Origin of the sequence: Phenylobacterium sp., from assembly GCF_030697925.1 — a bacterium.
Taxonomy (GTDB): Bacteria; Pseudomonadota; Alphaproteobacteria; order Caulobacterales; family Caulobacteraceae; genus Phenylobacterium.
This window is the reverse complement of sequence record NZ_JAUYOJ010000147.1, coordinates 1-55,727: the sequence shown is the minus strand read 5'-3', so window position 1 is coordinate 55,727 and position 55,727 is coordinate 1. Positions and strand designations below refer to the sequence as shown.

At 68.1% G+C, this 55,727-nt stretch carries 48 protein-coding genes and 1 tRNA gene; 15 read left to right on the top strand and 34 right to left on the bottom strand.

What is annotated here, in order from left to right:
- Positions 1–37 precede the first annotated feature (37 nt).
- Positions 38–113: transfer RNA gene (locus Q8Q88_RS13775), tRNA-Lys, on the top strand.
- Between the two features lie 84 nt (positions 114–197).
- On the opposite strand, the gene Q8Q88_RS13770 is transcribed toward Q8Q88_RS13775, so the two are convergent.
- The 26 genes from Q8Q88_RS13770 to Q8Q88_RS13645 all read right to left on the bottom strand — a co-directional run bounded on the left by Q8Q88_RS13770 (position 198) and on the right by Q8Q88_RS13645 (position 24,162).
- Entirely contained in the window at positions 198–695 is a 498-nt protein-coding gene (locus Q8Q88_RS13770; RefSeq protein ID WP_305675757.1) for an alpha/beta fold hydrolase, read from the bottom strand.
- Positions 696–785: 90 nt separating this feature from the next.
- Positions 786–1,094, bottom strand: a complete 309-nt coding sequence (locus Q8Q88_RS13765) for a hypothetical protein (RefSeq protein ID WP_305675756.1) — start codon at positions 1,092–1,094, stop codon at positions 786–788.
- Positions 1,095–1,464: 370 nt separating this feature from the next.
- Positions 1,465–2,457: a zinc-dependent alcohol dehydrogenase family protein gene (locus Q8Q88_RS13760; RefSeq protein WP_305675755.1), complete on the bottom strand. Its 993-nt coding sequence runs from the start codon at positions 2,455–2,457 to the stop codon at positions 1,465–1,467.
- A gap of 31 nt (positions 2,458–2,488) precedes the next feature.
- The gene (locus Q8Q88_RS13755) at positions 2,489–2,749 is read right to left on the bottom strand and encodes a hypothetical protein (RefSeq protein WP_305675758.1); all 261 of its coding nucleotides are present in this window, start codon (positions 2,747–2,749) and stop codon (positions 2,489–2,491) included.
- Positions 2,725–3,003 (bottom strand): 2Fe-2S iron-sulfur cluster-binding protein, encoded by a 279-nt coding sequence (locus Q8Q88_RS13750; RefSeq protein WP_305675754.1) that lies wholly within the window; start codon positions 3,001–3,003, stop codon positions 2,725–2,727. Before Q8Q88_RS13750 ends, Q8Q88_RS13755 begins: the two co-directional genes overlap by 25 nt.
- A 27-nt stretch (positions 3,004–3,030) precedes the next feature.
- Positions 3,031–3,789 (bottom strand): histidine utilization repressor, encoded by a 759-nt coding sequence (hutC, locus tag Q8Q88_RS13745; RefSeq protein ID WP_305675753.1) that lies wholly within the window; start codon positions 3,787–3,789, stop codon positions 3,031–3,033.
- 83 nt (positions 3,790–3,872) lie between these two features.
- Positions 3,873–4,613, bottom strand: a complete 741-nt coding sequence (locus tag Q8Q88_RS13740; RefSeq protein ID WP_305675752.1) for a PepSY domain-containing protein — start codon at positions 4,611–4,613, stop codon at positions 3,873–3,875.
- 7 nt (positions 4,614–4,620) lie between these two features.
- Positions 4,621–5,322 carry a hypothetical protein gene (locus tag Q8Q88_RS13735; RefSeq protein WP_305675751.1) on the bottom strand — a complete coding sequence of 234 codons (702 nt, stop codon included), beginning with the start codon at positions 5,320–5,322 and terminating at the stop codon, positions 4,621–4,623.
- Between the two features lie 82 nt (positions 5,323–5,404).
- Positions 5,405–8,092 (bottom strand): TonB-dependent receptor, encoded by a 2,688-nt coding sequence (locus Q8Q88_RS13730; RefSeq protein WP_305675750.1) that lies wholly within the window; start codon positions 8,090–8,092, stop codon positions 5,405–5,407.
- Between the two features lie 686 nt (positions 8,093–8,778).
- Entirely contained in the window at positions 8,779–9,099 is a 321-nt protein-coding gene (locus Q8Q88_RS13725; RefSeq protein ID WP_305675749.1) for a copper-binding protein, read from the bottom strand.
- Positions 9,100–9,185: 86 nt separating this feature from the next.
- Complete coding sequence (locus Q8Q88_RS13720) at positions 9,186–10,112, bottom strand: copper resistance protein B (RefSeq protein WP_305675748.1); 927 nt, start codon at positions 10,110–10,112, stop codon at positions 9,186–9,188.
- Positions 10,109–11,833, bottom strand: coding sequence for a copper resistance system multicopper oxidase (locus tag Q8Q88_RS13715; protein WP_305675747.1), 1,725 nt, complete (start codon positions 11,831–11,833; stop codon positions 10,109–10,111). Before Q8Q88_RS13715 ends, Q8Q88_RS13720 begins: the two co-directional genes overlap by 4 nt.
- Positions 11,834–11,954: 121 nt before the next feature.
- On the bottom strand, positions 11,955–12,530 hold the full coding sequence (locus tag Q8Q88_RS13710) for an RNA polymerase sigma factor (RefSeq protein WP_305675746.1): 576 nt from the start codon (positions 12,528–12,530) through the stop codon (positions 11,955–11,957).
- The gene (locus Q8Q88_RS13705) at positions 12,527–12,967 is read right to left on the bottom strand and encodes a Spy/CpxP family protein refolding chaperone (RefSeq protein ID WP_305675745.1); all 441 of its coding nucleotides are present in this window, start codon (positions 12,965–12,967) and stop codon (positions 12,527–12,529) included. The genes Q8Q88_RS13710 and Q8Q88_RS13705 overlap by 4 nt, the downstream gene beginning before the upstream one ends.
- The gene (locus Q8Q88_RS13700) at positions 12,964–13,257 is read right to left on the bottom strand and encodes a hypothetical protein (RefSeq protein ID WP_305675744.1); all 294 of its coding nucleotides are present in this window, start codon (positions 13,255–13,257) and stop codon (positions 12,964–12,966) included. Before Q8Q88_RS13700 ends, Q8Q88_RS13705 begins: the two co-directional genes overlap by 4 nt.
- A gap of 88 nt (positions 13,258–13,345) precedes the next feature.
- The gene (locus Q8Q88_RS13695; RefSeq protein WP_305675743.1) at positions 13,346–14,974 is read right to left on the bottom strand and encodes a long-chain fatty acid--CoA ligase; all 1,629 of its coding nucleotides are present in this window, start codon (positions 14,972–14,974) and stop codon (positions 13,346–13,348) included.
- Complete coding sequence (locus Q8Q88_RS13690) at positions 14,974–16,377, bottom strand: aldehyde dehydrogenase family protein (RefSeq protein WP_305675742.1); 1,404 nt, start codon at positions 16,375–16,377, stop codon at positions 14,974–14,976. The genes Q8Q88_RS13695 and Q8Q88_RS13690 overlap by 1 nt, the downstream gene beginning before the upstream one ends.
- 56 nt (positions 16,378–16,433) lie before the next feature.
- Entirely contained in the window at positions 16,434–18,632 is a 2,199-nt protein-coding gene (locus tag Q8Q88_RS13685; protein ID WP_305675741.1) for a TonB-dependent receptor, read from the bottom strand.
- Between the two features lie 23 nt (positions 18,633–18,655).
- The gene (locus Q8Q88_RS13680; RefSeq protein ID WP_305675740.1) at positions 18,656–19,141 is read right to left on the bottom strand and encodes a cytochrome C; all 486 of its coding nucleotides are present in this window, start codon (positions 19,139–19,141) and stop codon (positions 18,656–18,658) included.
- A complete protein-coding gene (locus tag Q8Q88_RS13675) occupies positions 19,138–19,584 on the bottom strand; it encodes a cytochrome c (RefSeq protein ID WP_305675739.1) in 447 nt (148 codons plus the stop codon). The genes Q8Q88_RS13680 and Q8Q88_RS13675 overlap by 4 nt, the downstream gene beginning before the upstream one ends.
- Positions 19,584–20,141 carry a methylamine dehydrogenase light chain gene (locus Q8Q88_RS13670; protein ID WP_305675738.1) on the bottom strand — a complete coding sequence of 186 codons (558 nt, stop codon included), beginning with the start codon at positions 20,139–20,141 and terminating at the stop codon, positions 19,584–19,586. Before Q8Q88_RS13670 ends, Q8Q88_RS13675 begins: the two co-directional genes overlap by 1 nt.
- 2 nt (positions 20,142–20,143) lie before the next feature.
- A complete protein-coding gene (locus tag Q8Q88_RS13665; protein WP_305675737.1) occupies positions 20,144–20,734 on the bottom strand; it encodes a redoxin family protein in 591 nt (196 codons plus the stop codon).
- Positions 20,734–21,222: a MauE/DoxX family redox-associated membrane protein gene (locus Q8Q88_RS13660; RefSeq protein ID WP_305675736.1), complete on the bottom strand. Its 489-nt coding sequence runs from the start codon at positions 21,220–21,222 to the stop codon at positions 20,734–20,736. Before Q8Q88_RS13660 ends, Q8Q88_RS13665 begins: the two co-directional genes overlap by 1 nt.
- Entirely contained in the window at positions 21,222–22,403 is a 1,182-nt protein-coding gene (locus tag Q8Q88_RS13655) for an amine dehydrogenase large subunit (protein ID WP_305675735.1), read from the bottom strand. The genes Q8Q88_RS13660 and Q8Q88_RS13655 overlap by 1 nt, the downstream gene beginning before the upstream one ends.
- A gap of 211 nt (positions 22,404–22,614) precedes the next feature.
- Positions 22,615–23,304, bottom strand: coding sequence for a TetR/AcrR family transcriptional regulator (locus Q8Q88_RS13650; RefSeq protein ID WP_305675734.1), 690 nt, complete (start codon positions 23,302–23,304; stop codon positions 22,615–22,617).
- Positions 23,305–23,388: 84 nt separating this feature from the next.
- Positions 23,389–24,162 carry an SDR family NAD(P)-dependent oxidoreductase gene (locus Q8Q88_RS13645; protein WP_305675733.1) on the bottom strand — a complete coding sequence of 258 codons (774 nt, stop codon included), beginning with the start codon at positions 24,160–24,162 and terminating at the stop codon, positions 23,389–23,391.
- Between the two features lie 239 nt (positions 24,163–24,401).
- On the opposite strand from Q8Q88_RS13645, the gene kdgD reads away from it, so the two are divergent.
- The 4 genes from kdgD to Q8Q88_RS13625 all read left to right on the top strand — a co-directional run bounded on the left by kdgD (position 24,402) and on the right by Q8Q88_RS13625 (position 29,526).
- A complete protein-coding gene (gene kdgD, locus Q8Q88_RS13640) occupies positions 24,402–25,346 on the top strand; it encodes a 5-dehydro-4-deoxyglucarate dehydratase (protein WP_305675732.1) in 945 nt (314 codons plus the stop codon).
- On the top strand, positions 25,330–26,913 hold the full coding sequence (locus Q8Q88_RS13635) for an aldehyde dehydrogenase (NADP(+)) (RefSeq protein WP_305675731.1): 1,584 nt from the start codon (positions 25,330–25,332) through the stop codon (positions 26,911–26,913). The genes kdgD and Q8Q88_RS13635 overlap by 17 nt, the downstream gene beginning before the upstream one ends.
- Positions 26,914–27,020: 107 nt before the next feature.
- Positions 27,021–27,929, top strand: coding sequence for a LysR substrate-binding domain-containing protein (locus tag Q8Q88_RS13630; protein ID WP_305675730.1), 909 nt, complete (start codon positions 27,021–27,023; stop codon positions 27,927–27,929).
- Positions 27,930–27,960: 31 nt separating this feature from the next.
- The gene (locus Q8Q88_RS13625) at positions 27,961–29,526 is read left to right on the top strand and encodes a carboxylesterase/lipase family protein (RefSeq protein WP_305675729.1); all 1,566 of its coding nucleotides are present in this window, start codon (positions 27,961–27,963) and stop codon (positions 29,524–29,526) included.
- On the opposite strand, the gene Q8Q88_RS13620 is transcribed toward Q8Q88_RS13625, so the two are convergent.
- The gene (locus tag Q8Q88_RS13620; protein WP_305675728.1) at positions 29,510–31,393 is read right to left on the bottom strand and encodes a hypothetical protein; all 1,884 of its coding nucleotides are present in this window, start codon (positions 31,391–31,393) and stop codon (positions 29,510–29,512) included. The two genes, Q8Q88_RS13625 and Q8Q88_RS13620, sit on opposite strands and share 17 nt — an antisense overlap.
- A gap of 12 nt (positions 31,394–31,405) precedes the next feature.
- Positions 31,406–32,740, bottom strand: coding sequence for an MFS transporter (locus tag Q8Q88_RS13615; protein ID WP_305675727.1), 1,335 nt, complete (start codon positions 32,738–32,740; stop codon positions 31,406–31,408).
- 438 nt (positions 32,741–33,178) lie between these two features.
- On the opposite strand from Q8Q88_RS13615, the gene Q8Q88_RS13610 reads away from it, so the two are divergent.
- The 3 genes from Q8Q88_RS13610 to Q8Q88_RS13600 all read left to right on the top strand — a co-directional run bounded on the left by Q8Q88_RS13610 (position 33,179) and on the right by Q8Q88_RS13600 (position 38,383).
- Positions 33,179–35,974 (top strand): TonB-dependent receptor, encoded by a 2,796-nt coding sequence (locus tag Q8Q88_RS13610; protein ID WP_305675726.1) that lies wholly within the window; start codon positions 33,179–33,181, stop codon positions 35,972–35,974.
- Between the two features lie 18 nt (positions 35,975–35,992).
- A complete protein-coding gene (locus Q8Q88_RS13605; RefSeq protein WP_305675725.1) occupies positions 35,993–36,418 on the top strand; it encodes a cupin domain-containing protein in 426 nt (141 codons plus the stop codon).
- Between the two features lie 399 nt (positions 36,419–36,817).
- Positions 36,818–38,383, top strand: a complete 1,566-nt coding sequence (locus Q8Q88_RS13600; RefSeq protein WP_305675724.1) for an amidohydrolase — start codon at positions 36,818–36,820, stop codon at positions 38,381–38,383.
- A gap of 87 nt (positions 38,384–38,470) precedes the next feature.
- Here the strand turns inward: Q8Q88_RS13600 and Q8Q88_RS13595 are convergent, their stop codons facing one another.
- Positions 38,471–38,965 (bottom strand): Lrp/AsnC family transcriptional regulator, encoded by a 495-nt coding sequence (locus tag Q8Q88_RS13595; RefSeq protein WP_305675723.1) that lies wholly within the window; start codon positions 38,963–38,965, stop codon positions 38,471–38,473.
- 506 nt (positions 38,966–39,471) lie between these two features.
- Here Q8Q88_RS13595 and Q8Q88_RS13590 point away from each other — a divergent pair.
- Both Q8Q88_RS13590 and Q8Q88_RS13585 read left to right on the top strand, forming a co-directional pair.
- Positions 39,472–42,231 carry a TonB-dependent siderophore receptor gene (locus Q8Q88_RS13590; protein ID WP_305675722.1) on the top strand — a complete coding sequence of 920 codons (2,760 nt, stop codon included), beginning with the start codon at positions 39,472–39,474 and terminating at the stop codon, positions 42,229–42,231.
- Positions 42,232–42,352: 121 nt separating this feature from the next.
- Positions 42,353–44,584 carry an ATP-binding protein gene (locus Q8Q88_RS13585; RefSeq protein WP_305675721.1) on the top strand — a complete coding sequence of 744 codons (2,232 nt, stop codon included), beginning with the start codon at positions 42,353–42,355 and terminating at the stop codon, positions 44,582–44,584.
- Between the two features lie 11 nt (positions 44,585–44,595).
- On the opposite strand, the gene Q8Q88_RS13580 is transcribed toward Q8Q88_RS13585, so the two are convergent.
- The gene (locus tag Q8Q88_RS13580; RefSeq protein WP_305675720.1) at positions 44,596–45,243 is read right to left on the bottom strand and encodes an energy transducer TonB; all 648 of its coding nucleotides are present in this window, start codon (positions 45,241–45,243) and stop codon (positions 44,596–44,598) included.
- A 372-nt stretch (positions 45,244–45,615) separates the two neighbouring features.
- Between Q8Q88_RS13580 and Q8Q88_RS13575 the strand changes: the two genes are divergently transcribed.
- The gene (locus Q8Q88_RS13575) at positions 45,616–45,840 is read left to right on the top strand and encodes a hypothetical protein (protein ID WP_305675719.1); all 225 of its coding nucleotides are present in this window, start codon (positions 45,616–45,618) and stop codon (positions 45,838–45,840) included.
- A gap of 45 nt (positions 45,841–45,885) precedes the next feature.
- On the opposite strand, the gene Q8Q88_RS13570 is transcribed toward Q8Q88_RS13575, so the two are convergent.
- On the bottom strand, positions 45,886–46,068 hold the full coding sequence (locus Q8Q88_RS13570; protein WP_305675718.1) for a hypothetical protein: 183 nt from the start codon (positions 46,066–46,068) through the stop codon (positions 45,886–45,888).
- 349 nt (positions 46,069–46,417) lie between these two features.
- Here Q8Q88_RS13570 and Q8Q88_RS13565 point away from each other — a divergent pair, with 349 nt between their 5' ends.
- From Q8Q88_RS13565 to Q8Q88_RS13555, 3 genes are read left to right on the top strand one after another with little or no spacing between them, the layout of a single operon-like run.
- Positions 46,418–48,202 carry an FAD-dependent oxidoreductase gene (locus tag Q8Q88_RS13565; RefSeq protein ID WP_305675717.1) on the top strand — a complete coding sequence of 595 codons (1,785 nt, stop codon included), beginning with the start codon at positions 46,418–46,420 and terminating at the stop codon, positions 48,200–48,202.
- The gene (locus Q8Q88_RS13560; RefSeq protein WP_305675716.1) at positions 48,193–50,013 is read left to right on the top strand and encodes a 2-oxoacid:acceptor oxidoreductase subunit alpha; all 1,821 of its coding nucleotides are present in this window, start codon (positions 48,193–48,195) and stop codon (positions 50,011–50,013) included. The genes Q8Q88_RS13565 and Q8Q88_RS13560 overlap by 10 nt, the downstream gene beginning before the upstream one ends.
- Positions 50,010–51,065, top strand: coding sequence for a 2-oxoacid:ferredoxin oxidoreductase subunit beta (locus Q8Q88_RS13555; RefSeq protein ID WP_305675715.1), 1,056 nt, complete (start codon positions 50,010–50,012; stop codon positions 51,063–51,065). Before Q8Q88_RS13560 ends, Q8Q88_RS13555 begins: the two co-directional genes overlap by 4 nt.
- 309 nt (positions 51,066–51,374) lie before the next feature.
- Here the strand turns inward: Q8Q88_RS13555 and Q8Q88_RS13550 are convergent, their stop codons facing one another.
- Genes Q8Q88_RS13550 through Q8Q88_RS13540 form a run of 3 tightly spaced genes read right to left on the bottom strand, consistent with a single transcriptional unit; the run spans position 51,375 to position 54,875 of the window.
- The gene (locus tag Q8Q88_RS13550) at positions 51,375–51,632 is read right to left on the bottom strand and encodes a hypothetical protein (protein ID WP_305675714.1); all 258 of its coding nucleotides are present in this window, start codon (positions 51,630–51,632) and stop codon (positions 51,375–51,377) included.
- A 49-nt stretch (positions 51,633–51,681) separates the two neighbouring features.
- Positions 51,682–54,201 carry an ABC transporter permease gene (locus tag Q8Q88_RS13545; protein ID WP_305675713.1) on the bottom strand — a complete coding sequence of 840 codons (2,520 nt, stop codon included), beginning with the start codon at positions 54,199–54,201 and terminating at the stop codon, positions 51,682–51,684.
- Positions 54,198–54,875 (bottom strand): ABC transporter ATP-binding protein, encoded by a 678-nt coding sequence (locus Q8Q88_RS13540; protein ID WP_305675712.1) that lies wholly within the window; start codon positions 54,873–54,875, stop codon positions 54,198–54,200. Before Q8Q88_RS13540 ends, Q8Q88_RS13545 begins: the two co-directional genes overlap by 4 nt.
- 56 nt (positions 54,876–54,931) lie before the next feature.
- Between Q8Q88_RS13540 and Q8Q88_RS13535 the strand changes: the two genes are divergently transcribed.
- Positions 54,932–55,573: an arylesterase gene (locus tag Q8Q88_RS13535; RefSeq protein ID WP_305675711.1), complete on the top strand. Its 642-nt coding sequence runs from the start codon at positions 54,932–54,934 to the stop codon at positions 55,571–55,573.
- Positions 55,574–55,727: the final 154 nt, after the last annotated feature.

Here is a 55,727-nt window from a genome sequence, read left to right as displayed (position 1 = left end):
CTCGCCGCCGGGGCTCGACAGGTCCCGAACGACGAATGGGTGCATAGCTCAGTTGGTAGAGCAGCTGACTCTTAATCAGCGGGTCGTAGGTTCGAATCCTACTGCACCCACCATCTTTCTCCTTGAAAAGATTGGTGTAACCCGAAGGCCGCCGGAGCAGCCTCCGTCGTTGGGGTCCAACGAATGTCCGTCCGATATCAGTTAAAATCTACGTTCCGAGCCAAGCTGCCATGATTTGCATCCGAACGGATTAATTCCGCCGGATCGACCAGACGTGCTCGGGCTTGAGGGGAGGTCCGGGACCGATGATCCGCCCCGACCCGCCCAGCGCCTGCGCTGTCGATAAACGTCTTCGCCTCTGCGCGGACCGCCGCCCCGCGCCCCACCAAGAGGTGTCCGCCCGTGTCGTAGACGGCGAGCCGCGCGCCCGGAATCCGGTCCGCAGCATACTGCGCCGCCGGCAGGGTGTTGAAGAGGTCGTCGCGGGCCGAGACGATCAGGGTCGGCGCGGAGATCCGCTCTAGCGGCGGTTCGTGCAGATCCGGCGTACTGTCGACATTGATGCCGCGATAGCGCTGCGACAGGGGCTCTACGCTCCGCACGATGTCCAGGACGCGCTGCCGCTCGGCCGGCGACGCGGTCGCAAACACCTCCGGCTGGCCGCCCAGGAAGCGGACGAGGATCGACGACGCCACCCAGCGCCGCCGCCGCGGCCAGACCGCCGATCAGCACTCCGCGCCTGGTCATCACCGACTCCTCGGCGGCCACCCGCGAGCGGATCGCGGCTAGGCGACCTTCTTCCGCGTGACACTCAGGACCGAGATCAGGGCGGCCGCCGCCGACAGCGCCGCCGCAGCCGTGGCGATCGGGTGCGCCCTAGCCTCGGCCATAGCTTTCTGCGCGACATATTTCACTTCGGGCGACGCCTTGTCGGCGAGCGCCTCGGCGGCCAGGCGAAGGGCGTGAGCGGCCTGCGCCACCGCCTTCTCGGCGTCGTCGCTCAGGCCGTCGGCGGCTTGCCGCAGCGTCTTGGCGACGTCCTCAAGGGTGTCCTCGAGCTCGTGCTTCACCTTGCGGGTCAGGGATTTCGACATCGGCATTTCTCCTATGGAGGTCAGACTGGCGCAGCAGCGGGCGGCGCGCTTTGAGCAAGATCAACCGCGCGGCTGTCGGAAGACGAAGTCGAGGGCCGTGCTCAGGGGACGCTCCCAAATGTTCGGGCGGCTTGGCGGGGCGTGACCGACGACCTCATGCATCGGCCGGAATACTTCGTGCTCATGAGCCACTGACCCGCGCGTCCGCGTTGGCGGCGGAGAACCTAGTCCGGTCGCGACTGTCCGCGTTTGCGTTGGGCTGGGCCGAAACGGCGCGGGAGCCTTCCGGATAGGCCGCCACAAGTACGCGGGCCAGTCATTCTGGACGGCGGTGCGTGGCCGTCGAAGGCAACCGGCCCTCCCCGCGGTCCTAAGGCAGCAGCACCGCCGCGCCCGAAAACGCGCCATGGCGTAGGTCGTCGAGCGCCTGATTGGCGTCCAGCAATGCGTAGGGCCGCACGTGCGGGCGCACACCCGCCGCATGAGCCAGCGGCAGGTAGTCCCGCGCATCCTGGCGGGTAAGGTTGGCGACCGACACCAGGCGTCGTTCGCCCCAGAGCAGGTCGTAGGCAAAGCTCGGGATGTCGCTCATATGGATTCCACCGCACACGACGGTACCGCCCTTGCGGACCGCGGCCAGGGCTGTGGGTACGAGATCCCCGACAGGGGCGAATATGATCACGGCGTCGAGCGGCTGATGCGGCCGTTCGCCGGACCCGCCCGCCCACACGCAGCCCAGCTGCCGCGCGAGCGCCTGAGCCGCCTCGTCCCCCTCGCGCGTGAAGGCGTGAACGGTTTGGCCTTCATGGACGGCGAGCTGCGCCAGCAGGTGCGCCGCGGCGCCGAAGCCGTAAAGACCGAGCCGCTCGACCTTTTGCGCCTCACACGCTATCCGCCAGGCGCGGAAACCGATGAGCCCCGCGCACAGCAACGGCGCCGCCTCCAGGTCGGACAGGCTCCCCGGCAGGGGGAAGGTGAATTCGGCCCGAGCGATCACCGTGTCCGCATAGCCGCCGTCGCGGGTCCAGCCGGTGAAAGTCGGATCGTCGCAGAGGTTCTCCCGGCCATCGCGGCAGTAGCGGCAGACGCCGCAGGTCCCGCCCAGCCAGGCCACGCCCCGCCGCTCGCCGATCGGCACGCCGGCCACGTCCGGTCCGAGAGCATCGACGACACCCACGATCTCATGGCCGGGGACCACCGGCGCGCCACGGTCCCCCAGGTCTCCATCCACCACGTGCAGGTCGGTCCGGCAGACGCCGCAGGCTCGCACCCGCAGCCGAAGCTCGCCCGGCCCGGGTTCGGGATCGGCGCACGCCTCCGCGACAAGAGGCGTGCGGCGGGTCTTCAGGACCATGCGCAGCATCGGACGATCCCCGGGGGTGAAAGTGAAACGGTCAGCGCTCTCGGTGGTTCGACCGCCACAGCAGCCAGGCCCCCAGCAACACTAGCGTCTGGGCGACCGCCGAGAGGAGCAGGCTGAGGGTCAGGCCCAGCCGAAGCGCCAACGCCTGGGACGCGGCGGAGTCTCCGTAGGTAACCGCGATCAAGGCAGCCATGCCGGTGAGTCCCGCCAGAAGGAACACCAGGCCGAATATAACCTGGGCGAGGTTGGATCCGCGCGCCGCCATGGTCAGGCCGTGAACAGTTCGTCGCACGTCGCGACGAGGCCGTTGTTCAAGAGTGCGGCGGTCGCCAGGCTCAGCATCAGGACCGGATTTCGTACGGTCAGGTGGATTCCTCCGTACGCCAATGCGAGCCGCCCTGCGCGGGCTCGGTGGGAGTTGCAGGTTCGGCCGGAACCGGGAGCCGGGCCTTGATCAGGGTCAAGCATCGCCATCGCCGAACAGATCTGTCCCGGCGCGCAGTAGCCGCACTGAAAACCATCGTGCTTCACGAACGCCGCCCGCATGAAGCTACGGTCGCGGCCTCCATTCCCCTACTTGCCGCCACGTGGCGCCGCGCTTGGCAGGCCAGGGGTCGAGGGCGGGGCGAAGCGCGCCACAAGGTCGTAGGAGTCGCCCGGGAAGGTCAGGCGGACATGGGTGATCGGCTCGCGTCCCCGCCAGGTCCGTCGCTCCAGGGAAAGGCAGGCGGCCGTGGGATCGATCCGCAGGGTCTTCGCGGTCGCGCGTGAGACGTTGATCGCGCTGATGCGGTGTTCGGCCTGGGTCCAGGCCACCGAGCCGAGCAGCCAGGTCCCCGGGGGCGTCGCCGCGAAGTCCATCGCCACGGCCTTCGGAACCGACGCGAGGCTGATGAGCCGTTCCTCCAGGGCGAAGGGCCGGCCGTCGGCCCGATGGAGGCAGCGCAGGACGACGACCTGGGCGGGGCCGTCCAACTCGAGTTCCTCGCGGTCACGCTTGTTCGCCGCCCGCGACTTCTGCGACAGCAGCTCGTAGCCGTAAGCCTCGCCGCGGCTGGTGATGTCGGCCTGGATGTCCAGGATGTCGAGCACCGCCGAATGGACCCTCGGCCGCGAGACGAAGGTCCCCGCGCGCCGCTGCCGGACGATGAGGCCGCTGTCGGCGAGCGGCGAGAGGGCCTTGTTCACGGTCATCCGCGAACAGCCGTACTGGGCCATCAGCTCGTGCTCGTAGGGAATCCGATCACCTGGGGCCAGCTCCCCGGAGAGGATACGCTCGGCGATCTCGGTGCGGATCCGTTTGTTGAGCGTGGTGTCGCCGCCGGAACTCATGCGGATCTGCTTCCCCCCGACCTGATCGTCACCGCGAGGCTATCATGATCGGCGAGGCGGCGTGGCCGCCGCGGGCCGACGGGTCAGCTCTCGCGCACCCGCGCCTTCGGCCCGCCCCGTAGACGCTCGACGGGGTCCAGGACCCAGGCGAAGTCGCGCCGCCGGAAGCTCTGGACCAGCAGGATGAGGCCGCTCAGCGCCAGCCAGGCGATGCCCGCCGCGACGGTGATGATCAGCGGGTGGTTGAAGCTTTCGCGCTTGGTGTAGTCCATGATGTGGATCATCCAGAACACGTCCCACAGTCGCCAGCTGTTGTTGCGGCGCTCGAGGACGTCACCGGTCGCGGCCGACAACAGGAGCGTCGTGCGCTCGGCGTCGGCGAACTCCACGCGCCACAGGGGAAGCGGCAGCTTGCGGGTCTCGACGTCGGCCGCGTCCACCTTCCGGACCGAAGCCACGGCCTCGGAGCCGCTGAAGGCGGCGGCGGCCAGGGCCCCTGCCCTCGCCGCGTCGACGGCAACCGGCCGGCCGCTCGTAGCGTCGACCAGCTTCACGCCGGACGGGGTGGCGGCCTCATAGACGAAACCGTCCCCAAGCGGTTTCAGGCGCAGGGCCAGGATGGGGCCCCCGACGGCCTCGGCGACACGGGCCAGGGGAAGGGTGTCGGCCGGGACAATCAGCGCCGCCGGCTCGCGGACGGAATGCTCGGCCGAGACCTTGTGGTGGTCGAGCAGCGCCATCATCGCGCCGCTGATCGTCCAGAGGACGAACTGCAGACCGAGGATCAGGCCGAACCATTTGTGCAACGTGCGGATCAGGAACATCGGAACCTCAGGCTGCGGCTTTGCGCGCGCGGCGCCGGCGTCGGAAACTGTAGAGCAGGAGCCAGGCCCCGGTGAGCGAGGTCGCCACGGCCATCCAGGTGGCCACGCGCAACAGGATGTTGTTCACGTCCGTGCGCTCTTCGTAGTCCATGATGTGGAACATCCAGACGAAGTCGAAGATGCGCCAGAGGTCGTGCCGCTTGGCCACCAGCCCGCCGGTCTGCGGAGAGATGTAGAGGGTCGGCCGCCAGAAGCCTTCGAACTCGACCCGCCAGATCGGCGCCGGCCGGCCCTTGATCTCACCCGGCACGACCTCGAGCAGCTCGGTCTTCACGATGCCGCCGCTGCCGGCGTAGTGAAAGAGCGCCCGATCGCGGGCCGCGTCTTCGTCGAGCGGCGACAGCAACGCGCCGCTGCGGGCGTCGAACAGCATATGGCCCGGGATCGCATCGACGACATAGACGGGCTTGCCGAGTTGGGTCTCCAGGCGAACCGACTTGGCGCCGGATTGGGCGAAGGTGGCGGGTTCCACGAGGCCGGCCATCGACAGGGCACGCGGCTCGACCGTCCGCACCAGGTGGTCGCCGTGGATGATGTCGATGTGGACGGCGGTCATGTAGAGGCCGCTCAGCGTCCAGAACACCGCCTGGACGGCGATGATCAGGGCGAGCCACTTGTGGGTCGTTCGCGCCAAGGCTGGCAAGCGCATCGTGGTCTCTCTTACCGCCGAATTCTCGAAAGGATCGGCGCCGGGCAGGACATGGGGTTTCCCGCCCGGCGCCCGAAGGCGTCTAGTTGAACTGATAGGTCAGCCGCACATAACCCCGGCGACCGAGCAGGTCGTAGGTCATGGTGTCGGTGTTGCCGTCGGTCCAGCTTTTGATGAAGGGCGCCTTCTTGTCGAAGATGTTGTCGACGCCGACGGCGATGTCGGCGCTCTCGCCCAGGCGATAGGCGAACTGGGCGTTGTGATAGAAGACGTTCGGCGCACGGTAGCCGATGTCGGCGGGCGCGGCGTTGAAGTCGGTCGCCTTGCCGATCCACTGGACCGAATAGGTCCCCGTCCAGCGCTCATCCATCACCGAGAAGCTGGCGTTCGAGCGCCAGTGCGGATAGCCGCCGTTGCCGCCGCCGATATGGCCGTCGAACTCGATCGGGTCCGCGCCAAGGAACGGCGTGATCACGTATTCGTCGAGATAGGTGGTGTTCCAGTCGAGGCTGGCGCGCCGTTCGCCGATGTCGAAGTCGTAGCGCACGCCGACGTCGACACCCTTCATCTGCTCCATGCCCGCGTTCGAGGGCTGGGCCGAGAGGAAGTTGACCTCGCCGGTCAGCGAACTGCGGGTGAAGTTGGCCGGGCCGCAGAAGGGGTGGGTCAGGCCGGGCGCCGCATAGCAGACCGCCAGCTTGGTGGAGCCCGGAATCGAGCGGATGGCGTCCTTGATCTTGATGTCGAAATAGTCGACGGTCACCGAGAGACCGCTGACCTGGGTCGGCTGCCACACCAGGCCGAGGGTCAGGGTCTCGGCGGTTTCCGGCTGCAGGTTCTGGTTGCCGCCTACCGTGGTCAGCACGGTGTTGCCGAGCTGGACGTAGCCGGCGGGAACGCCGGAGGCCTGGCAGTTGGCGATCAGGGTGGCGTTTCCGCTGGTGCTGTAGCGGCTGCACGGATCGGTCGTGGTCAGGTTGCCCTCGGCCACACCGCCGAACAGTTCGGGCACGCTCGGAATGCGGAAGCCGGTGCCGAAGGTCGCCCGCAGGCGCAGGCTGTCGATCACGGTCCAGTTCAGGCCGACCTTGTAGGTCGTGTTGCTGCCGAACAGGTCGTAGTCGGAATAACGGACGGCGCCGTCGAGCTCGAGCTTGCGCACCATCGGCAGGTCGGCCAGCAGCGGCGCGGAGAGTTCGAGATAGGCCTCCTTGGCCTTGGTCTTGCCGGAGATGGGATCTTGCTGGTTGGTGTTGGCGATGCCCAGGACGGTCAGGGCGTCGGGGTTCCGCCACCCTTCTTCGTCCCGATAGACCAGGCCGGCGGCGGCCAGGAGCGGGCCGGCCGGCAGTTGGAAGACCGTGCCGGTGACGTCGGCGGTGACGCTGCGCTGTTCGTTGCCGCCGGAGTCGCGCGAGGTGAACAGGATGTAGTCGAGCACCTGCTGGGTCACATCGCCCGCGCCCAGATAGTCCGCGCAGGGGATGGTCGCGCCGGCCGCGGCGCTGCAGATGGCCGTGTTCAGCGTGTTGTTCACCCGCTCCTTGTTGGCGATGTTGGTCATGCCGTCGATGCCAGTGTTGCGGCCCCAGTTGACCGCCGCTTCCCAGGTCCAGTCACCCACGATCGAGCCCTTGGCGCCGCCCACGAACCGGTAGGTGTCGGTCTCCTGGAAGAATTGGCGCGGGCCCGGCTCGGCCAGGCGGCGCTGGATCACCGTGATGTTCTGGCCCGTCGGGTTGGTCGGGTTGGTCGCCGAGATCGCCAGGTTGCGCAGGGTGCCCGGCGTGGCGATCTGGTTGCTCTCGCGGTGGGTGAAGAAGAACTCCGCGAACAGGCTGACCTTATCGGTGAGTTCGTAGTCGGCCAGGAACGCCGTGCTGATCCGCTCCAGCGGCGAGACCGCATTGAGGAACGGGTTCGAGTTGAAGTTGTGCTTCGCCGCGCTGTAGGGCTCGAAGAAATTGCCGTTGCCGCCGGGTGTCTGGTTGAAGTTGATCTGCTGGCCGTTGAGGACCGCGCGACCGCCGATGGTCGAGGCGCTGGAGACGCAGACGAGCGCCCCGCCGACCTCGCCGAGACCGCAGGGCGCGCGGCTGGCCAGGTTGACCACTTCGGTCTTCTGGTAGGTCAGGGCCGCGGTGACGCCGCCGCGCTCGCCGCGCAGACCCCATAGGACGTCGACATTGTATTCCCCGCCGTCGCTCTCGTCGGTGACGCCGTACTTGGCCGAGAGCTTCAGGCCCTGGTACTTGTCGAGAGTAACGATATTCACCACGCCCGCGACCGCGTCCGCGCCGTAGATCGCCGAGGCGCCGTCCTTCAGGACATCCATCCGGCCGATGATGGCGGTCGGGATCATGTTCAGGTCGGGCGCGCTGTTGGCGCCCGTGCCGCCGTTCACGACCCGGCGGCCGTTGATCAGGGTGAGGGTCCGGTTGATGCCCAGGCCGCGCAGGTTGACCTGCGCCGTGCCGTAGCCGTTGCCGGTCCAATAGGCGTTGGTCTGGTTGCCCGCGGCGCCCGCCGAGGCCGGCAGGCGCTGCAGCAGGGCCTCGACATTGGTGATGCCGGCCCGGGCGATCTGTTCCTGGCTGACCACCGTGGCCGGGCCCACCCCGGTTATGTCCTCGCGCTTGATGCGGCTGCCCGTGACGATCACCTCGTCGACGTCGTTGGCGGCCAGCTGCTGCGCGCCAGCCTGTGTGCTCAGCATCGCGGTGGTGAGCAGCGCGCTCGCGAAAAGCAGACGCTTCGAAATCCGGCTCATGGCCATCCCCTGTCCCATTAGACCCCGGCCCGACCGTCTCCAGCGAGGCCGCACCATTCACCCGACTGTCTTGTTTCGCGCCTCAAAGTGTCAAGATAGGTATATACATATTCAACGTTTCCCCGAGGGTGCGCGATTGCCGATCGACGCCACTTTCGACTCATGGCGCAACACTCTTGCGGTAGATCGGGAAATAAATTCCCTAGAATCGGGACAACTCCGCAAGATAATGGCTATTTTCACCTCGACATGTTTTCAGGCTAACTTCGCATCCATGCGTATGTTTTCGTGCAGAATACATCCAACATGTCGATTATTTGATCGTCGAATCAGCCCTCGTGTTCGAGGCTATATTTTCCAAATAGCAGTATTCACGCGCCAGAACGTGGACACATGGTGGAGTAATTCTTGAATTTACAGCCATTTCGACGACATCACTCAGATATCATCGTTGTCACGGCGGACGAAATTCCCGTAACACTACGTTTTCTTGAAATCCCCAGCTGAAGGCGCGCATCCTTGATCGCTGCGCGAAACAGCGGCTCGGATAAGACGGATACGCACCGGGAAGACCGATCCCTCATCTCTCGACGCAATGCGCGGACAAGGGACGCCAAGCTCGTCTCGCGTGGGCCGAAGGGGCCAGCGGCCGGGGCGAAGACGGCCCGGCCGACAGGCCTGCAGCCCTAGAAGGCCCGGATGCCGACGATGGTCTGACCGCTCAGCTGGAAACGGATCTTGCTGCCGACGGCCGCCTTCGCGAGCAGGGCCTTGTCGGACACCTTGAAGGGCATGGTCATGGCCGGCCAGTTGAGCGCCTTGATGGGGTCGTGGGCCAGGGTGACCGTGCCGGCCTTGGCGTCCACCTTCTTCACGACGCCGACGCCCTCAACCAGGGCCACGGACGGAGCGGCCTTCGGGGCGGCGTGACCGCTGTGATCGCTTTGGGCGGCGGCGGCGGAGGTCATGGCCAGGGCGGCGGCGAGGGACAGGACGACGGTTTTCATTTCGATCTCCAAACTGGCGCCAAACGGCGCGGTATAGACGGCGGCTGGCGGCCACCCGAAGAACCGACCTCGGAGAGGCCGGGTTGTTAGAACCAGGCCCGTAGGCCGATGACCAAGCGGGTGGTGTCGACATCCTCGCCGGCGGCGCGCGCGAAGTCGGCGGTCTTCCCGTACTTCCGCTCATGGACCACGCCGACATAGGGCGCGAACTCGCGGCGGAACTCGTAGCGCAGGCGCAGGCCGAGCTCGGTGTCGGTGAGGCCCGAGCCGACGCCGGTCGCGGGGTCGTCCCGGGCCGCGAGATTGATCTCGCCCCGGGGTTCCAGGATCAGTTTCTGGGTGAGCCGCAGGTCGTAGGAGCCCTCGAGGCGCGCTGAGAGGTCGCCCTTGTCGGAGAGGAAGGCCGCGCCCTCCACCTCGAACCAGTAGGGGGCCAGCCCCTCGAAGCCGAGTGTCGCGTAGGTGCGTGACGGGGTGGGCTCGAAGTCGTGCCGCAGCCCGACCTGAAGATCGAAATAGGGGCTGATCGCGCGGGAAAAGAGCGCCTGCAGCTCAGCGCTCTCGAGATGATCGGCGCCCTCGCCTTCCGTTTTCACGACCAGTCGGTGGGCGTCGCCGCCATACCAGGCCTCGCCTTCCCAGGCGTAGCTATCCTGGCCCGAGGCGGGGCGTCGCTCAGCCGTGCTGAGCATCACCTTCCACGCGGGTTCGCCCCCGTGCTCGCGGGCGAGCTGGGCCCGCGCCGCGGCCATGGCGGCGGGACTGTGGAACCGCTCGGCCGCGTGGTCGCTGGGCGGCGGCGGGGGTTCGGCGCCCGCCGTCGGCGCCATCTTCGACATATCGTGGCCGGCATGAGGATCGGCGGCGGGCGGAGCGGCTTCCGCCGGCATGACGTGCCCGGCGTGGGGATCGGCCGCGGGCGGCGGCGCGGGCATGGCGTGGCCGGCGTGCTGCGCCGAGGCGGGCGCGGCGACGGCGAGCGGCAGCAGGCCGATCAGGAGAAGCCGGTTCACGCTGCGCCTCCTTCGAGGGGCCGCACGGTGACCACGTTGAACATGCCTGCATGCATGTGGTGCAGCAGGTGGCAGTGGAACGCCCAATCGCCGGGAGCATCGGCCGTGAGGTCGAAGGTGACCTTGCCGCCGGGCAGCACATTGACCGTGTGCTTCATCGGATGATGCCCGGGGTTGCCGTTCACCACCTCATAGAAGTGGCCGTGCAGGTGGATCGGATGGCCCATCATCGAGTCGTTGACCAGGGTCACCCTCACCCGCTCGTTCAGACGGAAGGGGATGGGCGCCTTCAGGTGGCTGAACTTCTCGCCGTCGAACGACCACATGAAGCGTTCCATGTTGCCGGTCAGGTGGATCTCCATCTCACGCGAGGGCGGTCGGGGATCGGGATTGGGGTTGAGCGCGACCAGGTCGCGATAGGTCAGCGCCTTGTGGCCGACGTTCTCGAGCCCTAGGCCGGGCTCGCCGGTGCGGTCGACCGGCATGGGCGAGATCATCTGCACCCCCGGCCCCAGCTTCACCTGCGGCGCGTTTCTCGGATCGCGCATGGACATGGAGCCGTGATCCATCCCCTCCATGCCCCCCATGGCGGAGTGATCCATGCCCATGTCGCGCATGGTCAGCAGCGGACGCTCGCGCAGCGGCGGGACGGCGGCGACCATACCCGGCCGCGGCGCCAGGGTCGCCCGGCCCATGCCGGAACGGTCGGCGGCTTCGGCGACCAGGGTGTAGGCCTGATCGGCGGTCGGCTGGACGATGACGTCATAGGTCTCGGCCGGAGAGATCTGGAACTCGTCGACCTCCACCGGCCGCACGTTCTGGCCGTCAGCCTGGACGACGCTCATCTTCAGGCCCGGGATGCGGACATTGAAGACGCTCATCGCGCCGGCGTTGATGAAGCGCAGCCGCACCCGTTCGCCGGGCGCAAAGAGGCCAGTCCAGTTGTCCTTCGGGCCATGGCCGTTGATCAGATAGGTGTAGGTCGAGCCGGTGATGTCGAGGATGTCCGTGGGGTCCATCAGCATCTTGGACCACTCCATACGGTCCTTCAGCGGCTGGTCCTTGCCCCGCATCAGACCGGCGATGGTCTGCTTCTGCTCGTTGAAATAACCCGCTTGGGCCTTGAGCTTCCGCATTGTCACGTGCGGATGCATGAAGCTGTAGTCGGAGAGCACCACCACGTGCTCGCGGTCGTAGGCGACCGGATCGGGACCCGCCGGATCGATCACGATGGGGCCGTAGTGGCCCTCCTGCTCCTGGAGGCCGGAATGGCTGTGGTACCAGTAGGTGCCGGCCTGGCGGACCGGGAACTCATAGACGAAGGTCTCGCCCGGCTTGATGCCGGGGAAGCTGACACCGGGGACGCCGTCCATCTGGAAGGGCAGGATCAGGCCGTGCCAGTGGATCGAGGTGTCCTCGTCCAGGGTGTTGGTCACCGCGATCCGGACGTTCTGGCCTTCCTTCAGCCGGACAAGCGGTCCGGGCACGGTCCCGTTGGTGGTGACGGCGTGGCCCGCGCGGCCGTCAACCTTGAACGCCGTATGGCCGATGGTGAGCTTGATCTCCTCGCCGGAGACGCTCGGCAGGGTGGAGACCAGGCCCGGCGTCGCGCTCTGGGCCCAGGCCGGCAGCATGGCGCTGACCGCGGCGCCTCCCCCCAGGGCCACGGCTCCACGCAGAAGTTGGCGGCGATCGAAATCAGCAAGGGCGCGTCGGCGCATACAGACAGGTCCTATCCTCGTGGCGCGGAGGAGATGGGGCTTCCCATGGCGGGAGGGTCAAGGGGGCGTTTGCAGAGATGGATACGCAAGTTCGTCCTCCACCCCTCGGCCGGCGGAACACTTATTCGGCGTCGAGACCCAGGATCTGCGCCAGCTTCTGACGGGCTCGGTAGACCCGGGTCTCCACGGTCTTGGCGCTGACCCCCAGGAGCTGGCCGGCCTGTTGCTGCGACAGTTCGTCGAAATAGGTGAGGATCAAGGGTTCCTTGAGCTTCGTGGGCAGCTTGGCGATGGCCGCATCGAGCGCGGCGCGGCGCTGGGCTGAGACCAGCACAGCCTCGGCGTTCGGCGCCGGATCGGCCTGACGCTGGGCCTCGGGGGACTCGGCGTCCTTCTCGCCAAGGACGATGCGGCGCACGGCCTGGCGCCGGCCGCGATCGCGGCACTTGTTGAGGGCGATGGCGCGCAGCCAGACACCGAAGGGCCTGGCGCGATCATACCGGCCCAGGGCCTTCCACGCGGCGACAAAGCTTTCCTGGACAACCTCATAGGCGGCGTCCGCATCGCCCACATGGCGCCGCACGAAGCCATAGAGCCCGCCCTTGTGACGGCGCATCAGCAGGGTGAAGGCATGGTCCTCGCCGCGGGCGGCGCGAGCCGCCAGCGCGGCGTCGCTCTCCTCGTCGGCCCCGATCACAGCGCCTGGTCGGTCAGCGCCTCGGCGATCCGGCGATCGAACTTGGCCGCCTGTTCCGGCGTCAGGACCTTCCGCATCTCCAGGACATGGAGAATGGTCTCCTTCTGGAGCTCACCCATGGCGTGGTGGAACCGCTCGACCGCGGCCTTCACCTCGGGGGAATATTCGTGCCGGGCGTGGATGGCCGCGGCCAGTTCGGCGTTGGCGGCGCGGAGCTGCGCCTCCCGCGCCCGACGACGGACGGCGAAGTCCTGCTCCAAAGCTTCAAGCCGACGCTCCTGGTCGGCCGACAGGGCCAGCTCGTGATGCACGAACTCATGCAGCGACGGCGTGCGCCGCTGTTCCACCACATAGCGCGCGCCCACCCAGGTGCCGCCGGCGGCCGCGAGCGCGGCCAGTATGAGCGTGAGGACCAGGCCTCGTCCGACGAACTTCATCCCTGTTCGTCGAGCAGGGTCGAGGGCGCCAAGCGCGAGTCGATCGAGAAGACGGAGATCTCCCGACGTTCGTCCGCGGCCGCCGAGGCCGCGAACCCTCCGCCGGCCACGCCGACGCCCAGCGCCACGACCACCGCGGCCGCCCGCACCGGCAGCACGATCCAATCCATCGAGCGCATTTCGCTCGCGGCCTCGATGCGCCGCCACACGGCGGGCTCGAGATGGTCCAAGCTCCGCTCGGGCCCCTCGGCCTTCAGGGCTTCCAGTGCGTTGTCGAGCCTGAGGCTCATGGCTCACCCATGGAAAGACGACTCCTGCCTTATACGTATCGCAAGCGCAGGCCCCTCACCTAGCGACTCGTATGGCGGCGGGCGCGGGTCACCTGCCAGCCGCGACCAGGGCCTCTCCGTGCCTTTCGCGAAGGCGTTTCTTGTCGACCTTGCCCGTGGCGGTCAGCGGCACGGGCTCGAACACCACGAGGTCGGGCATCCACCATTTGACGATGCGCGGCTCCAGGAATCCCTGAACCTCGGCTTCCGTCAGGCCGGCGCCCTCATGCCGCTCAATGACCAGGATCGGGCGCTCTTCCCATTTGGGATGTGCGACGCCCACGACGGCGGCGGTCTTCACGCCGGGGCATGCGGCCATGATGTTCTCGATGTCGATGGACGAGATCCACTCGCCGCCGGACTTGATGACATCCTTCTTGCGGTCGGTGATCCGAAGGAAGCCGTCCTCGTCCAGGGTGGCGATGTCGCCCGTGTCGAACCAGCCGTCCGACCCAAGGGCTGACTCGCCGGCGCGATAATATCGCTCAATCACCCAGGGACCGCGGACGAGCAGCGATCCGGAGCTCACGCCGTCGCGGGGAAGTTCGACGCCGGTTTCGTCGACAATCTTCAGCTCCACCCCGAACTGCAGGCGCCCCTGCCGCGTCCAGATGATCTCGTTCTCATGGGCCTGCCCCGGCTCGGCGATGGCCGGAGTCGAGGTGGCGATCACCCCGAGCGGGCTCATCTCCGTCATGCCCCAGATCTGCAGGACCTGGACGCCGTAGCGCTGCTGGAAGGTCTCGGCCATCGCCCTGGGAACCGCGGAACCGCCGATCACCACCCGTTGAAGCCGCCCCGTACCCTCACCGGTGCGGTTCAGATGGTCCAGGTACATGGTCCAGATGGTCGGCACGCCGCCCGAGAAGGTTACGCCCTCGGCGCCGATGAGCTCCGACAGGCTGGCCGGGTCCATCCGGTCGCAGGGCAGGACGAACTTGCAGCCGCTCAGCAGACCCGTGAACGGCAGGCCCCAGGCGGTCGCGTGATAGAGCGACGAGCAAGGCATGATGACGTCGAAGGCCGAGAAACCGAACGCACCCGACAGCCCAGCGCCCATGGCGTGGAGCACGACGGAGCGGTGCGAATAGAGCACCCCCTTGGGATCGCCGGTCGTCCCCGAGGTGTAGCAGAGGAAGGCGCCGGCGTTCTCGTCGAACTCCGGCCAGTCGAGGCTGTCCGTCTCCCCGGCGATGAGGGTCTCGTAGGAGACGGCGCCGACGGCTCCGGGGATCAGCCGATCCTCATCGCTCAGCATCACGAAACCGCGGATCGACGGAAGCTGCGCTCGGATGCGATCGACCAGCTCCGAGAACGATCGGTCGAAGAACAGGACCGCGCTTCCGGCATGGTTGATCGTATAGGCGATCTGCTCGTCCGAGAGACGGGGATTGGCGGTGTGCAGGACCACGCCCACGCCGGGCGCCGCGTAGAACAGCTCCAGATGTCGGTGGGTGTTCCAGGCCAGTGTAGTCACCCGGTCGCCCGGCGAGATATCCAGCCGTTTCAGCAGGTTGGCGGCCCGCGCGGTACGCCGCGCGAAGTCGCCGTAGGTGTAGCGCCACAGGGGCTCATCCACGAGGCGCGAGACGATCTCGCGCCGCGGATGGGCGCGAACCGCATGCTTCAGGATACTGGAGATTTGCAGCGGGACGGGCTGCATGAGGCCGGGTTGCATCATCGGGCTTCGTTGATGACCTGCAGCTGGGTGAACTCGTGCAGCCCCTCCTCGGCGAACTCGACTCCGATGCCGGACTGCTTGGCCCCGCCGAACGGGATATTGGGGCCGAAGTCGAGATGCTTGTTGATCCAGACCGTCCCGGACTCCATCTCGCAGGCCAGCGCATAGGCCCGGTCGCGGTCCTTGGACCAGACCGAGCCGCCCAGGCCCCAGGGCGAGGCGTTGGCGCGATCCAGGGCCTCCTCTGCGTCGGTGAAGGAGATCACCGGCAGGATCGGGCCGAACTGCTCCTCGTCCACCAGCCGCGCGCCGTCGGTGATGTCGCGCACGATGGTCGGGCGAATGAAGTAGCCGGGACGGTCCTCCACCACACCGCCGGCGATGATCTTGCCATCGGCGCGGGCGTCCTCCAGGAAGCCCTTCACCTTCTCGTACTGCGCCTTGTTCTGCAGGGGGCCGATCTGCACGCCCTGCATCAGGCCGTCGTCCACCACCGCGGCGTCGGCCAGGACGGCGAGCTCGTCGCACAGGGCGTCATAGATGGACTCATGGGCGTAGACCCGCTTGATCGCCAGGCAGACCTGGCCCGCATTCATGGTGGCGCCGCCGAAGATTCCGGCCGCCGCGGCCTTGGGATCGACATCGCCCAGCACGATGGCCGCGTCGTTGCCGCCGAGCTCCAGGGTGATGCGCTTGATGGTGGAGGCGGCGCTGGCCATCACCTTCTTGCCGGTCTCGGTGGAGCCCGTGAAACTGATCTTGGCGACGTCGGGATGGGCCGTGAGCACGCCGCCCAGGTCGTTGTTGTCGGTGACTATGTTGACCACGCCCGGCGGGAAGATCTCCGCGCACAGCTCGCCCAGCCGAAGGGTGGTGAGCGGCGTGGTCGGCGCCGGCTTGATCACGATCGTATTGCCGGCGATCAGGGCGAGCGGCGCCTTGAAGGCGACGATCAGCACCGGGAAGTTCCAGGGGATGATGCAGCCGACCACCCCGAGCGGCTTGCGGCGCATTTCGACCCGGCGGGTCTCGTTGTCCTCGATCAACCGGTTCGCCAGGTCCAGGCCGCCGAGATAGCGCAGGAAGGCCGCCGTATAGCTGATCTCGGCGGTGGATTCGGCCAGAGGCTTGCCCTGTTCCTGGGTGAGCAGGCGGGCGAACTCCTCGGTGCGCGCCTCGATCGCGTCGGCCAGTTTCAGCACCAGGGCGCGCCGGCCTGCCATCGGCGTCTTCGCCCAGCCCTTGAAGGCGGACTTGGCGGCGGCGACCGCGGCGTTGAGCTGCCGCTCCGAGCCGCGCGGACAGACCGCCAGAACCTCCTCGGTGGCCGGGTTGATGACCTCCATCGTCGCGTCGCCATCGACGAGCTCGCCGCCGATCAGCAGCCTGTAGTCAGCCATGGTTTCCTCCTTGGCCCGCCGTCGCGCGGCAGGACCTGTTCTTGTCAGCGGTCAGGTCAGAAGCTGCGGCCCACGGTCACGCCGAACGTGCGGGGGGCGCCGACGTGGTTGTAGTCGAACCCGAAGCCGGCCAGCAGATCGACCCGCGAGGTGAAGTAGAAGCGGTCGGTCAGGTTCTTGCCCCAGATCGACGCGTTCCAGGCGCCGTCGGCCGACTCCCAGTCGACGTGGACCGAAACCAGGGCGTAGCGGTCCTGGCGCAGGCGCGGGATGTTGAGCACCTCGAAATACTGGCTCGAGGCGTAGCTCAGGTCCGCATGGAGGCTGAGCTTGCCGCTGTCGCCGTCCATCACCGTGGTGTCGACGCCGCCGCTGAAGGTGAGCGCCGGAGCGTTGGCCAATTCACGGCCCGAAACATCGACGCCGCTGACGATCCCCTCCTCGATCTTGGTGTCGAGCAGGCCGACGGCGCCGCGCAGGGTCAGGCGCTCGCTCGCATGCGCCGTGAGTTCGATCTCGCCGCCCATGATGCGTGAGCGGGGGATGTTCTGCAGGGTCTGGGCCGCCGTCGACGGGTCGATGTTGATGAACTGCTGGTTCTCGTAGCGATAGTAGAAGGCGGCCGCGTTCAGCGTGATCCGCCGGTCGGCGAACTGGGTCTTGGCGCCCAGCTCGAAGGCGTCGACCGTCTCCGGCTCGGCGACCGACAGCTCCGAGGGATCGAAGAAGGCCTGGGCGTTGAAGCTGTTGGCGCGATAGCCGCGGCTGTAGGTGGCGTAGACCAGGTCGCCGCTGGCCAGGCTGTAGTCGAGGCCTATCTTTCCCGACAGGTTGTTGGTTTTGTAGCTGAGCGACGACGGCGGGATCAGATTGACCACCAGCACCCCGTTGGGGCCCAGGGCGTCGGAGCGGAAATTGGTCTGATCGCCGGTGTCGTGGGTGTAGCGCAGACCGCCGCGCAGCTTCAGGGCCTCGGTCAGGTCGAAGCTGGCGTCCGAATAGAGCGCCACGCTCTCCTTCAGCTGATCGAAGCTGTTCTCGAACAGGCAGCCCAGCGGCAGGCCGATGGCGCAGTCGGCGTCGGTCACCCCCGGCAGGCCGTCGGAATCGACGTCCTTGGCAATCTCGAAGGTCGTCTGGTTGAAGACCTTTTCGCGGTTGTAGTAGGCGCCGATGATGAAGTTGAACGGGCCGTCGAGATCGCTGGTCAGCCGCAGGTCCTGGGCGAACTGGGTCGCGCGGTCGGCATAGGGGATCTCCAGCAGCTCGGTCGCCTGGCCGTCGGTGTCCTCGTAGAAGTTGAGGCGCCCCTTGTCCCAGGAGGTGATGCTGGTGACGGTCAGGGTGTCGGTGACATCGTAGTTGCCGGTCAGCGACAGCGAGTAGGTGCGCGCGTGGCGCCGGTCGGTGACGTTCGCGGCGATTTGGCGTTCATCGAGCCCCGGGCGATTGACCGCCTCCGGCTCGGCGTAGATTCCGTAGTTGCGCGGGTTCTGGTAGCTGGTCGAGCCGCGCACGATGATCCGAAGCCGTTCCGACGGCTCGTAGAGCAGGGTCGCGCGAACCCCGTACTCGCTGACGCTGGCCAGGTCCGGCTTGCCTGGCAGGACGTTCTCGAACCAGCCGTCAGCCTTGGCGTAGACCCCGGCCACCCGCAGGGCGGCGTTCTCGCCCAGGGGCAGGTTGACCGCGCCGCTCACATCGACCCGATCGTAGGCGCCGTAGCCGAGGCCGACATTCCCGCTCGTCTCGCCGAGCCTTGGGGCCTTGGTGATCAGGTTGACCGCCCCGCCCGTGGTGTTCTTGCCGTAGAGCGTGCCCTGCGGCCCGCGCAGAACCTCCACCCGCTCCAGGTCGAACATGGCGACTCCCAGGAAGGCGAAGTTGCCCTTGTAGACCTCGTCATAGTAGGTCGCCACGGGGCTGGACTGGTTGAGGCTGTAGTCGGACATCGACACCCCGCGCAGGGCGAAGATCGGCGTGTTGTCGCCCACCGTGGACGTGAGCTGCAGGTTCGGGACCTTGGTCACCAGTTCGTCAGCCTGGGTCACCCGGCTCTTGGCCAGGGCGTCGCCGGTGATGGCCGACACCGAGATCGGCACGTCCTGCAGGTTCTCGGCCCGCTTGTTGGCCGTGACGATCACCTCCTCGATGGCGGTGGGTTCGTCCTGCCCATAGGCCGCTCCGGCCGCGCTGGTGAGCAGGAGCGCTAGGAATCCTTTGGCCAGATAGCCCCCGGCGATTGAGTGCTGCATGTACCTTCTCCCCCAGTGTTTGGTCATTTGCCCGGGCTCTCCCCGTTCGGCATGCGCGTGATTAGTTCGGCCCGGACCCGGGACGCCTCGGTACGCAGCGGCGCGCGGCGCAGACGTCCGACCTCGTCGGCCGTGTAGGCCCGGAAATCGTCCGGCAGGTTTCCCATATCGAAGCGGTAGAGCGTCCAGTTCAGCAGGCTGGCGAGCCGCGCATCGTCGAGATCGGTCGTGGCCACGCCGGGCACGCGCCCGAGGTATTCGCGCCCGCCCGGCACGGATAGGAATTTCGCCACCGACCCGCGCATCGGCGGCGTGGTCCGCGCGTCGCCGCCGCCCTCGGGACGGTGGCATCCCTGGCACTTCAGGATGTAGTCGGCGCGCGCCTGGGTCGGATCGGCGACGCCGCGCAAGGGCGGTTGCGCGCGGCTGGCGGTGGCGGTCCCGGCCAGGGCGATGCCAGCGGCGAAGGCCGCCGCCGAAACCCACAGGGCGGGCGCCGAGGCCCTCATCTTCCGAGCGCCTGGGCGCGCAGCTTGCCGACCGCGGCGGCGTTGAGCGCCGCGCCGGAAGCCCGGGCCGCGGCGACCTCCGCCGCGCTGAAGGGCCGGAACCCCTTGCCGGCCATGGCGACGTTCACGCCGACATGGTTCAGCGTCGCGGCGATGGCGGCGTCGTCCAGGGTCTGGGCAGGCATGACGCCGCGAAAGGGCTTACCCTCGACGGTGATCGGGCCGGCCAGGCCCTTGGCGATCACCAGGATCAGATAGCTGCGTCCGGCCGGCGATGCGGCCAGCGACTTGAAGTTCGCGCCCAGCATCGGATAGGCGCCGGGCACCCCAGCCCCCGTAGGCAGGTGGCAGGCCGAGCAGCGCTTGTAGATCGAGGCGCCGTCCGGCGCGGCGGCCAGGGACGGCGTCGCCAGCAGCAGGGGAAGGAGCAGGAGCGCCCGCATCACCGGCGGTCCGGCGCCACGCCGACAATGACCGCCGTCGAGCAGTTGTAGACGCTGCTCTCCGTGCCGAGGCACCAGTTGTAGTCGTTGTTGGACTGCGGCCGCACCGGCGGGCGATCGCCCTCATTGCGATTGCACAGGCAGTGACCGCAGGACGACACCCCGCAACAGTCGTTGTAGCTGATGATGTAGGCGCGCTTGTCGACCGGGTTGGTGCAGGTGCCGATCCAGGTGATCGGCGACATCTCGGTGCCCGGCGGGCAGGCGTTCACGCTGCCCCCGCAGCAGGTGCAGAGGAAGCCGTCGATCGCGCAGTAGCGCCAGTAGTCGCACTGGGTCCGGTCGCCCGGATCCTGTGGATCGCCGGAAGTGATCGGCGGGCGGGCCTCGCCGGCCGCGCCCGGCGCGCCGGCCGCATGGGCGCGGGACACCGGCAGCACTGGCAGGACCGCCGCCCCGGTCAGGGTTCCCCCCAGCCATGCCAGCAGGCTGCGGCGCGAAGAACTGCGGGCGATGCCACGCGCCAGGGTCTCGGTCCACTTGTCGAGTTGGGCCACGGCTAGGCCTCCCCTTCGCGGCGGGCGAGGAATTCCTGGATCGAGGCCACGCCCCTCTCCTTGGCCTCGAACAGGCTTTCCAGGTGCTCGCGGCTGTTGATCAGACCAAGGGAAGCCACCCGGCCGGTGTCGTCGAGCAGGACGGCATAGGGCAGTTTCGAGACCCCGAACGACCGGCCCAGCGCCTCGGAGAGCACGAAGGGCGTTCCACCCAGCCCCTGCTCCATGACCATCCGGCGTTGCGCGGCCTCGTCGCCGTCGCTGGCCAGTAGGGCGTCGAGCCAGTCGGCCTCGGCCCTGGCGGCGGACTTGAAGACCGGCAGGAGGAACTTGCAGACCGGGCAGTCGGGGGAGACGAAGAAGATCAACTGGCTGCGACCGTCGCGCTTGCCGCCGACGGTCACGCTGGACCCGTCCAGGGCGCGCAGGAGCATCGGCGTGGCCGCGTCGCCGACCTTGACCTTCTGATGCAGGGTCAGGGCGCCGGCCGGGGCGATCCGCTCGTGCAGGATGCCGACCTGCCGGGCGAGCGCGGCCACGAGCACGGCCAGCACGAGCACGGCGATCCACAAGAGGATCTGTGAGGTGAGCATCAGGCCTTCCTTTTCTGGGTCGCCGGAATGGCCGCCAATTCGCCGAACGCGAGATAGAGGGCGAGCAGGGCCAGGGCGGCGAACGGGGTTTCGATCGAGAACGGGGCGGACGGGGCCGCCGCGACGGCCAGGGCCAGGCCCGCCAGCGCCGCGGCGCGGGCGACGGCCGGGCCGTCGACGGGCTTCTGCCGCGCGGCGAAGGTGCAGCCGCAATCGAGGCTCATGCCCCGGCGCCGCCAGAGGGCTAGGCCGTAGGTGGTCCAGAGCAGGGCCGCGATCGCGCCGCCGAGCGGCTGGAGACCGGGCAGCACCAGCGCCAGGGCCGCCGCGCCCTCGATCGCCGCCGCCGCGAGGCTGAGGGCCGGGCCGATCGCGCCATCGACGCCCGCCAGCCGGGTGGCGGCGGCGGCCAGGCGCTCGCGTTCGAGGAGTTTGTGGCCGGCCGACAGGGCCAGGACCAGGGCGAGGAACAGGGCGAGCGCGGCCATCACTCGACCGCCGTCAGGGTCTGTGGATTGAAGGCCACCCGGTTGCCCAGGCTGTGCAGGAAGGTCCCGGACACAGCGTCATAGACATCGATCACGCTGTCGACGCGCGCCACCACCAGCCTCGGCCGCGCCTCGCGCGTCAGCTCGATCGAGGAGCCGACCCCCTGCAGCGGAATCCGCGCGATCCGGGCCTTCTTGGCCGGATCGACGACCCAGACCTCGGTTCCGCCGTCCTTGTGGCTGCCCTCGCGACCCGCGGGGTTCATCAGGACATAGAGATGGCCCGCGGCGCTGCTGGCGATCACCTGCCAGCCGCCGGGCCGCCACTCGGGGTTGCCCCCATCGGCCCCACCAAGGGTGAAGCCGCTCCCAACCTCCTTGGCCACCTGGCCGGACAGGTCGAAACCGCGCAGCTGGCCGCGATAGGTCACAAACCAGGCGGTCCGCCCCACCAGGGCCGGCATGCCGAACATCGGCTGGTTGTCGATATCGTGTATCGGCGTGGACGTGACGCTCGAGGCCAGCTTGCCCTCCGCGTCGAGGACCAGGCTGGTCATGGTCCCGTCGGCGCAGAAGGTCGTGAACCCGCGCTCGCCGGTCGGATAGATGAGCGCGCAACCAGGCAGTTCGATATCGCCGAGGACCTTGCGGTTCTCCAGGTCCACGACGGTCACCGACTGGCCGGGCGTGAAGTTGGAGACCAGAGCCCACCGCTCACCATTGGTGAACTGGAAGCTGTTCTTGTAGGTGACCGACTGCTGGCGCTTGCCGCCGGGCAGGAGGATCTCGCCCTTGGGCTTGAGCGTCGCCTTGTCCCAGATGGTGACGACATCGGTCCGCTCCCCGCGGGCGAGACGGGAGAAGTAGGTCTCCGCCGAATAGAGTTCCGGCCTGGTCGAGGCGTGCAGGATGTTGCCGAACTGGGCGACCTGCACCCAGCCCTTCAGCGGCGCTGTCGGCGCATTGGTGTCGACCACGACGCCGCGTCCGTCGACGAGCGCGTTGAAGTTGAAGTCGTGAACGATCATCCAGCTCGCCGGATAGCGCTCCGGCAGGACGAGCACGTTCGGGATCGGCTCTTCGGCCAGCGGCGTCGGATAGGGCTGGGCGCACAACGGCTGGGCGACGAGCGCGGAGGCCAGACCTGCGGCCAGGACCAAGCGGAGCCTCGTCGAACGCATCGTCTACTCCCCCAACAGGCCGCCGCTTCCGAGCGTGCCGAATGATGAGGAGAAAAGACCCGAGCCAATCTTTTGTCAATCGACAAACTTTGGTCGTTCGGCAAATCTTGAGATCACACCGGTCTATCGCCCGTCGTGGCAAGGATCCGTGGCCGGCGCTTCACGCGTCGGGGCGGACGGGGTTCATTGTGGAATTGGCCGGAGCGTCGGCTCAGACGAGCTGCGGTTCGCTGTCCGGCTGCACGAGGCCCGAGATCTCCCCCGGACGCATGGCGCGAATGGCGTAGAGGAAGGACTTGATCGCGATCCGCTCGATCGCCGGCATCTTGCCGATCCAGGGCTTGTCGTGACCGGCGAAGATGGTCATGCCCTCCATCGAGGCCGACATGAACAGGGCTAGCGCCTCGCGCTCGTCCACCGGCAAGGCGGGGTTGATCTCGCCGACCAGGTCGTTGAGCACCACCCGCGCGCGCCGATAGAGGTCGTCGACCCGGTCATGGACGAACGGGTCGTGGTTGGACATCGCCCACAGCTCCGGGAAGATCCGCGTGGTCTGCTTGGTCTTGATGTCTTCCAGGATGAGCATGACAATCCGTTCGAGACGTTCCTCGGCCGTCGTGTCGGGGGCGTAATAGATGGCGTCGAACGCCTCCTCGTAGCTGCTGATGATCGCGTCCAGCAGCTCGCGCAGCAGCTCCTCCTTCGAGGAGAAATAATAGGCGATATTGCCCGCCTTGAGCCCGCACTCGGCCGCGATCCGGCGCAGGGTCAGGGCTTTCGAGCCTTGCTCGACCAGCAGCGTCAACGCGGCCGTCAGGATGCGCGCCAGGCCCTCCTGACCCCGGGCGTATCCTCCCTCCCGGGGCTTGATCTTGAGGTCCGGGATCGTGAAGTCCGTCAACGGCGCATCCTTCGCGTGTCCGCCGAGACTTAGTGCCGCCGTCCGGCAGCGACAAGCGCCGACCCGAAATGCCGCGGCCGGGGCCTATTTGGTCTGGCCGCCGTCCACGGGCAGGACCACGCCGGTCACGAAGCTGGCGGCCGGACTGAGCAGGAAGGCCGCGGCGACACCGATCTCGTGCGGCGCGCCGAACCGCTTCAGGGGCACTTCGCGGTTGATCCAGCGCAACACCTTCTCGCCGCCGGGGCCCTGCGACCGCGCCTCCCAGTCGCCGCCGGGGAAGATGATGTTGCCCGGCGCGATGGTGTTCACCCGCACGCCGTGCCGACCGACGATCGCCGCCAGCTCCTTGCCCATGTGGTTCATCGCCGCCTTTGACGTCCCGTAGGTGAGCGGCGTACCCAGCGCCGCCCCGCCGGCGATGGAGCTGATGAACAGCAGGGAACCTTCCTTGCGCTCGGTCATCCTGCGAAGAATCACCCGGGCCAACCGATAGGCGGAATCCAGGTTCTGGACGAAGCCGGCGTCCCAGGTCTCGTCGTCGACATCGAACCCCGGCGGGCAGGGATAGAGGCCGACATTGGCCACGGCGCCCCAGATGGGCCCGAACTCCGTTTCGACAGCCTCGATCATCTCGTCGAGGACCGCGCTCTCGCGCAGGTCGCCCGCCCGCGCCCAGACCCGGTCCTCGCCCCACCGCGCGGCCAGCGTGTCGCGCGCCGCCATCAGCGGTCCCTCGCCCCGGGCCGCGAACGCCACGCGGGCGCCCTCCGCCAGGCAGGCCTCCACGATACCGAGCCCGATCCCGCGGCTGCCCCCCGCGACGAAGACGACCTTGTCGTTCAGCTGCAAGTCCATGGGGCCTCAAGGGTCTGGGGTTATCGCGACCCTCCGGCCGCCGGCGCGACGCACCCTACAGCGCTCCGTGTGCTTGGGGAGCCCAATCAAGCCAATTCCCGCATCGGTCGATAGCGCCTTTGGCTTAGACCCCGACCGGCTCTGCTCCTAGCGTCGGCTCCAGTGAACGGCCGCGATGGGCCGAGGCCCCGCGACGCGCGCCTCGCTGTCAAAAACGCCGACGCCTAGCGAGGAAACCGATGAGCCGAATGACCCCCGCCGAGATGGCCCAGCAGATTGGCGGAGGACTGCTGTCGTTTCCGGTCACCCACTTCGACGCCCAGCGCCAGTTCGTCGAAGGCCCCTACCGCCGGCATTGCGCCTGGATGCTGCAGCGCGATCTGGCCGGCTTGTTCGCGGCCGGCGGCACCGGCGAGTTCTTCTCCCTGTCCCCGTCCGAGGTCGGTCGCGTGGTCCGCGCCGCCGTCGAGGAGACCGCCGGCAAGGTCCCGGTCATCGCCGGCTGCGGCTACGGCACGGCCATCGCCGTCGAGCTCGCCCAGGACGCCGAGCGCGCCGGGGCCGACGGGCTGCTGCTGCTACCGCCCTATTTGGTCAATTCCTCCCAGGAGGGCCTGGCGGCCCATATCGAGGCGGCGTGCCGTGCGACCGCCCTGGGGGTCATCGTCTACAATCGCGACAACGCTATCCTGACCGAGGACACCTTGGCCAGGCTCTGCGACCGCAACCCGAACCTGGTCGGCTTCAAGGATGGGGTCGGCGACGTCGAGCTCATGATGCGTGTCTATGCCCGGATGGGCGACCGGCTCACCTATATCGGCGGCCTGCCCACGGCCGAGACCTTCGCCCTGCCCTATCTGGAGATGGGGGTGACCACCTACTCCTCGGCGATCTTCAACTTCCTGCCCGACTGGGCCCTGGCCTTCTACAAGGCCGTGCGCCGCCGCGACCGCGAAACGGTGCTGGCCGGCCTGCGTGAATTCGTCCTGCCCTATATCGCCCTGCGCAACCGGGGCCGCGGCTATGCCGTCTCCATCGTCAAGGCCGGGATGGTCGCCGTCGGCCATGACGCCGGCCCCGTCCGCCCGCCCCTGACCGACCTCACCCCGGCCGAAGGCGCCGAACTCCAGGCGCTGATCGCGCGCGTGCAGACCAAGGACCACGCCATTGCCGCCAACGGGTGAGCTGCTGATCGGCGGCGGCGCGCGCCGGGGCTCGGGCGGCGGCCTCCAGGGGGTCGATCCCGCCACCGGCCGGGTGCTCGATCCGGCCTTCGGCGGGGCGACCAAGGCCGACCTGGCCGAGGCCTGCGCTCTGGCCGCCGTAGCCTTCGGGCCCTATCGCGCCACCTCGCCCGAGGCCCGGGCCCGGTTCCTCGAGACCATCGCCGAGCGGATCGAGGCCATCGGCGATGATCTGATCGTCCGCTCCATGGCCGAGACCGGCCTGCCCCGCGCCCGCCTCGAAGGCGAGCGCGGACGCACCACGGGCCAGCTTCGCCTGTTCGCCGGCGTGCTGCGCGATGGCGGCTGGCTGGAGGCGCGGATCGATCCCGCCCTGCCCGACCGCAAGCCCCTGCCCCGGCCCGACCTGCGGCTGCGAAACGTGCCGCTGGGGCCGGTGGCGGTGTTCGGCGCCAGCAACTTCCCACTGGCCTTCTCGGTGGCCGGCGGCGACAGCGCCTCGGCCCTGGCCGCCGGCTGCCCAGTGGTGGTCAAGGCCCATCCGGCCCATCCCGGAACCTCCGAACTGGTCGGCCGCGCCGTCCAGGAAGCCGTGGCCGCGCATGGCCTGCCAGCGGGGGTCTTCGCCCTGCTGCACGACGCCGGCGTCGAGATCTCGCAGGCCCTGGTGGCCGATCCTCGCATCAAGGCGGTCGGGTTCACCGGATCACGTCGCGCCGGGCTCGCCCTGGCCGCGATCGTCCAGGCCCGGCCCGAGCCGATCCCGGTCTATGCCGAGATGAGCAGCATCAATCCGGTCCTGCTCCTGCCCGCGGCGCTCGCCGCCCGCGGCCCCGCCATCGCCAGGGACTTCGTGGCCGCCCTGACCCAGGGCGCGGGCCAGTTCTGCACCAATCCCGGCCTGGTCCTCGCCATAGAAGGCCCCGGCCTGGACGCCTTCCTGGCCACGGCCGCGCAGGCGCTTGGCCAGGCGCCGGCCGCCACCATGCTGACCGCTGGCATCTGCGCGAACTACGCCGCGGGAGTGCGGAACCTGGCCGAGCGCGACGGCGTCGCCGCTGTCGGTCAGGGTCAATCGCCCGGTCCCGGCGAGGGCCAGGGCCAGGCGGCGCTGTTCGCGACCTCCGCCGAGACCTTCGGCTCCGATCCGCGCCTGCATGAAGAGGTGTTCGGCGCGGCCTCCCTGGTGGTGCGCTGCCCCGACGCCGCGGCCCTGCGCGCCGCGATCGCCGAACTCGAAGGCCAGCTCACCGTCGCCCTGCACATGGACCCGGACGACACCGACCTGGCGCGCGACCTGCTGCCCGAACTGGAGCTCAAGGCCGGCCGGGTCCTGGTCAACGGCTTCGGCACCGGGGTGGAGGTCGGCCACGCCATGGTCCACGGCGGCCCGTTCCCCGCCACCTCCGACAGCCGCGCGACCTCGGTGGGCTCCCTGGCCATCGCCCGCTTCCTGCGGCCGGTCTGCTACCAGAACCTGCCGCAGGCCCTGCTGCCGCCCGAGTTGCGCGGCGATAATCCCCTGGGCCTGGTCCGGCGGATCGACGGCAAGCTGGACCTCGCATGAACGCGACCGCGGTCAGCGCGCGCCGGCCGGGCGCGGCGACGGCTACCGCCCCGCCCCCCAATCGCCTAGCTTCGCGCCACCAGCGGATCACAAGCGGGCGCTTTCCCATGTTCGAGCTCAGCCAACTTCGCTGCTTCGTCGCCACCGCCGAGGAGCTGCATTTCGGCCGCGCGGCCCAGCGCCTGAACATGACCCAGCCGCCGCTCAGCCGGCAGGTGCAGCTGCTGGAGCGGATCCTCGGCGTCACGCTCCTCGACCGCACCAGCCGCTCGGTCCGCCTCACCCCGGCGGGCCGCGCCTTCCTGCTGGAGGCTCGCCGCATCCTGCGCCTGGCCGAGTCCGCGGCGCTCGCCACCCGCCGCATCGCCAGTGGCGAGGCGGGCCAGATCGCCATCGGCTTCACCGCGGCGTCCGGCTACAACTTCCTGCCCCGGCTGGTGATCCTGTCGCGCGCCCACCTGCCCAACGCCGACCTGACTCTGCGCGAGATGGTCACCCGCGAACAGGTCGAGGGACTGCTCACCGGCAGCATCGATATCGGCCTGGTGCGTCCGCCCATGGAGCGCGCCGAGTTCGCCACCGCCCGCGTGCTGAGCGAGCCGCTGGTCGCCGCCCTGCCCACCGGCGATCCTCGTTTGGCCAAGGCCTCCCTGACCCTGGCCGACTTCGACGACGCCCCGCTGATCATGTATTCGGCCGAGGGCGCCGGCTATTTCCACAACATGCTGACCACGCTGTTCGACGCCAATGGGATCACCCCCAACTGCGTGCAACACATCACCCAGATCCATTCGATGCTGGCCCTGGTCCATGCGGGGCTGGGCGCGGCCCTGGTGCCCGAGGCGGCCATGAACCTGCATTTCGATGACGTGCAGTATCGCCCCGTCGAGACCACCCCGGCCCGGCCCGTCGAGCTCTACATCGCCTGGCGCAAAGACAATGACAGCCCGATCCTGCAGCCGTTCATCGACCTCTGCATCGCCGAAGCCGCCCTGATCGAGGGGCCGAACGACTAGCGCCCCGCGGCGCTGAAGGAACGACGCCACCATGCTGACCGACCGCCGCCGCCTGCTCGCCGCCGCCGCCGGCCTGGGTCTGGCGAGCCCCGCGGCCGCGGCCGCCAAATCGCCGATCGCCGCCACCAAGTCCGGGAAGGTGCGCGGCGCCGTCGAGGACGGCATCTCGGTCTTCAAGGGCGTGCGCTACGGCGCCGACACCGGCCCTCGCCGCTTCATGCCGCCGCAGCCGCCCCAACCCTGGACTGGCGTCAGGGATGCGCTCGCCTACGGCCCCGCCTCGCCCCAGACCAAGGCCGAGGGCCCCACCAGCGAAGACTGCCTGTTCCTCAATGTCTGGACGCCCGGCCTGCGCGACGGCAAGCGGCGGCCGGTCATGGTCTATGTCCATGGCGGCGCCCACGCCAACGGCTCGGGATCGGACCCGCTCTACGACGGCGTGAACTTGGCGCGGACCGGCGACGTGGTGGTGGTGACGGTCAATCACCGGCTGAACGTCTTCGGCTACGGCTACTTCGCCAAGCTGGGCGGGCCAGACCTGGCCGACAGCGGCAATGTCGGCAATCTCGACCTGGTCCTGGCCCTGCAATGGGTTCGTGACAACATCGCCGAGTTCGGCGGCGATCCGGACAACGTCACTGCCTTCGGCCAGTCGGGCGGCGGGGCCAAGCTGGTCACCCTGATGGCCATGCCGGTCGCCAAGGGCCTGTTCCACAAGGTCGCCACCATGAGCGGCCAGCACGTGACCTCCATGGGCCCCATCAACGCCACCGAGCGGGCCAAGGCCTTCATGGCCGCGCTCGGCTTGCGGCCCGACCAGACCGACCTGCTGCGGACCCTGCCGGCGGACAAGTTGGTCGCCGCGCTCAAGATCACCGACCCGGTCCTCGGCAAGGGCGCGATCATCTTCTGGTCGGTGATGGATCACCGCAGCCTGTCGCGGCATCCGTTCTTCCCAGACGCCCCGCGGGAGAGCGGCCACATCCCGATGATCATCGGCAACACCCACGACGAGACCCGCGCCTTCCTGGCCGGGGATCCGAAGAACTTCGCCCTCAACTGGGACGAACTGCCCGCCAAGCTGGCCCCAGAGATGGTGGTCGACATCGATCCCGACATGGTGGTGGCGCGCTATCGCGAGCTCTATCCGCAGGCCTCTGCGTCGGACGTATTCTTCGCCGCGTCGACCGCCGGTCGCTCCTGGCGCGGCCACCTGATCCAGGCCGAGGAGCGGGCGAAGATCGGGGCGCCGGCCTGGATGTACCAGCTCGATTTCGGCTCGCCGCTCGAGGGCGGACGCCTGGGCGCCTTCCACAGCTTCGACATCGCCCTGGTGTTCGGCAACCTGGCGGCGAAGGGCTCGAAGACCGGAACCGGACCTGGCGCGCGCGCCGTCTCGCACCAGATGACCGCGGCCTTCCTGGCCTTCGCCCGCACCGGCGATCCCAACTGCCCCGAGATCCCCGCCTGGGAGAAATACACCCTGGAGCGCCGCCCGACCCTGGTGTTCGACGTCACTCCAAGGATGGTCGACGACCCGCGCAGTGAGGAGCGCAAGCTGTTCGCCGCGGCGCCCTACTTCAAGCCGGGGAGCTGATCTCGCCCCCAGAGGACGCCCAAGGGAAGGCCAGCGTCGGCCGGTTGGCGTAACGCTGCATCCGCAAGGTCATCCGGGCCCCGGCGCCGGGCGCGAGCCGCACAGTGAAGCTGGACGCATCCACCGCGACCTCCTTGCCGCCCTCGAGGCTCACCCCGAGGATCTGGTGTTCGCCGTAGCCGCCGCCCTGGACGACCACATCGCGGGCCTCGATCTGGCTGACATTGACCAAGGTCACGCCGGTGGTCCGGTCTGTCAGGCTGTCGACCAGGGCCGCCACGTCCGGCGGAATACCCGCCCGCCGCCGGTGCGGATCGAAGTAGCGCAGCCGGGCATATAGGGGCGCGCCGCCCTGGGCCGGCGAGGTCTTGCTCCATGGCGGGCGGGCGATGTGGATGGCGCCCTGCATCAGATGCATCATGGCCGTGACGCTGGCCGGATTGATGTCCAGCGCATTGTCGGCCAGGCGCGTGTCGGGGGTGGTCTTGTCGTCCCGCCCGGCCTGGACGCGCTCGCGCACGCGGCTCAGATCGGCGCGCAGGGCTTGGCCCGGATAGGTCGGATTACGCCCTTCCAGGAAGGCCACCCACGGATGGTCGCCGCCGGCCCGCGCCCGGTCGGAGGCGCGCTGGGACAGGTACCAGATCTCCCAGTTGTTCAGCACGTAGTCGCCGGGCGCATAGGAATACCAGCCGGAGTCGCCGTACATGCGCGGCGTCGAGAGCTTGCCGTCGACCAGCTTCTTCTGGGCGTTGATGACGTCGTTCTGCTTGCGCCAGACATCGAGATAGCGGTCGTCGCCGGTCAGCAGATAGGCGTTCATGAAGGCCACGATTGAGCGCGGCACGCGGTTGCGGTCCTCACGCTTGCCGCCCGGAGGCGCCACCGGGCTGAAGCCCCAGCCATAGACCCCGCCCCACCACTTGCCGTCTGTCGCGCCGCCGATCTTGCCGTCCAGCCCGATATTGCTGGGCAGCACACCGCCGTTGTCCTTGGCCCGCGCCACCCAGGCGTCGACATAGTCGAGCAGCCAGGTCCGGTACTTCTCCTCGTGGTCCAGCATGTAGGCGTTGAGCGCCAGGGTGGTGGCGTGCAGGTTGAGCGGGCTGTCGCCGATGATGTCGCCGTATTCGGCGTAGTGCAGCAGGGTCTCCTCGTAGGTCCGCTCGCCATGCTCCATCTGGAACCGGTCGCCGACCTCGAAGGGGTCGCCCGCCCAGTCCAGCGGCGTGGCCTTGCGCATAAGCGGCCCGCGGCTGCCGTTGAACATGCTGCGGATGATCTTGACCTTGGGGTCGTAGTTCGGCGCCCCTGGATCCTCGTTCATGTAGAACCCGGCGAAGCGCCTGGCCCGCTGGCGGAAGCGTGCGTCATAGGGGTCCGACAGCCCCTGCAGATTGAACATCGACAACCCCTCACTGAGGTGCTGCCAGTCCAGCATGACTGGGAATTCCTTGTAGTACATGCCATCTTGGGCGAACGGCACGTCCTTGGTCTTGGCCAGGGTGTACTGGCGAAGATTGCCTTCCCAGGCCTTCTTGTAGAGCTCGAGGATGCGATCCGATCCGCCCAGCGCATGCAGGTGGGGCCAGTCGTTGACGTTCTCGATGGCGTCGTCGGGGCCGTCATTGGCGCCCCAGCGCTCATAGGCCAGCAGGAAGCCGCGGTCGTCGAAATAGCGGCCGAAGAATTCTTCGCAGGCCTCTGCGTTGGCGCGCAGCAGCTCGCGCTCCAGCAGCGCCCATTCCGGCGGCGCCATGGGCGTGGCGACCTCCAGCCGGGCTCCCTCGCGAGCCAGCGCCGGCGCCGCCGAGGCGCCCAGCAGCAGGGCCGAGGCGCTGGCGAGAAAACGGCGGCGGGTGGTCATGGGGTCACCGGATCAGGCGGCGGGATCGAGTTTCAGGCGCTCGATTTTCCCGACGATGAGGAAATAGGCCAGGATGGTGATGACGCAGTGGGCGCCGACGAAGATCAGGGCTCCGTCGAACGAGCCCGTCCCCTGCACGATGTAGCCGATGACGATGGGCGTCACGATGCCGGCGATGTTGCCGAAGGTGTTGAAGATGCCGCCGGTCACCCCGGCCATCTCCTTGGGCGAGGTGTCGGCCACCACCGCCCAGCCCAGCGAGGCCACGCCCTTGCCGAAGAAGGCCACGGCCATGATCAGCACCACCAGCCACTGCTCGTCGACGTAGTTGCAGACGATGATCAGCGAGGCCAGCAGCATGCCCACCAGCAGCGGCGTCTTGCGCGCGATGGTCAGCGACCCGGTCTTCTTCAGCAGGGCGTCGGAGATGATCCCGCCCAGCAGCCCGCCGACGAAGCCGCACAGGGCGGGCGCCGCGGCGGTGAAGCCGGCCTCCAGGATCGACAGGCCCCGCTCCTTGACCAGGTAGATCGGGAACCAGGTGACGAAGAAATAGGTCAGCACATTGATGCAGTACTGGCCGAGATAGACCCCCAGCAGCATGCGGGTGGTGAGCACCTTGCGCACGTTTTGCCAGGTGAAGGCCGCGCCGCGGTCGGCGGTCTTGTCCTCCATCCGCACTAGGCCGCCGCCAGCCTCGATATAGTCGAACTCGCCCTGGCTGATCTTCGGATGGTCGGTGGGCGCGTGGACCAGCCGCACGAAGATCACCGCGGCAACCAAGCCGACCCCGCCCATGACGAAGAACACCGAATGCCAGTCGAAGGTGTGCACCAGCCAGCCCATCAAGGGCGCGAAGGCCACCAGGGCGAAATACTGCGCCGAGTTGAAGATGGCCGAGGCGGTGCCTCGCTCCGATCCCGGAAACCAGGCCGCGACGATCCGGGCGTTGGCCGGGAAGGATGGCGACTCGGCCAGCCCCACCATGAAGCGCATGGCGAACAGGGCCACGGCCGCGGCCAGGCCGGTGAAGATCCCCGCGAAGCCCTGGAGCAGGGTGAACAGCGACCACAGCACCAGGGCCGCTGTGTAGATTCGCTTGGAGCCGAACCGGTCCAGCAGCGCGCCGGACGGAATCTGGCCCAGCACATAGGCCCAGGCGAAGGCCGAGAGGATGTAGCCCATGGCCACGGGATCGAGGCCCAGTTCCTTCGACGCCGACGGACCGGCGATCGAGAAGGTCGCGCGGTCGGCGTAGTTGATGGTGGTGATCACGAACAGCAGGAAGATGATCAGGTAGCGGACCCGCGTCCTCTTGATCCCGACGGCGGCGGCCTGAGTGGTCATCCGTTGCTTCTTCCCGGTGGTCCTGTTCCCGGCGAGCCCGCTAAAGGGATTCGCCTCGCCCTCGTCGGAGGGTTTCCTTAGGCTCTGGACGCTAGAGGGGTGGGCGGCGCCGGTCTAAACCAATTCGCCTATGGACCGATCCAAGTTGGGCATGGATGGCAGGCTTTTTGGCCGGCTGCTCGACGCGGCGGCCTCGGGTTGGATCGCCCGGGCAAGCCTTTCGCGAACGGCCAAAAAGCGCGTGGATGGCGCCGTTCACGGACGTATCGGTGCAGATCGCGCATCGGTTCATGCCCAATTGGGATTGGCCTTAGGAACGCCTCCCAACCAGTCTTCGGCCGCCGACAAGAGGTTGCCGCCGGCCGCGCCGGATCAGCGGATATCGCTGACAACCTCGACAAGAACGACCTGCGACGGCCGCGGGCGGGGAGAGATACAATGGCGTTCAAGAACATTTCTAGCTTCAGGTCCGTGCTGCGTAGCGGCGTGTCGGGCTTGGCCGTTGGCCTGGCCTTGTCGGCCGCCGGCGCCGCCCATGCGCAGGACGCCACGGCCGCGCCGGCCGAGGTCGACGAGGTCGTGGTCACCGGCTTCCGCGCCAGCCTCGCCAGCGCGATCAACATGAAGCGCCAGGAGTCAGGCGTCGTCGACGCCATCAAGGCCGAGGACATCGCCCAGTTCCCTGACCTGAACCTGGCCGAGTCGCTGCAACGCATCCCGGGCGTCTCGATCTCGCGGATCAACGGCGAAGGCCGCCAGGTCACCGTCCGTGGCCTGGGCTCCGACTACACCCGCGTGCGCATCAACGGCATGGAGGCGATCAGCACCACCGGCGGCACCGCCAACAGCGGCGGCACCAACCGCGGTCGCGGCTTCGACTTCAACGTCTTCGCCTCCGACCTGTTCAACAGCCTGGCCGTGCGCAAGACCGCCTCAGCCGATGTCGAGGAAGGCTCTCTGGGCGCCACCGTCGACCTGACCACCGCGCGGCCCTTCGACAGCAACAAGACCCAGTTCGTCATGTCGGTGGGCGCCAGCTACAACGACCTCTCCCAGAAGGCCACGCCGCGGGTCTCGGCGCTCGCCAGCCGCACCTGGTTCGACGACCGCCTGGGCGTCCTGGTCTCCGCCGCCTACGAGGAGCGCCGCCTGAAGGAGGAAGGCGCCAACATTACGCGCTGGACCTATGGCGGCAGCAACGGCGGCTTCAACGCCGCCTCCACCCTGCCCGGCTTCACCCTGGCCCAGATCAACAATCCCAATCCGGCCACCGGCATCTTCGCCCCGCGCATCCCGTCCTATGTGAGCTACGATATCGAGTCCAAGCGGCTCGGCCTCACCGGCACGGTGCAGTTCCGGCCCACCGACCAGACCCTGCTGACGGTCGACGCTCTCTACGCCTACCTCGCCGGGACCCGCAAGGAAGCCCAGCTCCAGGCCATCGGCCTGTCGCGCTCCGGGGTCGGCAAGCCGCAGACCATCATCCGCGATGGCGTGGTCGAGGACCGCAACCTGGTCTATGCCCGGCTGGACAACGTCGATCTGCGCACCCAGTCGGCCTATGACGAGCTGAACACCGAGTTCAAGCAGTTCACCGCCACCCTGACCCACGACTTCAGCGACACCCTGCGGGTCGGCGCCCTGGCGGGCTTCGCGGACTCGACCTTCACCCAGCCGGTCTCGACCATCGTCACCTTCGACCGGGCCAACAGCCAGAACTACAGCTACGACTTCCGCGGCGACCGCGCGCCCACCATCCTGCTGGGCTTCGATCCGACCGACCCGGCCAACTGGTCGCATGTCACCGGCACGTCGGAGGTGCGCATCCGCCCCCAGTTCGTCGAGAACCAGTTCTCCACCGGCAAGATCTATGGCGAGTGGGACTTCAACGACAACCTGACCCTCAAGGCCGGCGCCGACTGGCGGAAGTTCGAATACGACTCCTACGGCGCCTACCGGACCACCGAGACCGCGGTCCAGACCCTGACGCCGGCCCAGCTCGCCTCGGTGTCGAAGGTGTTCTCCGGCTTCGGGCGCAATCTCGACCTGCCGGCGGGCAACGCCACAAGCTGGCTGGTCCCCGACATCGACGCCTACAACGCCATGCTGAACATCTACAGCAACAGCGGCATCTACGCGCTCACCAACACCAACAACTCCTCGGCGCGGGGCCAGTACGGCGCGGTCCAGGAGGAGAGCACGGGCGCCTACGTCCAGGCCGACTTCAAGTTCGACGCCTTCGGCCTGCCCTGGCGCGGCGACGCCGGCGTACGCTACGTCAAGACCGACCAGGAGTCGGCCGGCTATGCCGCGGTCAGCGGCGTCATCCAGCGCGTCCAGGCCAAGCGCAGCTACGACCTGGCCCTGCCGTCGTTCAACATCGCCACCGACCTGACCGACACCGTTGTCGCCCGCTTCAGCGCCGCCAAGACCATCGCCCGGCCCGGCATCGGCTCGCTCTCCCCCGGCGGCGACGTCGGGGTCCAGGGCGCCAACCGCAACTTCAGCTCGGGCAATCCGGAACTCGAGCCGACCAAGTCGACCAATGTCGACCTCTCGCTGGAATGGTATCCGGCCAGCGGCACGATCGTCGCGGCGGGCTTTTTCTTCAAGCGGATCGACACCTTCGTGGCGACCCTGCGTCGCGAGGCGGTGTTCAACACCCTGGGCCTGCCGGACTCCCTGCTGGCCGGCACAGGAGCCCTGCCCACCGAGGTCTTCCAGGTCACCCAGCCGGTCAATTCCGACGGCGGCGACCTGACCGGCGTGGAGCTGAACTGGCAGCAGCCGCTGAGCTTCCTGCCGGGCTTCTGGAGCAACTTCGGCTTCATCGCCAACTACACCTATGTGAACTCGGACATCGAGTACCTGACCTCGACCGCCCCCGGCGCGCCGACCGTCAGCGCCACACTGGTGGGCCTGTCCAAGAACGCGGCCAACTTCACGCTCTACTATGAGACCGACCGCTTCAGCATCCGGGGCTCGGCGGCCTATCGTTCCGGCTACCTCACCCAGGTGCCCGGCAGCGACGGCAACAGCCGGCACGGCACCAACGAGACCCTGAACCTCGACATGCAGGCCACGGTGAACCTGCGCGAGAACCTCAAGCTCAGCTTCGAGGCGGTGAACCTGACCGACGAGTTCAACGACCAGTATGTCGGCGAGAGCAACCGCCTGAACGTCTACACCCACAGCGGACGCCAATACCTCGTGGGCCTGCGCTACAACTTCTAGGTCCCTCGGAGACCGGCCATGTTCAGCCCTCTCGCCGCCGCGCTCGCCGCCGTCGCCCTACAGGCGGCGCCAGCGGCCCCGGCCGCGCCCATGACGATCGTCCGCGAGCGGGACGTCATGCGGCGCGAGACGCCCCCGCCGCACGGGGGCGTCGGCGAGAGCACCGCCTATCGCCTGTCGGACCAAGCGCCGCGGCGGGCCATGGAGTTCCGCAAGCGCGTCCTGCACGCCGGCGCCTCCATCGGCCTCCACGTCCTGACCCACGACGAGGTCTATTATGTCGTCGAGGGCGAGGGCGAGGTCACATCCGACGGCGACATGCGGCGCATCGGCCCGCGGACCGCGGCCTACCTCTATGAGGGCTCCAATGTGGGGATCCGGCAGATCGGCGGCGGCGACCTCGTCCTGCTGATCTCCTACCCGCTCAAGGCGCGGACCAAGTAGCCGCACGCCCCGGCTGGCCCGCCGCGCGCCCCGGGCCATGCGACCATCAAAGCAGCAGGTCGGCGCCGCGTTCCTCGCGGAATCGCCACGAGATCGCTCATTTGGCGACTCTCGATGATATTCCCTACGATCTCCGTTGCGAGCGATCCATATCGTGATGGATTAGGAAATACATCGTCGATTTTCATCGTAAAATCGGATCTTGAAGCCGATTATCACCAACATCGAACCATCCTTTTGTCGCAAACATGCTTATCTCGCGACATCATTGAATATCCTGAGGTAATCGAGCCGTCACGACCCGAAATCTCGAAGTCATTTCAGAAATTGTCGGCGGGCGATGCCGGCGAACAACCGTGGGGGATATGAATGAAGAGCACCACAAGGACGAGATCGCTGATGGCGTTGTTGGTGGGGACGGCCCTGGCCCTGCCCGGCCTCGCCGCCCATGCGGAGCCCACGCCGGAGATGCGGGCGGCCGCGATCGCCGGCGTCGAGGCGCGCACCAAGCTGGCGCAGGAGATGGTGGACTCGGTGTTCAGTTTCGCCGAGCCGGGCTTCCAGGAGGTTCGGACCTCCGAATACATCACCGGCATCCTCGAGAAGAACGGCTTCAAGATCGAGCGCGGGATCGCGGGCATCCCCACCGCCTGGACGGCGACCTGGGGATCGGGCGGCCCGCTGATCGCGCTCGGCAGCGACATCGACGCCCTTCTGGGCCTGTCGCAGGCGCCTGGCGATCCGAACATCCGGCCGCAGGTCGCGGGCGCGCCGGGGCATGGCGAGGGCCACAATTCCGGCATGCCGCTGATGGTCGTCGCCGCCCTCTCGGCCAAGGACGTCATGGAGAAGAACAAGATCCCCGGTCGGTTGATGCTCTGGCCGGGCGTCGCCGAGGAACTGCTGGCGACCAAGGCCTTCTATGTCCGCGACGGGGTGTTCAAGGACGTGGACGCCTCGATCTTCACCCATGTCAGCCGCGACTTCTCCACCGGCTGGGGCCCCGCCGGCAACAACGGGATGGTGTCGGTCGAGTACACCTTCCACGGCAAGACCTCGCACGCCGCCGGCGCGCCCTGGGCTGGACGCAGCGCACTCGACGGGGTCGAGCTCATGAACACGGCGTGGAACATGCGCCGCGAGCACCTGCCGCTCACCCAACGCTCGCACTACGTGATCACCAATGGCGGCGGCCAGCCGAACATCGTGCCGGGCACGGCGTCGGTCTGGTACTATTTCCGCGAGAACACCTTCGGCTCCATCCGCTCGCTCTACGAACTGGGCAACAAGATCTCGGAGGCCTCGGCCGTGGCCACCGACACGACGGTGGAGCGCCGGCTGCTCGGCTACGCCGCGCCCAATTTCGGGAACAAGCCGCTGGCCGAGGCCGCCTACGCCAACATCAAGAGCGTCGGCATGCCCCAGTGGTCCGCCGACGACCAGGCCTTCGCCAAGAGCGTTCAGGAGGCAAACAAGTTCAAGCTTGAACCACTTGCCGCCGAGGTGGCGCCGCTCTCGACACCGGACTCCCGCGGCGTCTCGATGGGCGGCGGGTCGGACGACATCGGCGACGTCATGTGGACGGTCCCGACCATCACGATCCGCTATCCCTCGAACGTGCCCAACGCCATCGGCCACAACGTCACCTCGGCCATGGCGATGGCGACGCCCATCGCTCACAAGGGTGTCGTGGTGGGGGCCAAGGCCGTGGCCCTGACCGTGCTGGACATCGCCACCACGCCCTCGCTCGTCGCGCAGGCGAAGGACTATTTCCAGAACGTCCAGTTGAAGGATCAGAAATACGATCCGGTCCTCACCAAGGACGACAAGCCCGGCATCCACCTGAACGCCGAGATCATGGCGCAGATGCGGCCGAAGATGGAGCCCTACTACTACAACCCTAAGAAATATAAGAGTTATCTGGAGCAGATGGGCGTCAAGTATCCCAATCCACCAGCCAAGTAGCGTTTCCGCGCATCTGTCGCGGAGGCTCGATGCGCGGAGTGGTTCGGGGAGGCGCCCAGCGCCTCCCCGAATTGATTCCAGGGGTCCCTAGGCCTTGCCTTGGAACACGATCGGCGGCGTGCCCCGCCGCGCGACCTCGCGCATTACGAAACTGCTGCGGATCTTGGCCACGTGCGGCAGGGTGGAGAGTTCGCGGCGATAGACCCGGTCATAGTCCTCGAACGACTCCACGTTCAGCATCAGCAGGAAGTCCGTGTCGCCGGAGACGAAGCCGCAATAGGAAACCGAGGGGCATTTCACCACCTCGCGCTCGAACTCGTTCAACGCCCGCTCCGCCTGGGAGCTCAACTCGATGGCCACGAACACCACCACGCTGTAGCCGAGCATCGGCATGTTGAGGTTGGCCGAGTAGTTCAGCACCGCCTGGCGCTCCTCCAGGCTCTTGCGCCGTCGCGCCACGGCCGTGCTGGAGAGGTTGATCTTCTCCCCCAGCCAGACGTCCGAAGCCCGCCCGTCGATGCATAGCTCCCTCAGGAGCCGGTAATCGACGTCATCCAGCTCAATCTGTTCGGATTTCGACATCGATTCCATGACTCCATGCATAAATCAGCGGCACAAACCCATTTTCGGCGCTGAAAACCCGCATTCCGCAAGTCAAATTTGCGCGCCGCAATAGGATGGCCCCAGTCGCGGTCGAGGCGCGTGGTGGTCCTACCATACGTGTCTCCAGCCGCCGCGCACGCTGCGCGGATATTTGCTGCACCGCCCTCCGGGGCGGTCCACGGGGGTGGGAACAAACAGGATGCGCCGCGACGAACGCGGTGGGCCGGGACCTAGGTTCCGGATGGCGAGTTCGGCCGTTCGGACGGTCGGGCGAAGGTTCAACACCAAATCGAGTAGGCGGTGCGTCGAGTATCTCGGCGTCCGGGGGAACCGCTTTGCCCTTCGACAAGGCGCATAGCGACAAGAATTACAATGAAGGTCGTCCGCTTTAATTAACGAACACTTACCTGGGGATAGAAATGAAGCTCGCAGAAAGCCTTCGGTCGACATTGAATGTTCGACGCTATGCGCTCGCGACCGCCAGCGTGGCGGCCCTCCTCGTGTCCGGTCAGGCCGCCCTCGCCCAGGCGGCGACGGACACGGCGGCGGGCGATGAGGCCGTTGACGAGGTCGTCGTCACCGGATCGCGCATCGCTCGGGACGGCTATGACGCGCCGACGCCGGTGAACGTCCTGGGGGCCCAGGAAATCGCCGCGGCGGCCCCGGCCAACATCGCCGATTTCGTCAACACCTTGCCGTCGGTGGCCGGGAGTTCGACGGCGGCCAACTCCTCGGGCGCGCTCAGCAACGGCGCGGCCGGCATCAGCGCGCTCAACCTGCGCTCGCTGGGCACAGGCCGGACCCTGGTGCTGTTCGACGGGCAGCGGTCCGTCGTCTCGGCGGCCACCGGCCAGGTCGACACCAACACTTTCCCGCAGTCGCTGATCTCGCGGGTCGAGGTGGTGACGGGCGGCGCCTCCTCGGCCTACGGCTCCGACGCCATCGGCGGCGTGGTCAATTTCATCCTCGACAAGGAGTACACCGGCGTCAAAACCACGCTGGAATACGGCGAGACCACCTACGGCGACGGCGAGAACTGGAAGTACAACATCACCGCAGGCGGCGGCTTCGCCGACGGCAAGGGCCACGCCCTATTCAGCGCCGAGTGGGTGCGGCAGGACGGGGTCCAGACCATCGATCGCGACTGGAACAAGAGCGGCCATTTCGCGATCCGCAACACCGACCTCTCGGCCGGCGCGCCCTACTACATCGTCACCGACCATGTGGGCATCTCCACCTACACGCCCGGCGGCCTCATCACCGCAGGCCCGATGCGGGGAACCTATTTCGGCGTCAACGGCTCGGTGAACCAGCTGGCCTATGGCGCGGTGTCGGGCCAGTGGATGGTCGGCGGTGACTGGGAATACTCCTCCTCGGGGATCAACGGCACCAACACCCTGATACCGAACGAGGACCGCGACAGCTATTTCGGCCGCGTCAGCTATGAGTTGACGCCCAATATCGAGGTCTTCGCCCAAGCGTCCTACGCCAAGTACGAGGGGCTGGGCTACTACATCTCGCCGACCCAGACCGGCCTCGTCATTCGATCCGATAACGCCTACCTGCCGGCTGCGGTGAAGGCGCAGATGACCGCGCTAGGCCTGACCTCCTTCACCATGGGCACCAGCAACGCCGACATGCCGGCCTCCGGCAGCGCCATGGAACGCGAGACCGAGCGCTATGTGATCGGCGGCAAGGGCGACTTCCAGCTGTTCAACCTGGATATCGACTGGGACGCCTACTACCAGCACGGCAAGACCCAGACCCATGAGCAGCTGACCCCGACCTGGAACAATGCGCGCCTGGCGCTCGCCACGGACGCCGTGCTCAGCAACGGCCAAATCGTCTGCCGCTCCACGATCACCAGTCCCAGCAACGGCTGCGTGCCGCTCAATCGCTTCGGCGTGGGCGTGGCCAGCCAGGCGGCGCTGAACTACGTGCTCGGCACGCCGCTGCGTGAGCAGGAATTCACCCAGGACGTCGCGGCCTTCAACCTGACGACCAGCAGCATCGAGGGCTGGGCCGGGCCGATCTCACTGGCTGCGGGCGCGGAATATCGCAAGGAGAAGATGACCGGCGCGGTCGACCCCGAGTACGCGAACGGCTGGAAGTACGGCAACTACAAGGTCACCCGCGGCGAGTACGACGTGACCGAGGCCTATCTGGAAGGCGTGGTGCCGCTCTATGCGGGCCTGGACTTCAACGGCGCGTTCCGCCTGACGGATTACAGCACCTCGGGCACGGTGAAGACGTGGAAGGCGGGCCTGACCTACGCGCCGATCGACGACATCAAGTTCCGAGCCTCGGCGTCGCGCGATATCCGCGCGGCGAACATGAGCGAGCTGTACGACGCCGGCACCGCGCGCAGCAATTCGGTGAACATCAACGGCGTCTCGACCTCCTTCGTCCAGAACTTGCAGGGCAATCCCGACGCCAAGCCCGAGGTCGCCGACGGCTATGGCGTCGGGGTGGTGGTCTCGCCGCGTTTCCTGCCCGGCTTCCAGGCTTCGATCGACTACTACGACATCAAGGTGAACGGGGTCATCAGCTTCGTCACCGCCCAGCAGACGGCCGACTACTGCTACATCCAAAAGGTCGCGGCGTACTGCAGCAACCTGAAGTTTGTGAACGGGGCGCTGAGCACCATCGACCTCTACTACGACAACCTCAACAGCATGTCCGCGAAGGGCCTCGACATCGAGGTCTCCTACCGCACCAACCTGGAGGATTTCGTCGCCTGGGGAGCCGGCGCCCTGACCCTGCGCGGTATGTTCACCCACTATATCGAGAACGTGACTGACGACGGCGTCACCGCGATCGACCTGGCCGGCGCCAACACCACCAGCACGCCGGACTGGGTTTACCGCCTGTCGGCCACCTACAACCTGGAACCCTGGTCGTTCAACCTGACGGCCCGCGGCGTCAGCGATGGCGTGGTCAGCAACGCCTACACCGAGTGCCAAAGCGCCTGCCCGGCCAGCGTCGCGCCCTACTACACGATCAACGACAACAGCATCGAAGGGGCGATCTATTTCGATGTTTCGGCGACCCACAGCTTCACGGTCGCCAGCGTCGACGGCGAGGCCTTCGTCTCGATCAAGAACCTGTTCAACACCGAGCCGGTCCTGGTCGGCAATCCGAACGCGCTCGGCGCCGAGAACACGGTGGGCTATCCGCAGACCAACCGGAACCTCTACGACGTGTTCGGCCGCACGTTCCGCGTCGGGCTGCGACTGGATTTCTAGGCGGCCGGTCCGCCCTGCATCCGCGGATGCAGGGCGGCGCTGCGACGATTTGTCGGCAAGCGCTTGTTAACGCGACCTTCCGAGCCCCGGGGCTAGGCTCTGGGCAAAGGGGGAAACGTTGATGTCGCGCGCGCCGAACGCGAAAATCGCCGACGACCGGTCCGCCGCGGCCGTGGCGTTCGGCGTTCGCACGGCAATCGCCCTCGGGCGGCGTGGCAGATACGATCGGATCGGGTTCGCGGCTGCTTATGCGCTGATTTCCCTACACGTTTTGCCCTGGATGGTCTCGGCGACCTGGATTGCGGCGATCGTCGCCTGGGAGCTGGCGGTACAGCCCTTGATCGAGCCGTTCCTGACCCGGTTGCGGGAGGATCGCGCGGCGGCCGGCCTCGCGGCCGTCAATTTCGTGGGCGCCTGCCTATTCCAGACCCTGACGGTGCTGTGGCTGGCCGACGGGTCGCCGGTGGGTGTCGCCCTGGCCGCGACCTGGGTCGGCGGGTCGGTCCTGACCACCTTCATCCATTTCAACGCCAACCGGACGCTGCTGTTGGCGACCATATCGCCGGCGCTGATGGCCGCGGCGCTCGGCCCGGCCCTGGCGTTTGGGCTGGCCTGGCCCTCCTTCCTGATACCGACGCTCATCGGACTGGCGGCGCTGGCGGCGCGGCGCTTCTCGCTGGATCATGGCGCGGTGCTCAACGAACTGGCCGATCGCCAGGTCGAGTTCGTCGATCTCGAGCGCAAACTCTCGATCGCCGTCGAGTCCTCGGGCGACGGCTTCTTCGAGATCGACGTCGGCAGCGGGTGGCTCCACCCGAGCCCCGCCTGGCTGGCCATGCTCGGCTACGCTCCGGGCGACGTCGAGAGGCCGATCGCCGACTGGCGCGTGTTCGTCCATCCCGACGACCTGCCGATGCTGGGCGAGCAATATGCGGCGCACTTCCAGGACCAGACGCCGCACACCACCTCGGAACTCCGGATGCGCTGCAAGGACGGCGGCTACAAGTGGGTGCTCTCGCGCGGTCGGCTGGTGTCGCGGACGCCGGACGGCCAGCCGCTGCGGGTGTTCGGCACCACCATCGACATCTCCGAGCGCAAGGCGCTGGAGCACCAACTCGAGGCCGCCCGCGACCTCGCCGAGAGCGCCAACCACGCCAAGAGCGTCTTCGTCGCCAATATGAGCCACGAGATCCGCACGCCGCTCAACGGGGTGATCGGCATCGCCGGCGCCCTCGCGCGGACCGAGCTTTCGCCGGGCCAGCGCGAGATGGTGGCCCTGGTGCAGTCCTCGGGCCAAATGCTGGAGCGGATGCTTTCCGACATCCTGGACCAGGCCAAGATCGAGGCGGGCAATTTCCAGCTCCAGGTCGCGCCCTTCGACCTGCGCCAGGAGATCGAGGCGGCTGCGGAGCTGATGCGCGCCCGGGCCGACGAGAAGGGCCTGGAATTCCATGTCGCCTATGACGAAGCCGCCCAGGGCGTCTTCGAGGGCGACGCCATCCGGATCAAGCAGGTCATTTCGAACCTCGCCTCCAACGCCATCAAGTTCACCCCGGCGGGCGCCGTCGCCGTCAAGGTCGAGGCCATCGATCCGTCGCAGGCCGGGGAACCGACGATCATCCGTATCGAGGTGGTCGACTGCGGGATCGGCTTTGACGCCGAGGTCGCCAATCGCCTGTTCAGTCGGTTCGTCCAGGCCGACGGTTCGATCTCGCGGAAGTTCGGCGGCACAGGTCTGGGCCTGGCCATCTGCAAGGCGCTAGCCGAACTGATGCAGGGCCAGATCTCCGCCCGTTCGGAGCCCGGCGCCGGCAGCGTGTTCATAGTGGAGCTGCCGCTCCGGCGGACCGTGACGCTCGCCGAATACCGGCGGCGACAGGTCGACGGGATCGCGACAGATGAGCCGGCGGGGCCCTCCCCCCCGGATATGGGGAACGTCCGAATCCTCCTGGCTGAGGACCATCCCACCAACCAGCGCGTCGTGCAGCTCATCCTGGCGCCCACCGGCATCGACCTGACCATCGTCGGCAATGGCCAGGAGGCCGTCGACATCTTCAAGCCGGGCCTCTTCGACCTGATCCTGATGGACATGCAGATGCCGGTGATGGACGGGCTGGCCGCCACACGGACGATCCGTCGTCGCGAATCCGCCGCGGACTGCGCACCCACGCCGATCGCCATGTTCTCCGCCAACGCCATGGACGAGCACCTGGCCCTGGCCGTCGAGGCCGGCGCCAATCATCACATCTCCAAGCCGATCACGCCCGAGCGCCTGCTCGCCGGCATCGAGCGCGCGCTAAGCCAGGACACGTCCGGGGAATTGGGCGCGCCGAGACGCACTTCGGCCGGCTAGGTTGAGGGGCCTCAGTCCTTCGGCAGCGTGAATCGAATGGGGATCTTCACCGTCCCTCCTGAGACCGGCGCGCCGTCGCGGGTCATGGGCCGCATCTTGAAGAGCCTCGTCATGCGCAAGGCGGCCGCGCCGAACTCCTGATCGTCCGGGACCTCGGAGGCCACCGTGCAGCCCCCCAGGGCGCCCTTCGCGGTCACGGTGCAGCTCAACGTCACCCGTCCCTCCACGCTCATGCGCAACGCCCGATCGGGATAGTAGCGGGCGAAATCCTCCCCGCTGGGCCGGCGCAGCCAGTCGGGGTTCTGGATCACGGCCGGGCGCGGCGGCGCGACCACCGGCGTCGGCGGCAGCGGCTCGACGATGCGGGGCGGCGCGGGCTGCTCCACCCGGCGCTCAACCGGCGGGACGGGGAGCGGCGGAACCGTCGGAGGCAGGTCGACCACGGCGGCGGGCGGGCGGGGCTGCAGTTTCGGCGGCGGCGGCGGCGGGGTGTTCGGGGGCGGCGGCGGCGGCGGCGGCGGAGGCGGCGGCGGTACGGGCTTGACCAGTTCCACGCTGGTCACATCGTCGGCGTATTCTCGGTAGTTCGGCTCGAACTTCGCCTTCCACACATAGACGCCGATGATGGCGTGGACCGACAGCGACGCGAGGACGGCCAACAAGGGGCCTTGGCGGCGGCGCCTTGCCTGCGGCCTGGGCGGGTCGCGGGCTCGACCGGCCAGAACGCGTCGCAGGACACGGCCGACCTCGCTGTCCGAGCCATGGGCGGCGTGCGCTAGTGCGGTGGAAGACGGCATGGCGACCACTCTCGCCGGCCGCCTCCGGTTCAACTCACGGCGACCGGCCCCCTTCAGATGGGAAACGCGGCGACGTGCATGAAGGGCGCGTCGGGAAATATTCGATCCGCGGCGCGCGGCGGGTTGTTTGCGAGTCGTAGAATCCGGAACCGACTCCAAGCGAAACCGTTGAACAAAAGCCAGGCGCGGCTGCGTCTACGCGCGGCCTCCGCCGGTCATCGTATGGAGGTCGCCATGAGGGCGATAAATCTACACCTACCGCACCTGCACATCCCACGCGTCGGACGTCCGTTGATGCCGCGCCGCGCGGCCGATGCGCACGTCAAGACCCACGGCATGCCGACTCTTGGCAATGCCTGGGCCCTGGTGCTGGCCGCCATCGTCGCGATCGCGGTGCTAATTGGCCTCTGGATGTCAGGCAATGTCCCGATGTCGGCGGCCGAGGTGCCGCAGCTCTGACGAGCTGTCGTACAAGCCTAGGCTTGGTCTCGACGGGGTCGTCGGTCAGAGCGCGCGCGCGCGGCGCAGGCCTTCCGGGTTTTCCACCTGGGCGCGGCGCTCGTTGATCGCCATCGCCGCGGCGATCCGCTCGGCCTCGCCATCGTCGAGATCGATGGTGTAGGAGACGAAGTCCTCCGGAACGGGCGAAGCGAGCACTGAACTGACGTCGATCATCGGATTCGGCATCGATTGTTCCTCGCGGCAGGCCACCCCTTGCGGGTTAATCAAGTGTTACGACAATCCCGCGACAGTCAAAGGGTCAAGCTCGGGATTCGTCGCATGATCACAGGCTGTTGAGCGGGATTTGGGCGCTGCACCATCCGCGAGGCTGGCGCGCCAAGAGCGACCCGGATCACGAATTTCAGACGCCGCCAGGCGAAAAATCGCCTCCCGAGAGCCGAGAAACGTATTGGCCGAGACCCGGATAAGGACTTACCATCGATAACGAACGTCGCGCCGCAATTGGCTGGATCTGCTCCATTGGAGCTCGTCTTCGCAGTTGCGGGAGAACGGCGTCGGGGAGAGGGAGTGGTTTGTGCAGCGCACCAGTACCGAGGGTCCCGACTACTTCCACAAGGTTGTCGATTGTCAGTGGGCCTGTCCTGCCCATACGCCGGTTCCCGAATATATCCGTCTGATCGCCGAAGGCCGATATTCCGACGCCTACATGGTCAACTGGAAGTCCAACGTCTTCCCGGGGATCCTGGGACGGACCTGCGACCGCCCCTGCGAGCCGGCCTGCCGCCGCGGCCGGGTGGAGGACGAACCCGTCGCCATTTGCCGCCTCAAGCGGGTCGCCGCCGACAACAAGGACGACATCACCGGCCGCCTGCCCCCGCCCGCGTCCGCCTCCAACGGTAAGCGAATCGCCCTGATCGGCGCCGGCCCCGCCTCGCTCACCGTGGCGCGCGACCTGGCGCCCCTGGGCTATGAGTTGGTGCTCTATGACGGCGACGCCAAGGCCGGCGGCATGATCCGCAGCCAGATCCCCCGCTTCCGCCTGCCCGAGTCCGTCATTGACGAAGAGGTGGGCTACATCACCGGGCTCGGCATGGAGATGCGACTGGGCTCCTATGTCGACAGCCTCAAGTCGGTGCTCGACGAGGGTTATGACGCGGTCTTCGTGGGCTCGGGCGCGCCGCGCGGCCGCGACCTGGACCTTCCGGGCCGCCGCGAGGTCGCCGGCCACATCCACATCGGCATCGACTGGCTCGCCAGCGTCTCCTTCGGCCACATCGAGAAGATCGGCCGCCGGGTGATCGTGCTGGGTGGCGGCAACACCGCCATGGACTGCTGCCGCACCTCGCGGCGGCTGGGCGGCGAGGACGTCAAGGTGATCGTCCGCTCCGGCTTCGAGGAGATGAAGGCCTCGCCCTGGGAAAAGGAAGACGCCATCCATGAAGACATCCCGATCCTCAACTTCCTGGTCCCCAAGGCCTTCACCCATGAGGACGGCCGCCTCACCGGCGTGACCTTCGAGAAGGTTGAGCCGCGGTTCGACGAACGCGGCCGCCGCAGCCTGGTCCCCACCGGCGAGCCCGACCAGCATTTCGAGTGCGACGACGTCCTGATCGCCGTGGGCCAGGAGAACGCCTTCCCCTGGATGGAGCGCGACATCGGCCTCACCTTCGACGACGCCAGCGGCATGCCGCAGGTCGATCCGGTGACCTTCCAGTCCACCCATCCGCGGGTCTTTTTCGGCGGCGACGCCGCCTTCGGGCCTAAGAACATCATCTGGGCCGTGGCCCAGGGCCACGACGCGGCCATCTCCATCGACAAGTTCTGCAAGGGCCAGGACCTCGCCGACCGCCCACCGCCCGGCTTTTCCATGGCCAGCCAGAAGATGGGCATCCATGAGTGGAGCTACGACAACGACATCGCCAACGACCTGCGCTACCGGGTGCCGCTGCGCGACAAGGCCGTGGCGCTGAAAGACGTCAAGGTCGAGGTCGAACTCGGCTTCGACCTCGAGATGGCCTATCGCGAGGCCCAGCGCTGCCTCAACTGCGACATCCAGACGGTGTTCTCCGAGCCTGCCTGCATCGAGTGCGACGCCTGCGCCGACATCTGCCCGGTGGACTGCATCACCTTCACCGAAAATGGCGACGAGGACGACCTGCGCGGTCGCCTCAACGCCCCGGCGCTGAACACCGAACAGGCCATCCTGGTCTCCGGCGATCTCAAGACCGGCCGGGTGATGGTCAAGGACGAGGATGTCTGCCTGCACTGCGGCCTCTGCGCCGAGCGCTGCCCCACCGGGGCCTGGGACATGCAGAAGTTCCTCCTGGATATGACCCACGCGGGGGGGACATGCCGCTAGAGGCCGTCAACGACTTCGTCGTCAAGTTCGCCAACGTCAACGGATCGGGTTCGGCGAGCGCCAACGGCATGTTCGCCAAGTCGATCCTGCGGATGGGCGTGCCCGTCGCGGCGCGCAACATCTTCCCGTCCAACATCCAGGGCCTGCCGACCTGGTTCGAGGTGCGGGTGACCGGGGCCGGCCATCTGGGGCGGCGCGGCGGGGTGGACCTGATGGTCGCCATGAACCCGCAGACCTGGGACCGCGACATCGCCGAGATCGAGCCCGGCGGCTACCTGTTCTACGACTCCACCAAGCCCCTGCCCCGCGAGAAGTTCCGCGACGACATCAATGTGGTGGGCGTACCCCTGACCGCCATCTGCAACGCCGCCTACCAGCTTCCGCGCGAGCGTCAGCTGTTCAAGAACATCATCTATGTCGGGGCCTTGGCCGCCCTTCTTGGCATCGAGCTCGAAGTCCTGGAGACCCTGCTGTCCGAGCAGTTCGCGGGCAAGGAACGGCTGATCGCCGCCAACGTCGCCGCGCTCAAGATGGGCCGGGACCATGTGGCCGAGAACCTCCAGCCCCTGGGCCTGAAGGTGGTCCGCGCCGACGGGGTCGGCGACCGGATCTTCGTCGAAGGCAACATGGCCGCGGCCCTGGGCGCGGTCTATGGCGGCGCCACGGTCTGCGCCTGGTATCCGATCACCCCTTCGACTTCGCTCGCCGAGGCCTTCACCGGCTTCTGCGAGGACTACCGGACCGATCCGGACAGCGGCAAGGCCCGCTACGCCATCGTCCAGGCCGAGGACGAGATCGCCTCCATCGGCGTGGTGGTGGGCGCCGGCTGGAATGGCGCGCGGGCCTTCACCGCCACCTCGGGGCCCGGCGTCTCGCTGATGACCGAGTTCATCGGTCTTTCCTATTTCGCCGAGATCCCGGCGGTGATCTTCGACGTCCAGCGCGGCGGGCCGTCCACCGGCATGCCCACCCGCACCCAGCAGGCCGACCTGCTGGCCGGCGCCTATGCCGGCCACGGCGACACCAAGCACCCCATGCTGCTGCCCGCAGATCCCGGCGAATGCTTCGAGATGGGGGCGCTCGCCTTCGATCTCGCCGACCGGCTGCAGACCACCATCTTCGTCATGCTGGACCTCGACATCGGCATGAACGAGTGGCTGACCAAGCCCTTCGAGTGGGACCCCGAACGCAAGCTCGACCGCGGCAAGGTGATGACCTACGAGGACCTGGAGGCCGGCAAGGAATTCGGCCGCTATCTCGACGTCGACGGCGATGGCGTCCCCTACCGCACCTATCCGGGCGTCCACCCCACCAAGGGCGGCTATTTCACCCGCGGCACCTCGCGCAATCCCTATGCCCGCTACAGCGAGGAGGGCGCGGTCTATGTCGACAACATGGAACGCCTGCTGCGCAAGTTCGACACGGCCAAGGCCCTGGTCCCCGCCCCGGTCGCCCGCCCCGCCAAGCGCGCCACCCGCGAGGGGGTGATCTATTTCGGCTCCAGCACCCCCTCCATGCACGAGGCGCTGGAAACCCTGGAAACCCAGGGCCTCCATCTGGATGCCCTGCGCGTACGCGGTTTCCCCTTCGCCGACGAGGTGTTCGACTTCATCGCCGCCCACGACCGGGTGTTCGTGGTCGAACAGAACCGCGACGCCCAGCTCCGCACCCTGCTGGTCAACGAGGGCGACGTCGCCCCGTCCAAGCTGGTCCCTGTACTCAACTATGACGGCTCGCCGATCACCGCCCGCTTCATCGCCGGCGCCATCGGGGACTTGATGACCGCTGGCCGCGTGGAGGCCGCCGAATGACCTACATCACCAAGCCCCAGCTGCATCACCCCAAGCTCGCGGCCAACAGCCTGGGCTATACCCGCCGCGACTATGAGGGCTCGGTCTCGACGCTTTGCGCCGGCTGCGGCCACGACTCGATCTCGGCGGCCATCATCCAGGCCTGCTATGAGCTGGAGCTGCCGCCCCACCGGATCGCCAAGCTGTCGGGCATCGGCTGCTCGTCCAAGACCCCGGACTATTTCCTGGGCAACTCCCACGGCTTCAACACCGTCCACGGGCGCATGCCCTCGGTGCTCACCGGCGCCAACCTGGCCAATCGCGACCTGATCTATCTTGGGGTCTCGGGCGACGGCGACTCGGCCTCGATCGGCCTGGGCCAGTTCGCCCACTCGATCCGCCGCGGCGTCAACATGCTCTACATCGTGGAGAACAACGGGGTGTACGGCCTGACCAAGGGCCAGTTCTCCGCCACCTCCGACAAGGGCTCGAAGTCCAAGAAGGGCGTGGTCAACCACGATGCCGGCATCGACCTGGTCATGCTGGCCCTGCAGATGGGCGCCACCTTCGTCGCCCGCTCCTTCTCCGGCGACAAGGCCCAGCTGGTGCCTCTGATCAAGGCGGCGCTCGCCCATAAGGGCGCGGCCTTCATCGACTGCATCAGCCCCTGCGTGCAGTTCAACAACCACGTCGGCTCGACCAAGAGCTACGACTATGTCCGCGAGCACAACGAAGCGGTGAACCGCCTGGACGTCGTCGTCCCGCGCGACGAGATCCAGGTCGACTACGCTCCTGGCACGACCGTCCCGGTCACCCAGCATGACGGCTCGATCCTGCAGCTCCACAAGCTGGCCCAGCACTACGATCCCAGCGACCGGGTCGGCGCCCTGGCCTACCTCCAAGCCCGCCAGGCCCTGGGTGAGATCGTCACCGGCCTGCTGTTCATCGACCCCGAGGCCCGCGACCTGCACGAGAACCTCGACACGGTGGATGTTCCCTTGAACAGCTTGAACGAAGCCGAGCTGGTGCCGAGCCTCGACGTCCTCGCAAAGCTGAACGCGTCGCTGCGGTAGGGTGCATCCTTCTCCCCTTGCGGGAGAAGGTGGCCCCGCGAGAGCGGGGTCGGATGAGGGGTCGATGGCCCTATCCGATTGGAGGCGGCGAAGCCGGAACATCCGAGGAAATTGGACTCAAAGGACGCGAAGACCACGAAGGGTAGCCCCGGCTCGGCCTATCGCGTTCGGCACCCTTCGCGTCCTTTGTGGTCTTCGTGTCCAAAATTGGCTTCGCCAGTCTCGTCGGAGAGTTCTGAGAAACCCCTCATCCGAACGTTCTCCGAACGGCCACCTTCTCCCGCAAGGGGAGAAGGACCGCGCGCCCGTCTACGAATCCAGCGTCCGCCGCGCGTGGGCCACGTGGAACTCGCCGCTCACCGACAGCACGATCCAATCGCCGGGCTGGGCCACGGTCCAGCCGTCGGGGGTGCAGACCTGGACGGAACCGGCCTCGGTCATGGCCTGGGCGTCTTCCCCCAGCCACATCCACAGGGTGCGCCAGTTCTTGACGTCGTGCGGCGGCGGCACGCGAAGCGCGGCGCCATGGTCGAAGCGAACGGGTTCGGCGGAATGGACTAGCCTCATCCCGCGCATACCGGGCTGCTTCGGTGACTAGAAACTTAATGCGACTCACTCATTCGGCGCGAAGGGCGTCCGCCGGGCGCTTGGCCAGGGCCTGTAGCGAGGCCAGCAGGCCGCCCAGCCCCGCCAGCAGCGCCGCGCCGCCCACCAGGGCCGCCACCCCGCCCCAATCGATGGCCCAGTCGGCCTTGAACACCAGGGTCACCACCGGCCAGGCGGCGAACACGCCCAGGCCCACGCCGGTCACCCCGGCGATCAGGCCCACCACGCCGTATTCCAGCACATAGGCCGAAAGAATCTGCAGCCGCGAGGCGCCCAGCACCTTGAGGATGGTGGCTTCCCGCGCCCGGGCCTGGGCGCGGGCGGCAATGGCCCCGGTCAGCACCAGCAGCCCGGCGAGGGCGGCCACGCCGGCCGCGCCGCGGATGGCGAGCGCCAGGCGGTCGAAGAGGTCGGTGGCGGCCTCCAGCTGCTCGCGCACCGAGATCACGTTCACCTCCGGGAAGGCGCCGCCGAGCGCACGGGCCACGCGGGCCTCCTGGGCCCGGCTGGCCTTGGCGATGGCCACGTGGCGCAACTCCGCTCCCTCCAGGGCCGAGGGGTTCAGAACCAGGGGGAAACTCGCGCCGAAGCCACCGACATCGACCTCGCGCAGCACCGCCACCTTGGCCTCGATCTCGCGGCCCAGCACCGACAGGGTCACCAGGTTGCCGACCTTCAGCCGGCCGGCCCGCGCGGCGTCGACCTCCATGGCCAACAGCGGCGGACCGGCATAGTCGGCCGGCCACCAGCGACCCTCCACGACCTTGGCGTTCTTCGGCTCCGGCCCGATGGCCGATAGCGAGATGTCGTTGTCATAGGCCCAGCGCTCCTGCTCGTTGATGGCGTTGCGGTTCACGGGCATGGCGCCCAGCCGGATGATCCGGCCCGTCAGGAACGGCGCGCGCAGATAGGTCTCCGGGGTCAGGGGCGCGGCGAAGGCGGCGGCCACCGCCGCGTCGAACTCGGCGGCCCGCGCGCCGGGGATCTCGGTGAACACCAGGGCCGGGGCGGTGCGCGGCGCGACCTCGGCCACCTGGCGCAGCAGGCTGGACTGGATCAGCACCACCGCCGACAGCAGGGCCACCCCCAGGCCGATGGCGGGCGCGGCGGTGCGCGCCGCCGAGCGCGGCCCCGCCAGATTGGCCAGGCCCATGCGCATGGAACCTCGCGTCCGCCCCCGCAGCCGCCCGGCCAGCCAGGCCGCGCCCAGCCCCAGGCCCCACAGCAGCACGAACGACACCGCCACCCCGCCGATCATCCCGGCCGCTGCTAACGGGGTGGGCGCGGTGATCACCGAGAGCGCCGCCAGGGCCAGCGCCGCGACGCCCGCCCCCACCGTCTCGACGTCCAGCTTCAGCCGCCCCCCGACGTCGCGGCGAAACAGGCTGGCCGGCGGGGTCACCCGCGCCCGCGCCAGGGGCGCGAGCGAGAAGGCCGCCGCCGACAGCAGGCCGAAGGCCGCGGCCTTCAGCAGCGGGACTGGATAGATGTCGAACAGGGCCGGAACCGGGATGTCGTCGGGGACCAACCCGCCCAGGACGAAGGGCGCCGCGGCGCCGATCGCCAGGCCGAGGGCCACCCCCAGCAGGGCCAGGACCCCGATCTGGATCAGGTAGAGGTCGCGGATGAACGGCCCCTCGGCCCCGAGCGCCTTCAGCACGGCGATCGAGGGCTTGCGCGCCTCCAGGAAGGCGACCACCGCGCCGAACACCCCCAGTCCCCCGGCCACCAGGGAAGCCAGGCCGATGAAGCCCAGGAAGTATTCCAGCTGGTCGATCAACCAGCGGATGCCCGGGGCGGCATCCTCGCGGTCGCGGATGCGGATGGACCTGTCCTTCAACGCCTTGCGCAGGGCCTGCCGCGCCGCCTTCAGGTCCGTGGCCGGCGGCAAGGCCACGCGGGCGGTCTCGGCGAAGGTCAGGCCCGGCTCCAGGAACCCGCCGGCCGCCACGGCCTCACGGCGCGTCAGCACCCGCGGCCCCAGCGCGAAGCCGCGCGACAGCCGGTCGGGCTCCTCCTGCAGCACGTCGCGGACCGCCACCGGCATCTCGCCGACCAGGATCTGGTCCCCGATCTTCAGGCCAAGGCGTTCCAACAAGGCCCGCTCCACCGCCGCGCCGGCCACCCCGTCGCGGATGGCCAGGGCGCGGGCCAGGGGCTGGCCGGTCTCCAGGGTCACCTTGCCGGAGAGCGGATAGGCCTCGCTCACCCCGCGCAGTTCGACCAGCCTTCGCTCGCCGGACGCCGCCTGGGCCATGGCCCGGGTCCCGACGGCCCAGGAGGTCGCGCCCATGGCCTCGATGGCCCTGCGCTCGGTGTCGGAGAACCGGCGCTGTTCCAGGGAGACGGCCATATCGCCGCCCAGGATCTCGCGCGCCTGCACGGCCAGTCCGGTCCGGAAGGCCTCGGCGGTCGAGCCCGCGGCGGCGATGGCCGCCACGCCGAGCGCCAGGCAGGCCAGGAAGATACGGAACCCCTTCACCCCGGAGCGCAGCTCGCGGGCGGCGAACCGCCAGGCCAGGAACTTCACGGCGCCACGCGCCCGTCGGCCAGCCGCACCCGGCGGTCGGCGCGGGCGGCCAGGGCTTCGTCGTGGGTGACCAGGACCAGGGCGGCCCCCTCCTCCGCCACCAGCCCGAACAGCAGGTCGGCCACATGGGCGGCGTTGACCCCGTCCAGATTGCCGGTGGGTTCGTCGGCGAACAGCAGGGCGGGCCGCGGCGCGAGCGCCCGGGCCAGCGCCACCCGCTGCTGCTCGCCACCGGAGAGCTGGTGCGGATAATGCTTCAGGCGCGCCGAGAGGCCGACCCGGTCCAACCAGCCCCTGGCCACGGTCTCGGCGTCGGCCGCGCCCGCGATCTCCATGGGGGCGGAGACATTCTCCAGGGCGGTCATGTTGGGCAGCAGGTGGAAGGCCTGGAACACGAGGCTGACCCGGCCCCGGCGCAGACGGGCGCGCCCGTCCTCGTCCAGTTTCGACAGCTCCCGGCCGAACAGGGTGACCCAGCCGGAGGTTGGCCGCTCCAGGCCGGCGGCCACGGCGATCAGCGAGGACTTGCCAGAGCCCGATGGGCCGGTGACCGCCACCCGCTCCCGTTCGGCCACGGAAAAGCTCAGGTCGCGCAGGATATCCACGGGACCCGCCGCGGAAGGCAGGGTGAGGCAGACGTTCGAGAGGACGAGCGGCGGACCAGCGTCGGACAAGAGGACCTCTGAAGCGATGGCGACTTGGCAAGCGAAGCCTTAGATAGGGCAGGAGAATGGCCGACACACCCACCAGCCTGACGACCCGCCGCGCCGTGATCGCCGCCATGGCGCTCGTCCTGCCCGGCGCGGCCCCGGCCGCGCCGCGGCGCGTGGTCACCCTGCTGGGCGATTCCATCACCGCCGGCTACGGCCTGCCCGCGCGGGCCGCCCTCCCCGCCCGGCTGCAGGCCGAGCTCGACCGGCTGGGCGCCGGCGCCCTGGTGCGCGGCGCGGGCGTCTCGGGCGACACCACCGCGGGCGGCTTGGCGCGCCTCGATTTCAGCGTTCAGAAGGACACCAGTGTCTGCGTGGTGGCGCTCGGCGGCAACGACCTCCTGCAGGGCCAGGATCCCAAGCGGACCAAGGCCAATCTCGACCGCATCGTCGGCCGGCTGCGCGCGCGGAAGATCGCGGTGGTGGTGGCGGGCCTGAAGCCCCCGGCGGTGATCGGCCGGTCCTATGCCCGGGAGTTCGAGGCGGTGTTCGCCGCCGTGGCCCGCGCCCATGGCGCGGCCCTCTATCCCAACCTGCTGGCCGGCGTCGCCCAGACCCCGACCCTCAACCAGCGCGACGGCTTCCACCCCAACGCCCAGGGCGTCCAGGTGATCGCCCGCGGCCTGGCGCCGGTGGTGTTGAAGGCCTTGGGTCGGGCCTAGCGCAACGCCCAGATGCTCCCCCTCTGGGCTACCGGATGCACGGAAGTGATTCCCTGGGTTGAGCGGAGCTGATCCAAGGGTCCGATCTTTGGGGGGGTCGGATGGATTGGTTTGGGCCGGGGGATGCACGGAGGTCGGCGCGTGGGGCGTGGCT

What these genes read in the sequence shown, in the direction of transcription:
- Q8Q88_RS13765 (WP_305675756.1), bottom strand. Translation starts at nt 1,094, where the DNA reads ATGTCGAAATCCCTGACCCGCAAGGTGAAGCACGAGCTCGAGGACACC.
- Q8Q88_RS13760 (WP_305675755.1), bottom strand. Translation starts at nt 2,457, where the DNA reads ATGCTGCGCATGGTCCTGAAGACCCGCCGCACGCCTCTTGTCGCGGAG.
- Q8Q88_RS13750 (WP_305675754.1), bottom strand. Translation starts at nt 3,003, where the DNA reads ATGCGGGCGGCGTTCGTGAAGCACGATGGTTTTCAGTGCGGCTACTGC.
- hutC (WP_305675753.1), bottom strand. Translation starts at nt 3,789, where the DNA reads ATGAGTTCCGGCGGCGACACCACGCTCAACAAACGGATCCGCACCGAG.
- Q8Q88_RS13740 (WP_305675752.1), bottom strand. Translation starts at nt 4,613, where the DNA reads ATGTTCCTGATCCGCACGTTGCACAAATGGTTCGGCCTGATCCTCGGT.
- Q8Q88_RS13735 (WP_305675751.1), bottom strand. Translation starts at nt 5,322, where the DNA reads ATGCGCTTGCCAGCCTTGGCGCGAACGACCCACAAGTGGCTCGCCCTG.
- Q8Q88_RS13730 (WP_305675750.1), bottom strand. Translation starts at nt 8,092, where the DNA reads ATGAGCCGGATTTCGAAGCGTCTGCTTTTCGCGAGCGCGCTGCTCACC.
- Q8Q88_RS13725 (WP_305675749.1), bottom strand. Translation starts at nt 9,099, where the DNA reads ATGAAAACCGTCGTCCTGTCCCTCGCCGCCGCCCTGGCCATGACCTCC.
- Q8Q88_RS13715 (WP_305675747.1), bottom strand. Translation starts at nt 11,833, where the DNA reads ATGCGCCGACGCGCCCTTGCTGATTTCGATCGCCGCCAACTTCTGCGT.
- Q8Q88_RS13705 (WP_305675745.1), bottom strand. Translation starts at nt 12,967, where the DNA reads ATGAAGTTCGTCGGACGAGGCCTGGTCCTCACGCTCATACTGGCCGCG.
- Q8Q88_RS13700 (WP_305675744.1), bottom strand. Translation starts at nt 13,257, where the DNA reads ATGAGCCTCAGGCTCGACAACGCACTGGAAGCCCTGAAGGCCGAGGGG.
- Q8Q88_RS13695 (WP_305675743.1), bottom strand. Translation starts at nt 14,974, where the DNA reads ATGCAACCCGGCCTCATGCAGCCCGTCCCGCTGCAAATCTCCAGTATC.
- Q8Q88_RS13690 (WP_305675742.1), bottom strand. Translation starts at nt 16,377, where the DNA reads ATGGCTGACTACAGGCTGCTGATCGGCGGCGAGCTCGTCGATGGCGAC.
- Q8Q88_RS13685 (WP_305675741.1), bottom strand. Translation starts at nt 18,632, where the DNA reads ATGCAGCACTCAATCGCCGGGGGCTATCTGGCCAAAGGATTCCTAGCG.
- Q8Q88_RS13680 (WP_305675740.1), bottom strand. Translation starts at nt 19,141, where the DNA reads ATGAGGGCCTCGGCGCCCGCCCTGTGGGTTTCGGCGGCGGCCTTCGCC.
- Q8Q88_RS13675 (WP_305675739.1), bottom strand. Translation starts at nt 19,584, where the DNA reads ATGCGGGCGCTCCTGCTCCTTCCCCTGCTGCTGGCGACGCCGTCCCTG.
- Q8Q88_RS13665 (WP_305675737.1), bottom strand. Translation starts at nt 20,734, where the DNA reads ATGCTCACCTCACAGATCCTCTTGTGGATCGCCGTGCTCGTGCTGGCC.
- Q8Q88_RS13660 (WP_305675736.1), bottom strand. Translation starts at nt 21,222, where the DNA reads ATGGCCGCGCTCGCCCTGTTCCTCGCCCTGGTCCTGGCCCTGTCGGCC.
- Q8Q88_RS13655 (WP_305675735.1), bottom strand. Translation starts at nt 22,403, where the DNA reads ATGCGTTCGACGAGGCTCCGCTTGGTCCTGGCCGCAGGTCTGGCCTCC.
- Q8Q88_RS13645 (WP_305675733.1), bottom strand. Translation starts at nt 24,162, where the DNA reads ATGGACTTGCAGCTGAACGACAAGGTCGTCTTCGTCGCGGGGGGCAGC.
- kdgD (WP_305675732.1), top strand. Translation starts at nt 24,402, where the DNA reads ATGAGCCGAATGACCCCCGCCGAGATGGCCCAGCAGATTGGCGGAGGA.
- Q8Q88_RS13630 (WP_305675730.1), top strand. Translation starts at nt 27,021, where the DNA reads ATGTTCGAGCTCAGCCAACTTCGCTGCTTCGTCGCCACCGCCGAGGAG.
- Q8Q88_RS13625 (WP_305675729.1), top strand. Translation starts at nt 27,961, where the DNA reads ATGCTGACCGACCGCCGCCGCCTGCTCGCCGCCGCCGCCGGCCTGGGT.
- Q8Q88_RS13620 (WP_305675728.1), bottom strand. Translation starts at nt 31,393, where the DNA reads ATGACCACCCGCCGCCGTTTTCTCGCCAGCGCCTCGGCCCTGCTGCTG.
- Q8Q88_RS13615 (WP_305675727.1), bottom strand. Translation starts at nt 32,740, where the DNA reads ATGACCACTCAGGCCGCCGCCGTCGGGATCAAGAGGACGCGGGTCCGC.
- Q8Q88_RS13610 (WP_305675726.1), top strand. Translation starts at nt 33,179, where the DNA reads ATGGCGTTCAAGAACATTTCTAGCTTCAGGTCCGTGCTGCGTAGCGGC.
- Q8Q88_RS13605 (WP_305675725.1), top strand. Translation starts at nt 35,993, where the DNA reads ATGTTCAGCCCTCTCGCCGCCGCGCTCGCCGCCGTCGCCCTACAGGCG.
- Q8Q88_RS13600 (WP_305675724.1), top strand. Translation starts at nt 36,818, where the DNA reads ATGGCGTTGTTGGTGGGGACGGCCCTGGCCCTGCCCGGCCTCGCCGCC.
- Q8Q88_RS13595 (WP_305675723.1), bottom strand. Translation starts at nt 38,965, where the DNA reads ATGTCGAAATCCGAACAGATTGAGCTGGATGACGTCGATTACCGGCTC.
- Q8Q88_RS13585 (WP_305675721.1), top strand. Translation starts at nt 42,353, where the DNA reads ATGTCGCGCGCGCCGAACGCGAAAATCGCCGACGACCGGTCCGCCGCG.
- Q8Q88_RS13575 (WP_305675719.1), top strand. Translation starts at nt 45,616, where the DNA reads ATGAGGGCGATAAATCTACACCTACCGCACCTGCACATCCCACGCGTC.
- Q8Q88_RS13570 (WP_305675718.1), bottom strand. Translation starts at nt 46,068, where the DNA reads ATGCCGAATCCGATGATCGACGTCAGTTCAGTGCTCGCTTCGCCCGTT.
- Q8Q88_RS13560 (WP_305675716.1), top strand. Translation starts at nt 48,193, where the DNA reads ATGCCGCTAGAGGCCGTCAACGACTTCGTCGTCAAGTTCGCCAACGTC.
- Q8Q88_RS13555 (WP_305675715.1), top strand. Translation starts at nt 50,010, where the DNA reads ATGACCTACATCACCAAGCCCCAGCTGCATCACCCCAAGCTCGCGGCC.
- Q8Q88_RS13550 (WP_305675714.1), bottom strand. Translation starts at nt 51,632, where the DNA reads ATGAGGCTAGTCCATTCCGCCGAACCCGTTCGCTTCGACCATGGCGCC.
- Q8Q88_RS13535 (WP_305675711.1), top strand. Translation starts at nt 54,932, where the DNA reads ATGGCCGACACACCCACCAGCCTGACGACCCGCCGCGCCGTGATCGCC.